A 54,207-nucleotide genomic window follows, 5' to 3' on the forward strand; every position below is an offset into this window, starting at 1 on the left:
GATGCTCGATCAGGGCGTCCATCCGCCGACGACGAAGTGGCCCGAAATCGTCGACGAGGCGCTGATGACGGAGCCGACGGAGACGGAGTCGAAGGCGCGACTGGACGACCTGGCGGCGGCGTTCGACGCCGTCGCGGCGACGGATCCCGAGGACCTGGCGGCGACGCCGACGGAGACGACCGCCCGCCGGATCGACCAGGCGGACGCGGCCCGGAACCCGCGGCTGTCGTGGCACGCGCTGGAATAGGGCGGGACCCGCGGGAAAGTTTGTGACGGACCACGCTACTTATTTCCCTGTTTTCCGTGGTTTACGCCGTGACAGCGAACCACTCGCACCTGCGGGAGACCGACCCGGCGGTCGCGGAGGCCATCGCCGGCGAGGAACGCAGACAGGAGAGCAACCTCGAGATGATCGCGTCGGAGAACCACGTCTCCGAGGCGGTGATGGAGGCCCAGGGGAGCGTCATGACGAACAAGTACGCGGAGGGCTACCCCGGGGAACGGTACTACGGCGGCTGCGAGCACATGGACACCGTCGAGAACCTCGCCATCGAGCGGGCGACGGAGCTCTACGGCGCCGAACACGTCAACGTCCAGCCCCACAGCGGGACGCAGGCGAACATGGGCGTCTACTTCGCGGCCCTGGAGCCGGGCGACCGCATCCTCTCGCTCGATTTGAACCACGGCGGCCACCTCAGCCACGGCCACCACGTCAACTTCTCCGGACAGCTCTACGAGGTCGAACAGTACGGCGTCGACCCGGATACGGGCTACATCGACTACGACGAGGTGGCGGCACAGGCCGCCGATTTCGACCCGGACATGATCGTCAGCGGGTCCTCGGCGTACCCCCGCGAGTTCGACTTCGAGCGGCTCGGCGCCATCGCCGACGACGTCGGGGCCGACCACCTCGCCGACATCGCCCACGTCACCGGGTTGGTGGCGGCAGGCGTCCACGTCAACCCCGTCGGGGACGCCGACTTCGTCACCGGCAGCACGCACAAGACCATCCGCGCCGGCCGCGGCGGGATGATCATGACGACCGAGGAACACGCCGAGGCGGTGGACAAGGCCATCTTCCCCGGCGGACAGGGCGGGCCGCTGATGCACAACATCGCGGGCAAGGCGGTGGGCTTCGGCGAGGCGCTCGACCCCGCGTTCACCGAGTACGCCGAGCGGGTCGTCGCGAACGCGAAGACGCTCGCCGACGTGTTCCGGTCGGCGGGGATCACGCCCGTCTCGGGCGGCACGGACAAGCACCTGCTCCTCCTGGACCTGCGGGACTCCCACCCCGACCTGACCGGCGAGGACGCCGAGGACGCCCTCGACGACGTGGGAATCACGGTCAACAAGAACACGGTGCCGGGCGAGACGCGGTCGCCCTTCGTCACCAGCGGCATCCGGGTGGGAACGCCGGCGCTCACCACCCGCGGCTTCGACGAGGCGGCGATGGAGACGGTGGGCGAACTCATCGTCGAGCGGTTGAACCACCCGGACGACCCGGACGTGGCGAGCGAGGTGCGAGACGAGGTCGACCGGCTCTGTGCCGAGTTCCCGGTCTACGAGTAGGCCGCCGTCGCCCGCCTTTATGGTCGGGCGCGTCCCGAGTGTGACCAACGATGGTCGTCGGAGACGTGACTACCGGAACGGAAGTACTGGTCATCGGCGCGGGGCCGGGCGGCTACGTCGCCGCCATCCGCGCCGCCCAGCGCGACCTCGACGTCACGCTGGTGGAACGCGACGCGCACGGCGGCGTCTGTCTCAACCGCGGCTGTATCCCCTCGAAGGCGTACATCACGGCGACGGACGTCGCCCACGACGCCGCGACGGCCGAGGAGATGGGGATCCACGCCGACCCCGCGGTCGACCTCGGAGGCATGCACGAGTGGAAGGAGGGCGTCGTCGACCGGCTCACCGGCGGCGTCGAGAAGCTGTGTAAGGCCAACGGCGTGACCCTGCTCGACGGGACCGCGACGTTCGTCGACGAGGGGACCGTCCGCGTCGAGCACGAGGGGGAGGGACAGGGCTCGGAGACCGTCGCCTTCGAACACTGCATCGTCTCGACGGGGAGCCGACCCGTCGCACTCCCCGGGTTCGACTTCGCTGACGAGCCGGTTCTGGATTCGGCCGACCTGCTCTCGCTCACGACGGTCCCGGATCGGCTGGTCGTCGTCGGCGCCGGCTACATCGGGATGGAGCTGTCGACGGTGTTCGCCAAACTGGGGAGCGACGTGACCGTCGTGGAGATGCTCGACGACGTCCTCCCGGGGTACGAGGACGACATCTCGCGGATCGTCCGGAAGCGCGCCGAGTCGCTGGGCGTCGACTTCCACTTCGGCGAGGGGGCGAGCGGGTGGCGCGACGCCGCCGACGGCGGGGTCGTCGTCACCACGGAGACCGAAGACGGCACCGAGTCGACCTACGGCGCCGACCGGGTGCTGGTCGCGGTGGGACGGGACCCGGTGACTGGCCCGCTCGACCCGGGGGCGGCGGGGCTGGAGCCGACCGAGGAGGGCTTCCTGGCGACCGACGAGCGGTGCGAGACGGACGTCGAGGGGATCTACGCCGTCGGCGACGTGGCGGGGGAGCCGATGCTCGCACACGCCGCCTCGGCGGAGGGGATCGTCGCGGCGGAGGCCATCGCGGGCGAACCGGCGGCGTTCGACGCGCGGGCGATCCCGGCGGCGGTGTTCACCGATCCCGAAATCGCGACCGTCGGCCTGACCGCGGACGAGGCGGCGAGGGAGGGCTACGACCCGGTGGTCGGCGAGATGCCCTTCAACGCCAGCGGGCGGGCGCTGACGACCGGCGAGACCGAGGGGTTCGTCCGCGTGGTCGCGAGCGCGGACGGCTTCCTGCTCGGCGCACAGATCGTCGGCCCCGAGGCCTCGGAGTTGATCGCCGAACCGACGCTTGCCATCGAGATGGGCGCCCGGCTGGAGGACGTGGCGGCGACGGTCCACACGCATCCGACGCTCTCGGAGGCGACGATGGAGGCCGTCGAGAACGCCCTCGGGCAGGCGATCCACACCCTGAACCGGTAGTCGTTACGTGGCGGAACGACCGGGGGCGTGTACTCCCCGGATCGTCGGCCGCTCGTTCAACCGGTAGTCGTTACGGACGACCGGGCCGTCGGCGCCGTGTTCTCGGCGATCCGTCACATATCCCACCTGTCAATACTCGGGTCGAAGGTAGCGACGTCCGCGAAATCGAACACGTTCGTCGACGACGACGCGGCGACGCTTTGCCGAACAGCAAAGTCTAATGGGGTGGCCACTCAACTATCGCCTGATGCCCACGGTAGAATACCTCAATTACGAAGTACTGGACGATCACGGCTGGGAAATGGACGACGACGACCTCTTCGAGAAGGCCGCCGACGCCGACCTCGAGGACGTCGACTACGGCTCCCTCGAAGTCAACGAGGGCGAGTACGTCCTCGAAGCCGCCGAGGCGCAGGGCTACGACTGGCCCTTCTCGTGCCGTGCCGGCGCCTGTGCGAACTGTGCGGCCATCGTCCAGGAGGGCGACCTCGACATGGACATGCAGCAGATCCTCTCCGACGAGGAAGTCGAAGAGAAGGACGTCCGGCTGACCTGCATCGGTAGCCCGGCGGCCGACGAGGTGAAGCTGGTCTACAACGCCAAGCACCTCGACTACCTGCAGAACCGCGTCATCTGAGACGGCCTGTCGGACGTCAGTCCGTACGAGGTCGCACGGTTCCGATTCCTCCATTCTTTCACGCCCGGTAGCGGCGGCGCCGTCGAAAACACTAATTCCCCCGCGCCTCGGGGTTCGGTAATGCTCGCGGCGACGACGGACCTGCTGCGGTTGATCGCGGTGCCGGCGCTCGGGTGGGCGGCCTGGCGCGACGTGCGTACCCGTCGCCTCCCGAACTGGCTCTGGTATCCGTTGCTCGTGGTCGGCCTCCTGACGCTCGCGTGGGACGCGCTCGGCCACCTCCCGGTCGCGGGCGTCGACGACCGCCTCTTTCTGGTCCGGGTGGGGATCAGCCTCCTCGTCGTCGTCCCCCTCGCCTACGGTCTCTGGTGGATCGGGGGGTTCGGCGGCGCCGACGCCAAGGCGATGATGACCCTCGCCGTCCTCTTTCCGACATACCCGGTCTTCTACCTCGCCAGCGGCGCTTACCCCGCGGTGGTCACGGACGTCGGCGTCTTCTCGATGACGATCCTGACGAACGCGGTGCTGGTCGGCCTGGCCTACCCCGTCTACCTCGGCGTCCGCAACGGCCTGCGGGGCGACCGGGGGACCGTCATGTTCCTCGGCCGCCGGACCGAGGTGTCCGCGCTCCCGGCGGAGCACGGCCGCCTGTTCGAGACGACCGAGGGGTTCACGCGGGGAGGGCTCGACCTCGACGCGCTGCGGATGTACCTTCGGTGGCGGGGCACCACGCTGGACGCGCTCCGGGCGGCGCCGGCAGCCCACCGCGACCCCGAACGCGTCGGGGAGACGTTCGAGCCGACGGACGGGGCGGTCGACGCCGATGTGACAGCCGCCGAGCGACCGACGTCGGCGGGGAGCACGGGCGAGGGCGACACCGCTCCGGACGCCGACCATGACGACCCGTGGGCGGCCGAGCGCTTCCTCGACGAGATAGAGGGGAGCGCCTACGGGACGACCCCCGAGACGCTCCGGGAGGGGTTGCGGGTGGTGACGACCCGCGACTCGGTGTGGATCTCGCCCGGCGTCCCCTTCATCGTCCCGCTCTTTCTGGGGCTCTGTCTCGCCCTGACCTACGGTGACGTCCTCTTCGGCCTGCTCGGCGCCCTCGGCGTCGTGTGACGACACAAGACCTATCGGGGGGAGGCACCCAGGGACGGGCATGACCGCCGACGCCGACGCCGACGTCGACGTGGACGTTGATTTCGGAGCCGACGGCCTCGTCCCGGCCGTCGCACAGGACGCCGACTCGGGCGAGGTGTTGATGCTCGCGTACGTCTCGCCGACGGCGCTCGAACGCACCCGCGAGACGGGACGGGCACACTACTACTCCCGGAGCCGGGACGAACTCTGGGAGAAGGGAGTGACCAGCGGGCACGTCCAGCGCGTCGAGGAGGTGCGGGTCGACTGTGACGCCGACGCCCTGCTCTATCTGGTCGACCAGGAGGGTGGCGCCTGTCACACCGGCCACCGCTCCTGTTTCCACCGGACCGTCGAGGGCGAGACGGTCGGCGAGCGGGTCTTCGACCCCGACGACGTCTACGACGACGGATGAGCGGGGAGGGCGCGGACGAGGGCGAGGACGCGGCCGCCACCCTGCGGGCGGCCCGAGCGAAACTCGACGACGCCCGGGCGGCCGTCGCGGACCACGGCGAGGAGCGACTCCGGACGGTCCGGGAGGCCCACCGCGAGGCGACGGGGCTGCTCGACCGGTACGAGGGTCGGGCGACCGGCACCGGCGACTTCGCGGCGTTCGTCGAGTTCCAGGAGGCGTTCGTCCAGTTGACCGAAGGGCTCGACGACGACCTGCCGGCGCGGTCGGCCTTCGAGGCGGCGAACGACCTGCTCGACCAGCGGCGCCTGGGCGAGGACGACTTCGAGCGGGCACGGGCGGAGCTGGCGCCCGCAGCAGAGCTCGCCGGCCTGCTCGAAGCGCGGGAGGAGGCCCGGGCGGACTTCGAGGCGGCCCGCCGGGACGCTCGGCGACGCCTCCGTGATCTGGGGGAGCGGATCGACTCGCTGGAGCGCCTGCGGCGGTTGGGCGAGGCTGACCTCGACGCGCCGGTCGAGCGCCTGCGCGACCCGGTCGAGGAGTACAACGACGCGGTACGCGGGGCCTGGGCCGAGTTCCGGCGCGAGGCGAGCGCCCGCGAGGTGTTCAGCGTCGTCGAGGCGAGCCGGGCCTACCCGCTCGCGGCTCTCCCCGAAACGCCGCCGGACCTTCGATCGTACGTGATGGAGGCGCCCGCGGGCGAGGAGTCCATCCCGACGCTCCTGGAGTACGCGGACTACTCGAACTCGAAGCTCTCACACTACGTCGAGGACCCCGCGGCCCTGCGGACGCGGGTCGGCACCCACCGGACCTACCTCGAACGCCTCGACGCCGACCCGCTGACGGTGTCGTGGCCGCCGCCGGACGCCGAGTCACTGCGGTACCGGGCGTCGGAACTCGTCTCGGTCGTCGCCCGCTTCGCCCCCGAGTCGGTCGTCGCCGCGGCGCGACGCCTCCGTGACCTGCCCGGCCGGATCGACTACGACCGCCTCCGTGAGTCGGCGCTCGCCCGCGACGAACTGGACGAACGGGAGCGCGAGCGGCTGGAACAGGGGGCCGTCGAGGAGGAGTTGACGGCCGCCCGCGAGGAACGCGACCGGATCGAGGCGGCGCTCGCGGAGACCGAGACGGACGGCTAGCGCGCCGCGTCGAGGTGGCGACGCAGGTCGGTCGCGAGCGCCGCCGCCCGGTCGGCGTCGCCGGCCTCGGCGTAGATGCGGACCTTCGGTTCGGTGCCGCTGGGGCGGACGAGCACCCACGCGTCGCCGTAGTCGAGGCGGTAGCCGTCGGTCGTCTCGAGGGCGGCGTCGGCCTCGCGGGCGTACGCCTCGGCGGCGTCGAGCAGGGTGGCCCGCTCGGCGGCGTCGTCGTAGGTGAGGTCCTCGCGGACGAAGTGATAGTCGGTGAAGGGGGCGACGACGTCGCTCGCCGGCGCGTCGGCGTCGGCCAGCAGTTCGAGGAACTTCGCGGCGACGTAGGCGCCGTCGCGGGTGAGGCGATACTCCGGGTAGAAGACGCCGCCGTTGCCCTCGCCGGCGATGGGGACGCGGTCGCCCGCGCGGCGGCGCTCGCGAACCCGCGTGACGATGTGCGTCGAGCCGATGGGCGTCACGTCGAGTTCGGCGTCGGCGTCGGCCACGGCGTCGACGAGTCGCTGGGAGACGTTGACCGCGGAGACGACCACGTCGCCGGCGGTGAGTTCCGCGGCCGCGAGCGCCGCGAGCGAGGTGTCGCCGTCGACGAAGGTACCCGTCTCGTCGACGAAGACGGCACGGTCGGCGTCGCCGTCGTGAGCGATCCCCACGTCCGCGTCGGTCGTGCGGACGAGTCGCCGGAGAGCGGCCAGGTTCTCGGCGACGGGTTCGGAGTCGCGTCCGGGGAAGTGGCCGTCCGGGTCGGCGTTGACGGTGCGAACGGCACAGCCGAGTTCGCGGAGGAGGGCCGGCGAGACCAGCGATCCGGCGCCGTGACCGGGGTCGAGGGCGACGGTGAGGTCCGCGGCCGCGATGGCCTCGCGGTCGGCGTGTGCAAGCAGGTCCGCGCGGTAGTCGTCGTTCACGCCGTCGATCCGTCGGGCCTCCCCCACGCCGTCCCACGACGCGAGGACGGCGTCGTCGGCGTCGACGCGGGTCTCGACGGCGTCGTAGCCGTCGACGGAGAGTTCCGTGCCGTCGGCGCCGAGGAGTTTGATGCCGTTGTACGCCGGCGGGTTGTGTGAGGCGGTGAGGTGGACGGCGGGGACGCCCTCGCGGGCGCAGTAGTAGGCGACCCCCGGCGTGGGAACGACCCCCAGTCGGTCGACGTCGGCGCCGGCGGCCGCGAGGGTGCCGGCAGCCACGTCCGCGAGCGGTCCCCCGGAGAGGCGGGTATCGCGAGCGACGGCGACGCGGTCGGCGTCCCAGACGGTGGCCACGGCGCTCGCGACACGCCTGACGAGGTCGGGTGTGAACTCCTCGCCGACCACACCGCGCGTGCCGCTGGAGCCGAACAGTTGCATTCGGGATGAGGTGGACGCCCGGTCCACAAATCCGTTGCGACCGCTGGGCGACGGCCGGCGCCGTCCGCCCCGCCGACCGGTCGGCATTTACGCCGCCGCCACGTCCGGTGGCGACATGACGCTGTTCCCGGAGTTCGAGGTGATCCCGGCGGTGGACATGCAGGACGGCGAGGTGGTGCAGCTGGTCCAGGGGGAGCGCGGCACCGAAAAGCGGTACGGCGACCCCGTCGAGGCGGCACGGCGGTGGGTCGACGCCGGCGCACGCACGCTCCACCTCGTCGACCTCGACGGCGCGTTCGAGGGCGAGCGGGCGAACGCGGCGGCGGTCGAAGCGGTCGTCGACGCGGTGGACGTGCCGATCCAGCTGGGGGGCGGCATCCGCACCGTCGGGGACGCGACCGACCTGCTCGACCGGGGCGTGGATCGCGTGATCCTCGGGACGGCGGCCGTCGAGCGCCCGGGGATCGTCGCCGAAATCGACGAGGAGCGGCCGGGGAGCGTGGTGGTGAGCCTCGACGCGAAGGGCGACGAGGTGGTCGTCTCGGGGTGGACCGAAGGGACGGGACTCGATCCGGTCGAGGCCGCGGGACGGTACGAGGAGCTGGGCGCGGGCGCCATCCTCTACACCGACGTGGACGTCGAGGGGAAGCTGTCGGGGGTGCGCACGGAGCGGATCGAGCGGCTGGCCGACGCGGTGGGGATCCCGGTGATCGCCAGCGGCGGCGTCGCCACCCTCGACGACGTGCGGGCGTGTCGCGAGGCGGGCGCCGCGGCGGTCGTCGTCGGCACCGCGCTCTACGAGGGCGCGTTCACGCTCGCCGAGGCGATGGACGCGTAGGCCCAAAACCGACTTAGGCACGCCCCGAGAGGGGCGTGTATGGACCGCACCGCCGCTCGGACCCGTGAAACCACCGAGACGACGATCGAGGTGACACTCGACGTGGACGGCGACGGGGACGCCCGCGTCGACACCGGCATCGGCTTCTTCGATCACATGCTCGAATCGTTCGCCAAACACGGGCTGTTCGACCTCACCGTCGACTGCGACGGCGACCTGGAGATCGACGACCACCACACCGTCGAGGACGTCGCCCTCGTCCTCGGCGCGGCGTTCGAGGAGGCACTCGACGACAAACGGGGGATCCGCCGCTTCGCCGACCGGCGCGTCCCGCTGGACGAGGCGGTGGCGAGCGTCGTCGTCGACGTGAGCGGCCGCCCCCTCTTTCGCTTCGACGGCGAGTTCTCCGAGGAGCGGGTCGGCGAGTTCACGAGCGTCATGGCGCGTCACTTCGCGCGCTCGCTCTCGACCGCGGCCGGCCTCACCTGTCACGTCGAGGTGACGGGCGAGAACGCCCACCACGAAGTCGAGGCGCTGTTCAAGGCGCTCGCGCGCACGCTCGACGACGCGACCCGGATCGACGAGCGCCGGTCGGACACGCCGAGCACGAAAGGCGAGCTGTAAGTCGATACGACCGCTGTCGTACTCTCTTTCGACGTCCGTCGTTAGTTATTTGTCGGCGGGCGGAGAGGCCTCGCGTATGCAGGCGCTGGAGACCCTCGACAGCGACACATCGAAACTCGTCGTGTTGTACCTGCAACGCGTCGGCGACGCCACACCCGATCGGATCGCGGATCGACTGCGGCTCCCGCTGATGACCGTGTTGGCGACGGTCAGGTATCTGGACGAGGAGGGACTGGTCCGCCGGTTGGCGGGGTCGGATCGGATCGTCCTGACCGACGGACGGCGGGGGTTGTCGAGGCCGGGGCCGACGGGTAGCGATCGCGAGAGGGGGATCCGTCCGGGGCGCGAATCAGTCGAATAACGCCGTCGGACGGGGAGCGTCGTTCTGCTTGTTCAGGATGTGTTCCGGTTTGTCCACCTCGGCGTACTCGCGCTCGATCTCCTCCTCCTCGTCGACGTACAGGTTGTGTGTCTCCAGGAACTCCCGGCCGGTGTCGGAGAGGGTGTAAAAGACGAACGGGAAATCACGGGTTCGCTCGTCCTCGGGGGCCTCCACCTTCCGGACGAGACCGTATTCGATCAGCTTGTTCAGGTGTTCCCTGAGCGTGGCGCTACTCAACCCGGGGTTCATGAAGTCGATCTCGTCGAACGAGGGGCTCTTGTAGGGGTGACCGAGGATATCCTGGATGATTCGCCCTCGCGTCCGCTGTGTGACCTCGTGAACCAACTCCTCGTTGCCGGCGTCGTCCGGCGTCCGCCCTTCCGTGATCATGGCTATACCTCCCCGTTGAGAGCTACGGACATAAAGTTAACTAGGCCGTAACCTACTTGGTCGACTCCGGGGAGGTTCTTTTCGGGTCGGTTCCTGCCAACAGAAATGTTGAATATGAATCACTAACGAGACAGTCGTATCCGTGAAACCGGCACGCCGTGGGAGGACCCGAGAGTGAGTCCAGGGGACTGGGAACGAAGGAAGGACCGGCGGACGGACCGGAACCACCCGGACGGATCGGATGGGGACTGATTCGCCGGCCGTCCGCCGATGAATTCGGACGATCCGCCCGAGTCGAACGACGAGATAGTCGAGTCACTCGACCAGTTGAGTGGCTCGATCGACGCCAACGAGGATCGGATTTCGGAGTTGGCCCAGCGAGTGGACGAACTGGACGAACGTCAGCGGGATCTGCTCAAGAAGACCTCCGATCTGATGCAGCAGTACTCGGAGATACAGTCACAGTTCAGCGCGCTCGAAACGGTGAAGGCACAGGACGAACGGACCCGTCAGGAACGCGAACAGGCGGAGAAAGTGCGGATCGATATGGGCGGACTCCCAAGCGTAACCGTCCCGACCGAGGGTGTCGTCTCCCTTCTCCTCATCGTACTGATGCTTATGATCGTGCTGGTCATCGTGGGGATGTTGATGATACCCGACACGGTCGGTGAGTTGCTCCGGGCGTACCTCCTTTGATCAGCGGGGGACCAGCCGGCCACGACCGTCGGTTCGGACGTAGCTACTCGATCACGTCGCCGTTCACGAGGTAGTCGGGTACCTCGCCGGCGAGCGTCTGCCGGACGTTCCGGGCGGCCTTCTCCCGCAGTTCGCGGACGCTCTCGGCGGAGTTGTAGGCGGCGTGGGGCGTGAGGATCACGTCCTCCGGATCCAGCAGCGGCGAGTCCGACGGCGGCGGTTCCTCCGCGAGCGTGTCGAGGCCGGCGCCCGCGATGGCCCCCCGCTCGACGGCGTCGGCGAGGGCGTCCTCGTCGACGATGCCGCCGCGAGCGGCGTTGACGAGGAACGCGGATTCCTTCATCGCGTCGAGTTCGGCGGCGCCGATCATCCCCTCCGTCTCCGGGGTGAGCGGCGCGTGGATGGAGACGGCGTCCGACGCCGCGAGCAGGGTCGACAGGTCCTCGACCAGGGTCACGCCGTCGCCGACGTCCGCCGGATCGACGTAGGGGTCGTGGGCGATCACCTCCATGCCGAACGCGCGGGCCTTCTCGGCGACCGCCCGGGCGATGTCGCCGTAGGCGACGAGGCCGAGCGTCCGGCCGTCGAGGCGGTGCATCGGTCGGCCGGCGTGTTCGTCCCACTCCCCGCGGGCCGCCCGGGCGTCGAAGGCGACGACCTTCCGTGCCAGGGCGAGCAGGAGGGCGAAGGTGTGCGTCGACACCTCGGGGATGCAGTAGTCGGGGACGTTCGTCACGTAGACGCCGCGCTCGGTCGCGGCGTCGATGTCGACGTTGTCGACGCCGATGCCGGTCCGGGAGACGACCCGGCAGTCGGGCATCGCATCGAGCAGGGCGGCGTCGACGTCGGCGTACATGGCGATGACGGCGTCGGCGTCCGCGACGAGGTCGGGAAGGGGCTCGTCGCTCGCCTCGCCGTCGATCAACTCGGCGTCGATTTCGTCCAGGATCCGGCGTTCGACGTCGAGGTCGTCGAAGGTGTGGTCGGTGAAGACGACGGTGTGGGACATGGGGAGGGGTGGCGGGGGGAGTGTAGTAAGCGTTTGGACGGAAGTCGATGGGGGTGACCGACACGCGGCTGGCGGCGACGGACCGGGTCGATGGCCGCAGGTATATCAACCGTCCCGGACAAGTCGTCGGACGAATGTTCGACGAGATCATGGAGAAGTTCGAGGGGAGTCCGAGCCAGCAGGAGGTGATCCGACTCCTGCTCGAACGGGGCTTCTCCGTCAACGACGAGGGACGGGTCGTCTCCGGCGGCATCGAGATCCCCAACACGGGGATCGCTCGCGAGATCGGCGTCGATCGGCGGGTGGTCGACTCGACGACCGACGCCATCCTCGACGATCCGGAGCTCCGCCGCATCTTCCAGAACATCACGGCCATCCCCAGCCTGATGGATCTGGCGCCGGTGCTCGACCTCTCGGTGCTGACGGTCTGGGTCGACGACGAGACCGAATCGGGCATCGTCGCCGACGTGACGACGGCCATCGCCGACCGGGATATCTCCATCCGGCAGGTCATCAGCGAGGATCCCGAGTTCGTCGACGACGCGAAACTGTACGTCATCACCGACGCCACCCTTCCGGGCGATCTCCTGGTCGAGATCCGCGAACTGCCGTACGTCCGCCGGGTCGAGTTCTGATGGCCGAGACCTACCGCACGGTGGCCGAGCGGGCGGAGTCCGAGTTCGAGGTGAAGGGATCGGAGTTCCTCGGCCACGTCGCACCCGCCGAGTCGGTCGACGAGGCCGAGGCGTTCGTCGACGAGGTGCGGGCGGCGTACGACGACGCCACCCACAACGTGCCGGCCTACCGCGTGCCCGCCCCGGGCGGGGAGATGCTCCGGGAGTGGGCGAGCGACGACGGCGAGCCGACGGGGTCGGCGGGCAAACCCGCTCTGAACGTCCTCGTCCAGCGCGACCTGCGAAACGTCGTCGCGGTGGTGACCCGCTACTACGGCGGCGTCAACCTCGGCGTCGGGGGGCTGGCCCGGGCGTACGCCCGCGGCGTGAGCGACGCCGTCGACGCCGCCGGCGTGGTCGAGGAGCGACCCCACGAGCGCGTGTCGGCCGTCGTCGACTACGACGACTCGGGAACCGTCCGCGGAATCCTCGAGAGCGAGGGCGTCGACTTCGAGGCGAGTTACGAGGAGCGGGTGGCCTTCGAGGTGCGCGTGCCCGTCGCCGAGGCCGACGGCCTCCGGGACCGCCTCCGGTCCGCGACGGGCGGCCGTGTCGAACTAGAGTGATCCGGAGCCCTCCGGAGGAATACGGAGCGCTCGGGGGGTCCGCTTCGGTGGAGAATTCTCCGCGCTCGTCGGTTCGTCGTCGGGCGATTTTCGACGTGAAGCGAGGGGGTTGGACGCGCCGCCCGTCTCAGGTCGTCCGGAAGGCGCGGTCGCCGGCGTCGCCGAGGCCGGGGACGATGAAGCCGTTCTCGTCGAGGTGGTCGTCGATGGCGACGGTCAGCAGGTCCGCCTCGGGGACGGCCTCGGAGACGCGGAGCAGGCCGTCCGGGGCGCTGACCGCCGAGAGGACGAAGAGGTTCTCGGGGGCCGCCTGTCCCTCGAGGACGTAGTCGAGGACGGCCGACATCGTCGATCCGGTGGCGAGCATCGGGTCGGCGACGATGACGGTGTCGTCCTCGCTGATCTCGGGGAGTTTGACGTAGTCGACCGTGATGGGGAACTCGCCGTCCTCGTTCATCCCGGCCTCCTCGTCGCGGCCGGCGCTGATGACGCCCTGCTTGGCGCGCGGGAAGGCCTTCAACAGCCCCTCGACGAACGGCGTGGCCGCCCGCAGGACGTTGATGATGACCACGTCGTCGAGTCCCTTCACGCGCTCGCCGGTCGTCTCGGCGAGCGGCGTCTCGATGGAGACGTACTCCGTCTCCATCGCGCCGTCGATGATCTCGTAGCCACAGATGCGCCCGAGTTTCACGAGTCCCTTCCGGAAGGCGACCTGCTCGGTGTCGGCGTCGCGGATCTTCGAGAGCGTGTCCTTCGCGAGTGCGTGCGTGATGAGGTACGCGTCGTCGCGGTCTTCGATGGTCATCGTCGGGGAACCGGCCGCAGCGGACTTAAAACGCCTGACTCACCGCTGCGTGATCAGGTAGGTCACGCCGACGAGGACGGCCGCCAGGGTGGCGACGTTGACGGCGCCGTAGGCGACGATGTCGATGGCCGAGAGCCCCCAGACGACGACCCACGCGAACAGCGAGGACAGCACCAGGTTCAGCGCGAGGATCACCCGGGGGTCGCCCTCGGCGTCGGCCACCGCGTCGTCGAACCCCTCGGCGTCGTCGGCCATGCGTGTGAGGCGGTCCGACCGCCACTTACCTCTTGTCCCTGGCGCCCCACCGACACCCATGGACCGTCGCCTCCGGAACCGGGACGGCCGGCCGGTCGACCCCATCCCGTTCGTCGTCGTCGCCGGGCTGGGCGCGATGCTCGCGCTCTCGGTCGGCCCGCTCTACGGGCTGGCGTACGGCCTCTCGCTCCGGACGTCGCTCGCGGCGTCGGCGGTCGTCACCGTCGCGATCGGCGGCGGCGCGTACCACGAGTTCGTCCGCCGGGGGACGCCCGCGGCCGTCGACGTCCGTCGGGCCGACGCCGAGCGCCTGCGCTACCTCGCGCTGGCGCTCGGGGCGGTGCTCGTCACCCTGTCGCTCCCCCTGCTCTGATCGGTCGTCGCCGGGGGCGCCCCACGTGACGCTTATGTCTTCCCGTGCCCCGATCGGTACCGTGCACGACGTCGAACGCGACCGGTTCGTCGCCGCCAGTCCCCGCGAAATCGAGCGACGGCTCTCCCCGCGGGCGCTGCTGGCGTGGGAGGGGAGCTTCGAGGCGACGACCGTGACCGAGGACGGGGACGCGACGCTCGTCACCGCCACGGGACCGGGGATATCCTTCCGGCTCCGGTTCGAAGAACTGGCGGACGGCTACCGGTACGAACAGGTCGGCGACGGCCCCTTCGAGCGGATGGAGACGCGGGTGACGGTGACGGCCGAGGACGAGGGGTCGCGGGTCCGGGCCCGGTCGCGGGTGTCGCTCGCCCTGCCCGTGCCCCTGGCCGACCGCCTCGGGGCCTGGAAGCGGGGCGGCGAACTCGACCGACTGCTCGACGGGCTGGAGGGGGCGGTCTGATACTGTTTATCGTAAGTCATTACCGGTGGTTCGCCGGAACGTCTCGGCGAACCACCGGTAACCAGTTACAATAATCCGTATGAGGCCGGCCGTGTGGTCGTGTGCCGGCCCCGCACGAACGACGTGGATTTAGCCCGGAGGACGGGGTGACGTCGAGTATGGGACTCATCGACACGGTCTCGGCGGTGCTCTCGGCCTCGACGAACCGCGCGCCCGACGACGCCGGCGACGACGGCTCGGCCGGCGCGTTCTGGTGTGACGACTGCGGCGTCCGCGTCCGCGACGTCGACGTCGACGACGAGGGGCTCGACCGGGCGGCGGAGGGGACACCGCAGTGTCCCGACTGCGGCGACCCGATGCGGTTCGAGCGGGCGGCCGGCTCCGGGTGTGCCTGCTGATCAGGGCTCGCGGAGGACCGCCGTCTCGCCGTCCGTCGTCGGGAAGGGCTCGGTGGCGTCGACGGCGGCCTCGCCCGCCGGGCCGTCGCCCCACTCCTCGTCGGTGACGAGCGCGTCGTCGAGCCGGTCGCGGAGGGCCGACTCGTCGACGTCGGTGCCGATGACGACGAACTCGGTCCGGCGGTCGCCGTACGTCTCGTGCCAGTCGAGGTCCGGCCGGTTCGCGCGGTAGGTCTTGCGGTCGATTTCGGGGAGCGACGCGATCCACGGCCCCCGGGCGGTGACCCGGACCGACGCCCCCGCCTGCCCCACGGACTGTCTGTACTCGTTGCCGGCGACCCATATCGTTCCCTTCGAGCGGACGACAGTGGGCGGGAGATCGCGGAGGACGGACGCGATCCGCTCGGGGTGGAACGGGCGGCGGCGGCGGTACGTAACGGAGGAGACGCCGTACACCTCGTCCGGGTGGGCGTGGTGGTGGTCGCCGCCGTGGTCCGCCTCGATGGCCCGCTTCCAGCCGGGGAGGTCGGCGAGGGCGTCGACGTCGACGCCGCCGGCGTCGAGGAGGCGAGCGGGGTCGACCGCGGAGAACTCCGTGCGGAGCGTCTCGACGCCGGGACGGAGGCCGGCGACCAGCGACTCGGCCCGGTCGAGTTCCGCGTCGGTACACAGGTCGGCCTTGTTGAGCACGACGAGCGTCGACACCTCGACCTGTTCGACGAGGAGGTCCGAAAGCGGGCGGTCGTCGGCGGTCCCGCGGCGTTCGGGCACGCCGTCGCCGTCGAAGGTGTCGAGGAAGAGCCGCGTGTCGAGGACGGTCACGAGCGCGTTCACGCGGTAGCGGGCGGCGGCGGCGGAGTCGGTGGTGAACAGGCGCGCCACCGGCGCGGGTTCGGAGATGCCCGAGGACTCCACCACCAGCGCGTCGAAGTCGCGTTCGCGGGCGAGGCGGACGACCGCCGTCTCGAGGTCACCGCGGAGCTCACAGCAGATACAGCCGTTCGAGAGTTCGGCGACCGCCCCGCTCGGGGCCGACCCCTCCGCGAGGAGTTCGGCGTCGACGTTCACCTCGCCCATGTCGTTGACGAGGACGGCGACGTCGCGGTCGGCGTTCGCGAGCAGGTGGTTCAGCAGCGTCGTCTTGCCCGCGCCGAGGCTCCCGGACAGGACGGTCACCGGGATGCGGTCCGAGTCGGTCATGGGGGAACGTGGGGGCCGCGACGGCTTGAAGCCCGGCGTCTCGGCGGCGGCGCACACCCGGCACGGGGTTTATATCTCGGCGACGGTTGGATGAGAGACGATGACAGTCGCCGACCGCATCGCGGCCTACCGCGAGACCCTGCGGGAGTGGCTCCGGGGGCTGTACCACGGCATGATCTCCCATCCGGCGTACGAGAAAATCGAGAAGGAAGCCGAGGACAGCGAGGACGCGTTCCTGCTGGCCTGCTTCCCCGACGCGTTCGGCATCCCCTCGCCGGTCTCCTACTACACGGCCGAACTGCTCCCCTACCTCGAAGACGAGTTCGAGGCGTGGGAGCGTCGCCTGTGGGACCGGGACTCGTATCTCGAACGCAAGGGCCAGCAGTACCACTTCTGAGATGGAGCCGTTCGTCTTCTTCGGCGGCAAAGGCGGCGTCGGCAAGACGACCGTCTCCTGTGGGTACGCCCGGCGGTGTGCGACGGCGGGCGTGGAGACGTTGATCGTCTCGACCGATCCCGCCCACTCGGTGTCGGACGTGTTCGACCAGTCGTTCGACGACAGCCCGCAGTCGGTCGACGGAATCGAGGGACTGTCGGCGATGGAGATCGATCCGGAGACGGAGGTGGCGAACCACCTCGACGGCATCCGCCAACAGCTCTCCGAACAGGTGTCGGCGTCGATGGTCAACGAGATCAACCGACAGCTGGAGATGGCCCACCAGACGCCCGGCGCGTACGAAGCGGCGCTGTTCGACCGGTTCGTCGAGGTGATGCGCGGGAGCGAGGACTACGATCGGGTGGTGTTCGACACGGCACCCACGGGATCGACGCTCCGACTGCTCGGCCTGCCGGAGTTCCTGCGCGACTGGATCGATCGCCTGACCCACAAGCGCCGACAGAGCATCGACCTCTTCGAGAAGGCGGCGATCGGCAACAACGAGCCCCGGCGGGTGATGGCGGGCGATCCGGTCCTCGAACGGCTGGAGGAGCGCCGCGACTTCTTCGAGTTCGCGGGCGGCGCCCTCCGGAACGACGCCGCCTTCTTCCTCGTGCTCAACCCGGATCAGCTGTCGGTCAACGAGACCGGGCGATCGATCGAGGGGATGGCCGAGCGGGACCTGTCGGTCCGGGGACTGGTCGCGAACCGACTGACGCCGGCCCCGGACGACGACGAGGACGGGCGCGGCGCCCGCTACCTCCGGGACCGGATCGAGACGGAGCGCGAGCGCCTCGAACAGGTCCGCGAGCGGTTCGACCCGCCGCTGGTCGCGGAAATCGAATCCCGACCGCGGGAGATCCGGGGCGACCTGCTGGCCGCGGTGGCCGACGAACTCGACATCGACCCGAGCGCCGAGGCGCCGACGTTCGTCGGTCGTGGCGGCTGACCGGCACGTTCACACGGGACACCAACGCTTAAGTCGGACTTTCATTATCTTTGTTATCGGGCGACACATGACACAAGTAATCTGGATCGTACTCGCGGTGCTGGTGACGTTCACGCTCGGCTACGTCGGGTACTCGCGCTACCTCGCGCAGTTCGTGGGGCTCGAGGAGGACGCCGAGACGCCAGCACACAAGTACGAAGACGGACAGGAGTACGTACCGTCGAAGAAACCGGTGTTGTTGGGGCATCACTACTCGAGCATCGCCGGCGGTGCGCCGATCGTCGGTCCGATCACCGCGGGGGCCGTGTGGGGATGGCTGCCGGCGCTTTTGTGGATCGCCATCGGCAACCCCCTGATGGGTGCGGTCCACGACTTCGTCTCGCTGTCCGGCTCGCTCCGGCACGAGGGGAAGTCGATCGGCTACATCATCGGCCAGTACGTCGGCCGGAAGGGCAAGAACATGCTGCTGTGGTTCGCGTTCCTCACCATCATCCTGGTGGTGGCGGTGTTCGCCCTCGTGGTGGCCATCGTCTTCAACGCGTTCCCACAGGTGGCGACGGCGAGTTTCGTCTACGTGGTGCTCGCGCTCGTGTTCGGCGTCTACCTCTACCAGCTCGACGGCCCGTTCATCCCGGGGACGGTCCTGTTCGTCGCCGGCGTCTTCGGCGGCGTCTGGGTCGGGCTCCAGTACCCGTTCGCGCTGTTCCCGCTGGCGGAGGGCTCGCACCCCGCGGGCACGTTCGTGCTGCTCTCGGGGGCGGGGAGCTGGGTGCCCGCCGCGGGATCGCTCGGCGCCAACACCGCGGCGTGGATTCCGGTCGTACTGGTGTACGCCGGCATCGCCAGCGCGCTCCCGGTGTGGGTGTTGCTCCAGCCGCGTGACTACCTCTCGTCGTTCCTGCTGTACACGGGCGTCGGGGGCGCGCTGCTCGCCGTGATCGTCGGGACCATCTTCGGCACGAGCAGCCAGCCACTCACCATCGACTCCTCGATCGGCATGTACAACGGGTTCTGGGGGGTCGAGGGCGTCTTCCTCCCGCTGTTCCCGCTCCTCTTTATCACCATCGCCTGCGGGACGATCAGCGGCTTCCACTCGCTGGTCTCCTCGGGGACGACCGCGAAGCAACTCGACAAGGAGACCGACGCCCGCCTCATCGGCTACGGCGGGATGCTCGGCGAGGGCTTGCTCGCGGCCGTCGCGCTGTCGACGCTCGCGGTCGCGGGCTTCGCGGGCGACGCCGCCGCCGGCGGCATCGGGGGCGCGCTCCCCAACTTCGCCTCCGGCGGGGGGATCATCCTCACCAGCTTCGGCCTGCCCGAGACGCCCGCCAGCGTCTTCATGGCGCTCGTGCTGGTGAGCTTCCTCCTGACCTCGACGGACACCGCCGTCCGCCTCGGTCGGTACATGATGGAGGAGATCGTCGGAATGCCCGCGGGCCAGACCGCCACCGGGCTGGAGAGCGTCAGCCTCGGTAACCTCGCCCGCGGTCGCTACACCAACCCCGTCATCCAGACGCTGGCCGCCTACGCGCTCGTCGCGTCCGGCGAGTGGGTCGTGCTGTGGGGGCTGTTCGGCGGCGCCAACCAGCTGCTCGCCGCGCTCGCGCTCCTGACCGCGACCGTGTGGCTCGCCAACTGGGACGACTCCAAGCAGCTCATCTCCACCGGCGTCCCGATGGCCATCATGACGGTCATCACGGTCCTGGGGCTGCTGTGGCTGGCTATCTACGAGAACATCTACACGAACATCCTCCAGGGTGGGGCCGAGAGCACGTCGGCGCTGATCTCCAGTGCCGTCCAGGCCGCGCTGGCGTTCGTGCTCATCTACCTCGCGCTGTCGCTCGTCCGCATCGGCTACGCGAACATCCGGAGCGTCCGGGGCGAGGGCGGGGCGGCCGGCGCCCCGAGCGACGACTGACGCCGACGACGCGCTTTTTTTATCCGTCGTACGCGACGTCGGCGAGCGGCGCGACCGTCGCGTCGGCCGTCGGGGCGAGCGCCATCGCGGTGACGGCGTCGTCGCCGGCGCGAGCGCGCGCCCGAACCAGCGCGAGTTCGTCGTCGTCGGCCGTCGCCGTCTCCCGTGACGTCTCGGTCCCGAGGAGCGTGCCCCTCCCCGACTCGGTCCAGTCGGCGACGGTCGCGACCGACCGATCGGTCGCCAACTCGACGACGCGGGACGGATCGAGCGCCGGAACCGGATCGTACCGCGTCTCGCTGTTCTCGACGATGCGGACCGTCGGCGCGGTCACCAGGCCGAACCGTCGCCCCGCGTCGGCGCGGTAGACCCGGCGGAACAGCGTCGCGACGACGTCCCGGCTGGCGCTCAGCTCCACGTCGCCGGCGAGGTCCGTATCGACCGTCGTCTCGACGGTGACCGTCTCGGCGACGGCCCGCGCGTACCCCGCCGCGGCCGCGGCGTCGTCGGGGAGGGTCGCCGGCGCCGACGCGCTCGCCTCGATCGGCTCGCTCTCCTCGGGGACGAGGCCACAGCCCGCGAGCCCCGCGAGACCGGCGAGGAGGGATCGGCGGCGCATATCACTTCCAGAACCGGCGAGCGAGCCGGTCGAGCAGCCCGGGATCGGGGTCGGCGAGGTCCCGCCAGAGCGCGAAGGCTTGGACGGCGTCGGCGACGTCGCTGGCGACGGCGGTGCGTCGTGCCGGCGCGACGACGATCAGGTTCACCTCGTAGTGGCCGTAGTAGCCGAACTTCAGCAGGGTGCGGTCCCGGAACCCGGAGACGAACTCGCGGACGTCGTCGGGAATCTCGTCGGCGACGAGGACGAAGGTGACGTCGGTCCGGTAATGTTCCTCGTGGCCGGTCACGCGCTCGTCGGCCACGTCGTGCCCGAGGTCGACCAGCCGTTCGAGTTCGGCGACGGTGGGGCGGCCGACCCGGCGGGCGAACAGGTACTCCTCGGACTCGTGGTCGGCGTAGGAGAGCGCGGGGTGGACGAACTGCTTCTGGTTCACCACCCGCAGTTCGCCGTAGAGGTCCCAGCGTTCGCCCGCGACGTGGGCGTCCCTGTCCAGGTCGTAGCTGTGCATCAGACGGTCACTCACCCGGTCGAGATACGGGTCGTCGGGCCAGTCGGGGATCGCCTCGACCACCTCGTCGGGGAGGTCGGCCGCCCGGGCCTCCTCGGGAGCCCCCCAGTCGTCGGCGGGGGCGTCCGGCGAGTCCGGCGATTCGGACGCGGGGTCGGCCCCCGACGGGGCGGCCGCCGGGTCGTCGCTCATCGGCGGCGACGGCGGCGGGTCGGTGTCGGCGTCGCGAGTCGGTGCATGGGGGGGCGTACTCCGGCGACGGTGAAAAGCGCATCGCGGCCGGGATTTAAGCCGCTGGCGGCCCAAACACGGACGATGGCGAAGGATACCGAAGCGTGCGGCCGCTGCTCGATGAGCGTCGTCGTCGACGCGGTCGACGAGGACGACCACGACCCGTTCGGCGACGAACGGATCGAGGTCGACCGCGAGTCGATGGAGCGGGCGTCCCCGGAGGCGTGGCTCGCGCGGGTCTCGACGCGGATCGACGACGCGGTGACGCGGTTCGTCTGGAACCGTTAGGGCTCGTAGGCGTGGACGTCGCCGTCGACCGCCGGCGCGCCGATAGCGACGACGTCGACGGTCTCGGTCGCGTCCTCGGGGTTGTACGCGAACTGCGGGCTGCCGGGGTCGACCGTGAGCAGCGTATCCGGCCCCGCCTCCAGGGTTCCTTCGGGCGTGTCGACGTGGAGCGTCCCCGAGAGGACGTAGAAGGCCTCCTCCTGGTCGTCGTGGTAGTGGTAGGCGAGCGGCAGTTCCTCGCCCGGTTCGGCCGTGTAGCGGTTGATCGCCATCTCCGAGAGGCCGGCGGGGTCGGACAGCGACCGGCGCGTACAGGGGCGGTCGGGGTCCGGTTCGACCTCGTCCGTGTCGACGACGTGGTAACCCATACGCCAACCCGGTCGTGGCGATACAAAAAGGTCGTCGTCGCAGGCGTCACGGCTCGGCGTGGCACGGAACGGTTTTGTGCACCGACGCCCTGAGGGCCTGACAAGCGATGGAAGAGAGCGTATCCGGATTCAAGCGCCGGGGGACGTGGCCGGAGATCGTCGAACACGGCGAACGCATCACGCACGCCCTCCGCGAGGCCGGCGGCGGCGGCGAGGCGTTCGAGGAGTGGGACGAGTGGCGACCCAAGTCCCACGAGCGCCTCGGCGAGGACGTCAACGAGAAGACGGCCGAGCAGGCGAGCGTCGGCGAGGGGGAAGGCGAGAAGGCGGGCAAGAACCCCGACGAGGACCTCCGCACGGCCGGCGAGAAGCTCTCCGAGTCCTACGAGCGCGTCGAGGAGGGCGACAACGAGGGCGCGGTCGAACAGTGGCAGGACTCGATCAACTACGTCGCCCGGGCCGCCGACTCGGCGGGGCGGAAGGCACTCCGGGCGGTCGAGGACACCGTCTACCGGAAGGTGATGACACAGCTCGCCCCCTACTACTTCGACAACGAACTCGTGAGCGCCAACATCCAGAAGACGGCGCGTGGCGGCGACGAGGATCAGTTCGTCTTCGAGGTGAACATCAACGACGACGACCTCAAGGCGGCGGTGAGCGACCGGCTGGCGAGCTACGAGGACAGCGTCGACCGCTGGCACATCGACACCGAGAAGCAGACGGAGATCGCGGAGGTCGTCGAGGGCGTCGAACCGCCGGAGAACGGCGGCGAGTCGAAGTCGACGACGAACTGAGTCGCGTGCGCGGCCGGGCGGCCCGCCGGAGCGGCGGGCCGGAGTCGGGCACCACGCCTATGCCCGAGAACCTGCTAGGGGAGCGTATGCACGTCGAGTTCGACCGCGACACCTGCATCGGGATGTACCAGTGCGTCGAGGAGTGGGCGGCGTTCGAGGAGAACCGCAACGACGGGAAGGCGGACCTCGCGGGGAGCGAGGAGACGGACCCGGACCTGTTCGTTCGCGAGGTGCCCGAGGACGCCGAACTCGACGCCGAGTTCGCGGCACGGACTTGTCCGGTCGACGCCATCGAACTGTACGACGACGACGGCGAGCGGATGGTCTAGACGGGCGGCGCCCTCGGAGACGGCGGCCGCCGGGACGGACCACTTTCACCGCGGTTCGCCAACCCTTAACCCCGCCGGCGACCACGTTCGGACGATGGCGGCCACCGACGACGGCGATCAGGCGTACGTCGACCACCCCCTGTTGGTCCCCGAGGTCATCGAGCGGCGGGAGTACCAGCGGCGACTCGCTGACACCGCGAGCGAGGACCACACCCTCGTCTGCCTGCCGACGGGCCTCGGCAAGACGACGGTGAGCCTGCTCGTGACCGCCGACCGCCTCCACGAGGTCGGCGGGACGGCGCTCTTTCTCGCGCCGACCAAGCCGCTGGTCCAGCAACACGCCGCGTTCTACCGCGAGGCGCTCACGGTTCCGGACGACGCGATAACCGTCTTCACCGGGGAGGTGCGACCGGACGACCGGGCCGACCTCTGGACCGAGAGCCGGGTGGTCATCGCGACGCCGCAGGTCGTCGAGAACGACCTGATCGGCGGCCGCATCTCGCTTGCCGACGTGACACACCTGACCTTCGACGAGTGTCACCGCGCGACCGGCGACTACGCCTACGTCTACATCGCGGAGCGCTACCACGCGGACGCCGAGGCGCCGCTGGTGACGGGGATGAGCGCCTCGCCCGGCGGCGACGAGGAGGCGATCATGACCGTCTGTGAGAACCTCGGCCTGCGCGAGGTGGCGGTGATGACCGAGGACGACGCCGACGTGGCCGAGTACACCCACGACACGGACGTCGAGTGGGAGCGGGTAACCCTCCCTGACACGATACTGGAGATCAGGGACGCGATCAACGAGGTGATCGTCGACCGCCTGGAGACGCTGAAGGAACTCGGCGTCACGAACACGACGAGTCCGGACCTCTCACAGCGGGACCTCAACCGGATGCGCGGACAGCTGCAGGACCTCATCGACGCCGACCAGTCCGAGGGCTACGAGGGGATGTCCGTCCACGCCGAGGTGATGAAGCTTCGTCGGGCCGTGGAACTCGCGGAGACACAGTCGGTGGAGTCCCTCCGCAGATACTTCGAGCGCCAGCGCAACGCCGCCCGCGCCTCGGGTGCGTCGAAGGCGAGTCAGCGGCTAGTCGCGGAGCCGAAGGTGCGGGACGCGATGCGGACGGCCGAGGAGTTCGACGACCTCCACCCGAAGTTCCGGCAGACCCGCGTCCTGCTGGCCCAGACCCTCGGCATCGGCGGCGGCGAGCGCGTCATCGTCTTCACGGAGTCGCGGGACACCGCCGAGGCACTCACCGACTTCCTGAGCGAGAGCTTCGACGTGCAGCGGTTCGTCGGCCAGGGCGACAAGGACGGCTCCGACGGCATGACCCAGAAGGAGCAAGGCGAGACGCTCGACGCCTTCCGGGCCGGCGAGTTCGAGGTGCTGGTCTCCACCTCCGTCGCCGAGGAGGGACTGGACGTCCCCGAGGTCGACCTGGTCCTGTTTTACGAACCCGTTCCCACGGCGATCCGATCGATCCAGCGGAAGGGCCGGACCGGGCGCCAGGAGGAAGGCCGTGTCGTCGTCCTCATGGCCGAGGACACCCGCGACGAGGCGTTCTTCTGGATCTCCCGCCGCCGGGAGCAGGAGATGGAAGACGAGTTGGCGAAGCTGAAAGGCGTCGCCGACGAGATGGCGGCTGAACTCGACGACGGCCAGACCGCCCTCGACTCGTTCGACGACGAGTCGTCGGCCGGAGACGAGGGAGGGAGCGCCGCGGAGGCCGACGGCGGGGCGAGCGCACGGCCGGGGCTGGCCCAGTTCGGGAGCGCGGACGACGGCTCCGGATCGACGGACGACGACGGCGTCGTCGCGACCGCCGAGGGTGACGACGAGGGGGTCGAAATCGTCGTCGACCAGCGGGAACTCGACTCGGCCATCGCACGGGACCTCTCGACCCGCGAGGGCGTCGAGACGCGACTGGAGACGCTAGCGGTCGGCGACTACGTCGTCTCGGACCGCGTGGCCGTCGAGCGCAAGACCGTGTCCGATTTCCTCGATACGCTCACCGGCGGCGACCGCTCGCTGTTCGAGCAGGTGGGCGACCTCTCCCGTCACTACGCGCGGCCGGTCGTCCTGCTGGAGGGTGAGGGACTTTACGAGGAGCGAAACGTCCACCCCGACGCCATCCGCGGCGCGCTGGCGTCGCTCTCGGTCGACTTCGGCGTGAGCGTCCTGCGGACCGAAGGGGAGGCGGACACGGCTGACCTGCTGGCAGTACTCGCGAAACGCGAACAGACGACCAGCGACCGCGCCGTCAGCGTCCACGGCGAGAAGAGCGCGAAGACCCTCGACGAGCAACAGGAGTACGTCGTGGGTGCCATCGCGGACATCGGCCCCGTGACCGCCCGCTCGCTCCTGGAACACTTCGGGAGCGTCGAGGCGGTGATGACCGCCCGGGAGGAAGACCTGCTGGCGGTCGACGGGGTCGGCGAGGTGACCGCCGACCGCATCCGGACCGTGGTCGGCAGCGACTACGACTAGAACCGACTGCGCCCGTCGAGCGCCGCGAGCGTCTCGGCGGCCTCGCGGGCGGCGGCCAGCAGCTCCCTGGCGCGACGGGGGTCGTCCGTCTCTTCCGCTGCGCGCGCGAACCGATCGAGCGTCCGCGAGAGCGACGCCCGGGTGTCGTCGAGGTCCGGCGCGGCTCCGGTCCCCGCGCCGCGGCCCCCGGCGGCACCACGAGACCGGTCGGCAGCCGGCGGGTCGGCGTCCCCGCCGGTCGGAGCGGGGCGACGGTCCCGGGCGACGGCCGGTGCCGAGGGACCGGCCTCCGTGTCCGTCTCGTCCCGGACCGCTTGGGCGTCGGCGCCCGTCTCGGCGGGGTCGGCGTCCGCTCCGGTCGCGTCGGCGCCCGTCTCGGCGGGGTCGGCGTCCGCCTCGGCTGCCGCGGACGAGGCGTCCTCGGCGTCGGCGTTCGGGGCCTGACACGTCGGGCAGAACTCCTCGCCGTCGTAGCGGAAGATGGGGTCGCCACACGCGTCGCAGTGGTTGTTGGTCATCGTCGCCCCCTTCAGGAGGAGTTCGCTCATGCGCTGTGTCGACGCGCGCTTCTCCCGGTCCTGCTCGTACTTCTCCCGGAGTCGCTCGCGCTCCGCCTCCTTGTCGAACTCGCTCATGGACGGAGAGAGGCGGCCGAGGTCGAAAAACCCCACGGGACGGCGATCAGGGGACATCGCCGCCGTCCGACGGTCGGGTGTTCCGAAGCGTTTAATCGGGACCCCCGGCCAAAGGTAGGTGAAATGACGAAAGTGAGCGTCATCGGCGCGGCGGGCACCGTCGGGGCCGCGACGGCGTACAACATCGCGCTCCGCGACATCGCGGACGAACTCGTCCTGGTCGACATCCCGGACATGGAGGCCGAGACGGTCGGGCAGGCGGCCGACGTGAACCACGGCGTCGCCTACGACTCGAACACGGTCGTCCGGCAGGGCGACTACGCGGCGACCGAGGGGTCGGACGTGGTCGTCATCACGGCGGGCATCCCCCGCAAGCCCGGACAGACCCGGATCGACCTCGCGGGCGACAACGCCCCCATCATGGAGGACATCGGCTCCTCCATCGCCGAGTACAACGACGACTTCGTCTCGATCACCACCTCGAACCCGGTGGACCTCCTCAACCGTCACCTCTACGAGACGGGCGACCGCGACCGGCACACGGTGATCGGGTTCGGCGGCCGCCTGGACTCGGCGCGCTTTCGCTACGTCCTCTCCCGGCGGTTCGACACGCCCGTCCGGAACGTCGAGGCGACGATCCTCGGCGAACACGGCGACGCGCAGGTGCCCGTCTTCTCGAAGGTCCGGGTCGACGGCCGCGACCCCGAGTTCTCGGCCGACGAACGTGAGGAGATCCTCGGCAACCTCCAGGAGTCGGCGATGGACGTCATCGAACGCAAGGGTGCGACCGAGTGGGGGCCCGCGACGGGCGTCGCCCACACGGTCGAGGCCGTCCTCCGGGACACCGGCGAAGTGCTCCCTGGGAGCATCGCCCTCGACGGCGAGTACGGCTACGAGGACACCGCGTTCGGCGTCCCCCTCAGACTCGGCGCGAACGGCGTCGAGGAGGTCGTCGAGTGGGACCTGGCCGACTACGAGACCGACCTGATGGACGAGGCCGCCGAGAAACTCGCCGACCAGTACGGGAAGATCGCCTGAGGTTTATCATCGATCCCGCGGCCACCGGCCCCGTGACCTGACGAGGGCCGCGGGACGCTCGCGGGAGCGCGGCGCCACGTCCCGCGTCGCCGCCGGGGCGCCGCCTGCTCGCTACAGTCGTCTCGTCAGCGCCTCGACCGTCTTCTCACCGACACCCTCGACGTCCCGTAGATCCGCGACCGAGGCCGCCCGCACGTTCTCGACGCTCCCGAACCGTCGGAGGAGTCGCCGTCGCGTCTCGGGGCCGACGCCCGGCACCTCGTCCAGGGCCGTCGACACCTCGTCGCGGACGGTGCCGTGGTACTGGACGGCAAAGCGATGGGCCTCGTCGCGGACGCGCTGGCAGAGGTGGAGGTGTGGCGCGTCGGCGTCCCAGTCGTGGACGCCGTCGGGCGCGATCACCCGCTCGTCGGCCTTCGCCAGCGCGACGGCGGGGACGTCCCACCCTGCCTCGGCGAGGGCGTCCCGGGCGGCCGCCAGTTGCCCCTCGCCGCCGTCGATCAGGAGAAGGTCCGGATCGGGGCGGTCGTCCGTCCCGTCGACGGCCCGGTCGGCCCGCCAGCGGACGAGTTCGCGCATGTTCGCGTAGTCGTCGTTGCGGTCGGTGAGCTTCTTCCGGCGGTAGGCCGCCTTCTCGGCGCTCCCGTCGACGAAACAGACGTCGCTGCCGACGGCCGACCGACCGCCCGTGTGGCTCACGTCGAACCCCTCGATGCGCTCGACCCGTCCGTCGAGGCCGAGCGCGTCGGCGAGGCGGGCGCCGCCGTCGTCGCGGCCGGTCCGACTGCGCGCGTTCTTGAGCGCGAGGTCGACCAGTTTGGCCTCGCGACCGGCGCCGGGGACGCGCAGGGCGACGCCCGCCGCGTCCAGCCACGCACGCACCTCGTCGTCGTCGAGGCGCTCGGGGAGGAGGACGGCGTCGGGGAGGTCGCGGTCGGCGTAGTACTGAGGGATGAACGCCGCGAGGAGGGCCGCGGTGCGGTCCTCGCCCTCGGGGGCGTCGAGGCGGTGTCGCGACCGGTCGACGAGTTGGCCACGCTCGCTGTGGAGACGGGCGACCGTCGCCCGGTCGCCTTCCACCGCCGCACCCAGCACGTCGACCGTGCGCTCGTCGGCCGGCGCGGTCACCGCCTCGCCACCCGACCCGTGGAACGACTCGACGACGTCGAGGCGGTCCCGGAGGTTGGCGGCGCGCTCGAAGGACTGTGCCTCCGCGGCAGCCGCCATCTCCCGGCGGAGCGGATCGGCCAGTGCGCCCGTCTCGCCCTCGAAAAAGCGGACCGCCGCGCGGACGTCCTCGGCGTACGAGGCGGGATCGATCTCGTCGGTGCAGGGCGCGCTACACAGGCCCATCTCGTAGTCGAGACAGGGACGGTCCCGGCCGCGATACTTGTGGTCGGAACAGCCACGGAGGCCGTACACCTCGCGGATCGCCTTCACGACCGTCTCGACGCTTCCCTTCTCGGTGAATGGCCCGAACACGGTCGCCCCCTCGTCGGGGTCCCGAGTCACCTCGATCCGGGGGATCCGGTGGTCGGTGAGTTGGACCAGCGGGTAGGATTTGTCGTCCTTCAGGCGGACGTTGTACCGCGGCTGGTGGCGCTTGATGAGATTTGCCTCCAGCAGGAGCGCCTGGGTCTCGGTGTCGGTGACCGCCACGTCGATCCGGTCGGCGCGGTCGACCATCCGCCGGATGCGGTCGCTTCGCGGGTCGGCGTAGGCGCGGACGCGGTCCCGGAGGTCGACCGCCTTGCCGACGTACTGGACGTCCGCATCCGCGTAGAAGAGGTAGACGCCCGGGTCGGTCGGGAGGTCGGCGGCGCGCTCGCGAACCCCACTCGCGTCCATCACCGCGTCCGTAGCGATTCCGCACGGATGAGCCTGACGCGTCGACCGCGAGTTTCATCGTTGAGAATCGTAGGAAAACGTTAAGGAGAGACGTGGCTACGGCAGTCACATGAATCACGCTCCCGACTCACACGGATCGGAACCGTCGGCGGGCGACACCCGTTCCGAACGGGGTCGGACCGACGGCGGTCGAGACGACGCCGTCACGATCGAATCGATGGACGCCGACGTCGAGACGGACGAAACGGGAGCGACGAACGGGGCCCACGAGACGGTCGAAGTGGACCTCAACGTCGACGACGACGTCCTCATCGACGGTGTGGGGATGCCGGTGTTCATCCTCGATCGGGACGGCGCCATCGCGGCGTGGAACCACAGCATCGAGGAGCTGACCGGGAACGGCGACGACGTGGCCATCGGGTCGACGGCTCCGAGCACGGTGTTCTACCCGGACGGACGGGAGCGGGAGATGCTGGCCCAGACGGTACTCGACGCCCCGGAATCGGCCGACGAGCGGTCGGACGTGGAACTCGAAGACGAGGCGCTGTCGCTGTACGCGACCGACGAGACGCTGACCGACCGCTGGGGGAATACGCGTCACTTCCGACACACGTCGATGCCGCTGTACGAGGACGGGGAGTTCGTGGCGGTCATCCAGGCCATCCGCGACCGGACCGACGAGGTCAGACGACAGGAGGCGGTCGCGGACCTGGTCGAGGAGGTCAGGGGCACGCTCCACGACCTGGCCGACGGTCGCCTCGACTCGCGGGCGGCGTTCGACGCCGACGGACGGGCGGTCGACGACCGCCTCGCGGGGGTCGTCACGGAGTTGAACCGGACGGCCGAGGAGTTCGAGAGCCTCGCCAGCCAGGTCGACGACGAGACGCAGTCGCTGGCCGACGCCATCGACCGGACGGCGACGGCCGCGGCCGACATCGCGGAGAACGTCGACGACCAGAACGGCCTGCTCCAGGAGGGTGCCGAGGAGATGCAGTCGTTCAGCGCGAGCATCGAGGAAGTGGCGGCGACGACCGACGAGGTGGAGTCGGCCGCCGACGAGGCACGGGGCGCGGCGACGGAGGGGTTGGACGCGAGCGAGGACGCCCGCGAGGCGACCGAGAGCGTCGTCGACGTGGGCGAGGAACTCGTCGAGGACGTGACCGCCCTCGGCGACCGGATGGACGACATCGAGGAGGTGGTCGAGGTCATCTCGGAGGTGGCCGACCGGACGAACCTGCTGGCGCTCAACGCCAACATCGAGGCGGCGCGGGCGGGCGAGGACGGCGACGGGTTCGCCGTCGTCGCCGAGGAGGTGAAGAGTCTCGCCGAGCAGACCCACGAACACACCGAGGAGATCACGGACGACATCCAGACGCTCCAGGCCCAGACCGACGAGACCGTCGACGCCGCCACCCGGTCGGTCGAGCGGATCGGGACGGCGAGCGAACAGATCGACGAGGTACTGGAGACGTTCGAGGAGATCGCGGAGACCATCGACCGGGTGGCGGACGGCGTCGCGGAGGTGTCCCGGACGGCCGACGACCAGGCGGCGACCGGTGAGGAGCTGACCGCGACCATCGAGACGCTCCGGGATCGGGCGACCGAGACGGCCGAGGCCGCCGATCGGATCGTCGCGGCGGCCGACGAGGCCGACGCGGCGGTCGACGAACTCGTGCGGAGCGTGGACGAACTGCGGGCGAACGAAGCGCGCACCGACGGCCGGTAGGTCGAGGCGGACGATCCGGGCGAATATAACCCGCGGGCGACGATAGTCCGACCATGAGCGACGGATCGACGCGGCTGTGGCTGGTCGAGCGGACCTACGACGACAAGGGGCTGATCTCGCTGGTGTACGCGACGACCGACGGCGAGGCCGTCCGGCGGATCGAGCGCGCACCGATCGCCGTCGAGCGGTCGGGGGGCGTCACCGCGGCCGTCGAGGCGGAGCGGGACGCACTCGCCCCCGTGGAGGAGGCGTCGCTGCGGGAACGGTACGCGGCGGAGGCCGAGCGGATGGCCGAAAACCACGACCCCGAGGAGACGGTCTGAGGCCCACACCTAAACTCTTTAACCAGGACTGGACCAAGGGGTTCCCATGGCCGCAATCGAACTCGACGGCGTGACCAAACGCTTCGGCGACGTCACCGCCGTCTCGGACCTCGACCTCACGGTCCCCGAGGGCGAGGTGTTCGGCTTTCTCGGACCGAACGGTGCGGGGAAGTCGACGACGATCAACATGTTGCTCGATTTCGTCCGCCCGACGGCAGGCGAGGTGCGCGTCCTCGGCATGGACGCCGGCCGCGACAGCGTCGCGGTGCGCCGTCGGACGGGCGTCCTCCCCGAGGGATACGACGTGTACGAGCGTCTCACCGGGCGCAAACACGTCGAGTTCGCCATGCGCTCGAAGGAGGTGGACGGCGACCCCGACGCGGTGCTCGAACGGGTGGGCATCGCCGACGCGGCCGACCGCAAGGCCGGCGGCTACTCCAAGGGGATGCGCCAGCGACTCGTCCTCGGCATGGCGCTGGTCGGCGAACCCGACCTGTTGATCCTCGACGAGCCCTCCTCCGGCCTGGATCCGGGAGGCGCCCGCGAGATGCGCGATATCGTTCGGGCCGAGGCCGACCGCGGGACGACCGTCTTCTTCTCCAGTCACGTGCTGGGGCAGGTCGAGGCGGTGTGTGACCGCGTGGGCATCATGCGCGCGGGCGAACTCGTCGCGGAGGACAGCATCGAGGGCCTGCGCGGCGCCGTCGACGAGGGCGAGACGCTGACGGTCACCGTCGACGCCGCCAGCGAGGAGGACCTCGGGGCGGTACGGGCACTCGACGGCGTCACCTCGGCGACGACCGACGGCGGCACCGTCACCGTCTCCTGTGAGGCCGACGCGAAGACGTCGGTCATCGGCGCGCTGGAGGACGTCGGGGTGACGGTCGAGGACTTCCAGACCGAGGAGACGTCGCTGGAGGACCTGTTTCTCGCGTACACCGAGGGCGAGGAAGGGGAGGTGTCGGCATGACGTGGACCGCCGTGGCGCGCAAGGACTTCCAGGACGCCATCCGGTCGCGGTGGGTCGCGGGGCTGTCCACGCTGTTCGTCCTGCTGGTGTCGGCGGCGGCGTATCTCGTCCGGCCGGCGCCGGGCGAGACGATCAGTTCGAACGCGGTGCTCAACTCCCTGGTCGTCCGTGACGCTCTGGTGACGACGCTGGTGCCGTTGCTCGCGCTCGTCGTCGCGTACAAGGCCGTGGTCGGCGAGCGGGAGTCCGGGTCGCTGAAGCTCCTGCTCTCCCTGCCACACTCGCGGGCGGACGTGGTGTTCGGGAAGGTGGCCGGACGGGCGGCGGCCATCGCCGCGCCCATCTCGGTGGGCTTTCTCCTGCCCGCGGTGGTCCTACTGGTCGCGCCACCCGTGAACTTCGACGTCGTGTCCTACGTCGGCTACACGCTGTTGACGGCGATCCTCGGGGTGGCCTTCGTCGCCATCGCGGTCGGGTTCTCCGCGGCCGCGTCGTCGAGCAGGCGGGCGGTCGCCGGCGCCATCGGGATCTACTTCCTGTTCGTGCCGCTGTGGGGGGCCGTCAGGTTCCCGCTCCAGCTCTACCTCGGCATGGGCGGCGGGCCGTCGTGGCTCCCCCTCACGGGCCAGCAGGTGTTGCGGATGCTCCGCCTGATCAACCCCACCGGATCGTTCAAGATCGTCTCGAACGCGTTCCTCGAGGGGTCGCTGTACACGGGGGGCCAGGTGAACATGCAGGTGTCCGCGACGTTGATGCTGGTGCTGTGGATCCTCGTCCCGCCCCTGCTGGGCCTGCTGTGGTTCCGCGAGGCCGACCTATAGGTCGGCGACGTCCTCGATGGCGTCGGTCAGGGCCTCGACGCTTTCGACCGTGTGTTCGCCCATGTGACCGATCCGGAACGTCTCCTCGCCGAGGTCGCCGTAGCCGTTCGAGAAGACCATGTCGTACCGCTCGGAGACGGCGTCGATGGTCGCGGCGACGTCGATGTCCCGCGTGTTCCGGATACAGCTCACCGTCCGTGACTCGTAACCCGCCTCCGGGAAGAGATCGAAGTGCTCGCGGGCCCACTCGCGGGTGTACTCGGCCATCTCGCGGTGGCGCCGATCCCGCGCCGCGTGGCCCTCGTCGAGCATGTGTTTCATCTGCTCGCGGTAGGCGAGCATGACCGGGATGGCGGGCGTGGAGTGGGTCTGGCCCTTCCGGTCGTAGTAGTCGAGACAGCGCTGGAAGCCGCCGTACCACGACGCGGAGTCCGACTCGAGCTCGCGCTGGTAGGCGTCGTCGCTGACGACACAGACCGCGAGACCGGGAGGCATGGCGAAGGCCTTCTGGGTCGAGGCGAAGATGACGTCGATCCCGTGGGCGTCGATGTCGACGTGGTCGCCGCCGAGCGCCGACACCGCGTCGACGACGAAGTAGGTGTCCGGATAGTCGGCGACCACGTCGCCGATCTCCTCGATCGGGTTCCGGACGCCGGTCGAACTCTCGTTCATCACGCAGGTGACGACGTCGTAGTCGGCGTCGCTGCGTTCGAGGCGTCGGCGCACGTCTTCGGGTTTGACGGCCTGCCCCCACTCGTATTCGAGTCGATCGACGTCCTTGCCCAACCGCTCGGCCACGTTGGCGTGACGCTCGCCGAAGGCGCCACAGGTCGTACAGAGGATGTGTTCGTCGACGAGGTTGAGCGTCGACGCCTCCCAGAACTCCGTGCCGGAGGCCGTCAGGACGATGACCTCCTTGTCGGTGCCGAGGAAGTCCTTGGTGTCCTCGACGATGGTCGTATAGAGGTCGGTCATCCGGTCCATCCGGTGGCCGAACATCGGCTGGGACATCGCATCGAGGACGTCCTCTCGCACCTCGGTGGGGCCGGGGATGTACAGCGTCTTGTCGGGGTAGTCGTCCGTGTATTCGCGTTTCTCGGTCATGCCACCACTGCCGGAAACGGGGGCACGCGGCGACATGGTCCTTTTGATACCGCCCCCGGCGACGACGACGCTCCGTTCGGTCCGTACCTCACGGTTATAAGTTGCTCCGGAAATATGCACCATACACATGACCGACGGCTTTCACACCCGAAGCCTCCACGCCGGGCAGGAGCCGGACCCGGCGACGGGTGCCCGTGCGCCGCCCATCTACCAGACCACGTCGTACGTCTTCGACGACGCCGACGACGCGGCGGAGCGGTTCAGCCTGGACGTCGAGGACAACATCTACTCGCGGTTCTCGAACCCGACGACCCGGACCCTCGAACGGCGACTGGCCGCGTTGTCGGGGGGAACCGACGCCGTCGCCACCACCGCGGGTATGGCCGCGCTGGACGCCGCCACGAGCATCCTCGCCGAGGCCGGCGACAACGTCGTCGCCGCCTCCGACATGTACGGCGGGACCAGTACGTACTTCTCGAAGATGGCCACGCGTCGGGGGATCGAGTTCCGGACCGTCGACACCCTCGATTACGACGCCTACGCCGAGGCCGTCGACGACGACACCGCCTTCGTCCACGTCGAGACGCTGTCGAACCCGTCCCTGTTGACGCCGGACTTCGAGCGACTGGCCGAGGTGGCCCACGAGCGCCGGGCGCCGCTTTTCGTCGACAACACCTTCGCCACGCCGTACCTGTGTCGGCCGCTCGAACACGGCGCAGACATCGTCTGGGAGTCGACGACGAAGTGGATCCACGGCTCGGGAACCACGCTCGGTGGCGTCCTCGTCGACGGCGGTACCTTCCCCTGGGACCATCCCGAGGTCGACTACCCCGAACTCGCCGGGGAGAACCCGGCCTACGGCTTCGACTTCAGCGAGCGGTTCGGGGAACGGGCCTTCGCGGCCGCCGCGCGGTACCGCTCGCTCCGGAGCCTCGGCAACGGACAGTCGCCGTTCGACGCCTGGGTCACCCTCCAGGGGCTGGAGACGCTCCCCCTGCGGATGGATCGTCACTGCGAGAACGCCGCGGCCGTCGCCGAGTTCCTGGTCGACCACCCGGCGGTCGGGTGGGTGACCTATCCCGGCCTCGCGGACCACGAGACCCACGACGCGGCGAGCGAGTACCTCGACGGCGGCGGCGGCATGATCACCTTCGGCCTCGCGGACGGGTTCGAGGCCGCGAAGGACCTGTGTGAGACCGTCGAGATGGCGAGTTTCCTCGCCAACATCGGCGACGCGAAGACGCTGGTGATCCACCCCGCCTCCACCACCCACTCGCAGTTGAGCGAGGCGGAACAGCGCGCCGCGGGGGTCACGCCCGACATGATCCGCCTCTCGGTGGGCCTGGAGGACGTCGACGACATCGTCGCCGACCTGGAGCGTGGATTGCGATGACCTCCGTCGAGAGCGGGACGCGGAGCCTGGGCGAGTTCACCTTCGAGTGTGGCGAGTCCATCGACGACCTGCAGGTGGCATACGAGGCCTACGGCGACTTCGAGGCGACGGAGGAGGGGAGCAACGCCGTCCTGATCTGTCACGCGCTCACCGGGAGCCAGAACGTCGCCAGCGCCGGCTTGGCCGAGACGGCCGGGCAGGCGCGGGCGTGGTGGAACGACATCGTCGGGCCGGGGAAGGCCATCGACACCACCGAGTACTACGTCGTCTGTGCGAACGTCCCCGGCTCCTGTTACGGAAGTTCCGGCCCGCCGGCCGAGAACCCCGAGACGGGCGAGCCCTGGGGGACGGACTTCCCACCCGTGACGGTCGGCGACTGGACGCAGGCTCAGCGCCGTCTGCTCGACGACCTGGGCGTCGGCCGTCTGCACGCCGTCGTCGGCGGGAGCGCGGGGGGCATGAACGTCCTCGACTGGGCGGTGCAGTATCCCGACGACGTGGCACGGATCGTCCCCGTCGCGGCCGCCGCACGCCTCGACTCGCAGTGTCTCGCTCTCGATGCCATCGCCCGCCGGGCCATCACCACCGACGACGCCTGGCGGGGTGGGGACTACTACGGCGGCGAGCGGCCGACCGACGGCCTCGCGCTCGCCCGACAGATCGGCCACGTGATGTACCTCTCGAAGACGTCGATGCGCGAGAAGTTCGGCCGCCGGGCGGCCGGGCGGGACGCCGTCCGGTCGTTCCCCGCCGACCGCGCCGCCGCCTACTTCCCCTACCGCGAGGTGGAGTCCTACCTCGACTACCAGGCCGAGAAGTTCGTCGACCGCTTCGACCCCAACTCCTACCTCTATCTCACCCGGGCGATGGACGACTACGACCTCAGCGAGGGGTACGAGGGCGACGCCGACGCCCTGGGCGCCTTCGAGGGGGAGGCCCTGCTCATGTCCTTCACCGGCGACTGGCATTTCACCGTCGCGCAGTCGGAGTCGCTCGCCGAGGCCTGCCGGACGGCGGGCGTCCCCGTCGCCCACCACGTCGTCGAGTCGGACCACGGCCACGACGCCTTCCTCGTCGAACCCGAGAAGGTGGGGCCGCCGCTCCGGGACTTCCTCGCGGAGGGCCTCGACGGCCGCGCCATCCACGACACCGCGAGCGAGGACGACGGGGGCGAGGCCGAGGCGGACTTCGCGCCGGTCCACAACTCGCTGTTCAGCGGGTGAGGGCGCGGCCACCCGTCGACCCGGCCCGCTCCGAGGACACTCGACCGACGATCACGGGTGATCCGACGCCGTCTTCGGCACCCGACTAGCGGTGGGTCGAATCGGACGTCCGTCGTCTGTTCGTGTGGATTGTTATCATTCGCTTATTCCACAAACGTTAATGCAGGTAAGCAACTGGCATGTGACTGAAGATGACCGACAGGACCGTTCGACGACGGCGATTCGTCAAGGCAGCAGGCGCGGCAAGTATCGTTGGACTCGCCGGTTGCTCCGGTGGGGGCGGTGGCGACGGCGGCGATGGCGGTGGTGGCGACGGTGGCGATGGCGGTGGTGGCGACGGTGGCGATGGTGGTGGCGGCGACGGCGGTGGCGACTCGATCCTCGTCGGCACCCTCGCCCCGTTCAGCCAGGGGCTCGGCTGGGTCGGTCCGAACGCCGCCCGCGGCCGCGACGTCGCCCTCGCCGACATCAACGACGCCGGTGTCCTCGGGAGCGAGATCGAGATCAACGAACAGGACACGGAGACGACGCCGCAAGCGGCCGTCTCAGGGTTCAACACCCTCGACGAAGCCGGCGTCGTGGCCACGCTCGGCCCGTCGAGTACGGTGATCCCGAACCTGTTCCAGCCGGTCGCGGACGCCCAGTTGCCGATGCTCTCCGTCTCCGCGGGGACGACCCAACTGGACGACGTGGGTGGCCCCGACGACTACCTCTGGCGGACGGTCCCGAGCGACGCCATCGCCGGGCGCGCGCAGGGCCAGTACGCCCTCGACAACGACTACACCCAGATGGCGGTCGTGTACAAGGACGACAAGGGGTCCCAGAGCTTCTCGGCGGCGGTGGCGGACTACTTCACCGGCCAGGGCGGCGAGCAGGTCGCGGACGTGGCCCTCGCCATCAACTCCGACTCCTACCGCAGCGAGATGCAAGAGATCGCCGACTCCGGGGCGGACGTCATCTCCATGACCGCCGGCACCGAGGTGTCGGCGCTGTTCATGCGCAACTACATCGAGGCCGACCTCGACATCCCCATCTTCATCGGGAACGACGTCATCACGGCCGACTTCATCGAGCGCATCGGCCCCGACGTGATGGCGGAGGCACCGATCTTCGGGCAGGCTCCCGCGCCCGGCCCGGCGTACGACCAGTTCCAGCAGGCCCACCAGGACATGCACGGTCAGGCACCGGGCACCTTCGGTGCCGCCGGCTACGACGCGATGAACCTCATCGCGCTGGCGGCCCAGCGCGCCGGCGAGGCCACCCGGCAGGCCATCACGGACAACATCAACCCGGTGGCCCGCCCCGAGGGCACCGAGGTCACCACCTTCTCCGAAGGGAAGGAGGAACTCGAAGCCGGCAACGAGATCAACTACCAGGGCGCGTCGAACCCGCAGAACTTCGACGAGGACGGCGACCCCGTCGGACCGTTCTCCGTCCTCGAAGTCGAGGGCGGCGAGTGGACCGAGCTGACGACGTTCTCGACCGAGGAACTGACCGCTTGAGGCTCGTCTGTAACGTCCGCAGACGCACACCAACTCCCAATATTCAACACATGAACCACATCGAACCATGGCGCTTGTAGACCTACTGCTGGTCGTCGGCATCATCGCCGGCATCTACTCGCTGCTGGCGATCGGCATGAACATGCACTGGGGCGACACCGGGCTGTTGAACTTCGCACACGCGGCCTTCTTCGCGGTCGGCGCGTACACGTCCGCGATACTCACGACGCCGCCGGCGACCGGCAGCCTCGCGACGCGAGTCGTCGGGTTCGACTTCCCGATCATCGTCGGCCTCGTCGCGGGGACCGCCCTCGCCGGCGTCGTCGGCGTGTTGATCGCCCTCCCGAGCGTCCGGCTCGAGGGCGACTACCTGGCGATAGTGACGCTGAGTGCCGCGGAGCTCATCCGGCTGCTGATCCACAACGAGGCGTGGCTGACGACGGGGGCCCAGACGCTGAAGAACATCCCCCGCCCGCTCGACGGCGCGATCCCGGTCAGTTACGACCTCTTCTACTTCGTCCTCGTGTGGGCCATCGTCGCCGTCTGCTACCTGCTGTTCGAACGGCTCTCGTCCAGCCCGTTCGGCCGGGTGCTCCACGCGATCCGCGAGAACGACGACGTGCCCCTCGCACTCGGCAAGAACACCTACGTCTTCAAGCTGAAGTCGTTCGGCATCGGCGCGGCCATCGCCGGCCTCGCCGGCGGCCTCTGGGCGCACTACGTCTACGCCATCTCGTCGATCATGTTCCTGCCCAGCATCACATTCCTGATCTGGGCGGCCGTCATCATCGGCGGTGCCGGGAGCTACGGCGGCGCGATCCTCGGGGCCAGCGTCATCGTGGGACTCCGACAGATCACGCGGTTCATCCCCGGCGACGTGCCCTTCGGCGACCAACTCTCCTACATCCGACTGATGGTCGTCGGAGTGGTGTTGATTCTCGTCCTCTACTACCGGCCGGAGGGCCTGCTCGGCGACGCCGAGCGGTTGCAGGCCGGTACGTCGGAGTGATCATCGATGGTACTTGATCCACAACTCATCTGGAACGGACTGGTCGTCGGAAGCATCATCTCCGTCGCCGCGTTGGGGCTGACGCTCATCTTCGGCATCCTCAACTTCATCAACATCGCGTACGGCGACTACATGGCCGCCGGTGCGTACGTCGCCTGGGCGGTCAACGCACAGGTCGGACTGCCGATCGGCGTCGCCATCGTCGCCGGCATCCTCTTCATGTCCATCGGTTCGGTGGTCCTCGACAAACTCGTCTTCCAGCACTTCCGGACCCGGAGCCCGATCACGCTGCTCATCGTCTCGATCGGCGTGGCCTTCTTCATCCGGAACCTGCTGCGCGCCATCTGGGGGCCCAGCGGGCACTTCTACGAGCTCCCGATGGAGGCCAACCCCTCGTTCTTGGGGATCCGGTTCAGCGTCGAGCAGGTTGCGATCATCGTCGTGAGCCTGCTCCTGCTGCTCGGTGTCTACGTCATGCTCCGTCGGACCCGGATCGGCATCGCGATGCGCGCGGCGTCCGACGATCGGATGCTCTCGCGCATCCGCGGCGTCGACACGGAGAAACTCGTCCTGTACGTCTGGCTGATCGGCGGTGCCATTGCCGGCCTCAGCGGCATCATGCTCGGACTCGACGCACAGATCCGCCCGAACATGGGTTTCACCGCCCTGATCGCCATCTTCGCGGCGGTCATCCTGGGCGGTATCGGTGACCCCAAGGGTGCCGTCGCCGGTGGCTACTTCATCGGCCTCGCACAGGAAGTGAGCGTCGCCGTCATCCCCTCGGAGTACAAGTTCGGCGTCGGTCTCGTCGCACTGATCATCGGGCTGTTGACTCGTCCGGACGGCCTGTTCGGGGAGGCGACCCGATGACGCTCCTCGAAGCCGACGGCCTCCGGAAGACGTTCGGCGGCATCGTCGCCGTCGACGACGTCTCCTTCGAGGTGGAGCGCCAGGAAATCGTCGGCGTCATCGGTCCGAACGGTGCCGGCAAGTCCACCATGTTCAAACTGCTCGCGGGCTTCCACAAGCCCGACGAGGGGACCGTGACGTTCGACGGCGAGGACATCACCGACCTCGCGCCCAACGAGCGGACCCAGCGCGGTCTGGTGCGGACCTTCCAGATCGCACAGGAGCTCACCGGGATGCGGGTGATGGACAACATGCTGCTCGCGTCGCAGAACAACCCCGGAGAAAAGGTGCTCGCGGCGGCCGCGAACACCAGTAGCGTCCGCGAGTTCGAGGGGAATGCGCGTGACCGCGCCGAGGAGCTACTGAAATTCCTCGAACTCTGGGACCTGCGCGACGAGTACGCCGGCAACCTCTCGGGCGGCCAGCGGAAGTTGCTGGAACTCGGACGGGCGCTGATGGCCGACCCGGAGCTCCTGTTGCTCGACGAGCCGATGGCCGGCGTCAACCCCGACCTGACCGATCGCCTCCTCCAGCGCATCATGGACCTGCGCGACGAGCGCGACATGACGTTCCTCGTCGTCGAACACGACATCGAGGCGATCATGCGCATCTCCAACACCGTCATCGGGATGCACGACGGCGGAGTGCTCTCGAAGGGAACCCCGGAGGAAGTGCAGTCCGACGAGCGGATGCTCGAAGCGTACCTGGGAGGCGAAGTCTGATGTTACTCGAACTCGAGAACGTCGTCAGCGGCTACGGCGACGCGATCATCGTCCACGGCGTGGACATGGAGATGGCCGACGGCGAGATGGTTACGATCATCGGCCCGAACGGCGCGGGGAAGTCGACCCTGCTGAAGACCATCGTCGGCGTGGTCGAGGCGCGGGAAGGGTCGGTCGTCTTCGACGGCACCGACCTGGCCGGCAAGCCGCCGGAGGAAATCGTCGAATACGGCGTCTGTTACGTCCGCCAGAACGACAACATCTTCCCGAACCTCTCGGTCATGGAGAACCTGAAGATGGGAGCGTGGCCGGCCGAAGGCAAGGACTGGTTCGACTTCGACGAGCGACTCGAGGAGGTGTACGAGCAGTTCCCCGTCCTCGAGGAGCGCGCGGAGCAGCGAGCCGGCTCCCTCAGCGGCGGGCAACAGCAGATGGTCGCCATGGGAACCGCGATGATCCTCGATCCCGACCTGCTCGTCCTCGACGAGCCGTCGGCGGGGCTGGCCCCCCAACTCGTCGAGGAGATGTTCGAGAAGATCGTCGAGATCAACGACGCCGGCACGCCCATCCTGATGGTCGAGCAGAACGCCCGGGCGGCGCTCAAGCGCTCCGATCGCGGCATCGTCCTCGACATGGGAGAGAACCGATTCCAGGGGACCGGCGAGGAGTTGCTCGACAGCGACGAGGTGGCCGAACTCTACCTCGGCACCGACTGAGCCGAACGGCATCGCCCGCGCGACACCGCGGCTCCCGCGGACCGAGCCACGTTTCGTGGCGGCGTCGCAGACGCCGGCAGAGTCCGCTTCTGTCTGCCGGTTTTAACCCGTAGGGGGCGAACGGTTAACTATGCCAGACGAGGAACCCGGATTCCACACGCGAAGCCTCCACGCCGGCCAGTCACCCGACCCCTCGACGGGAGCGCGGGCGCCGCCAATCTACCAGACCACCTCCTACGTCTTCGACGACGCCGACGACGCCGCGGGGCAGTTCGCCCTGGAGAAGGAGGGACACATCTACTCGCGGCTGATGAACCCCACCGTCGGCACCCTCCAGGAGCGCCTGGCCTCGCTGGAGGGCGGCGTCGGCGCCGCCGCCACCGCCTCGGGGATGGCCTCGCTCGACCTCGCGACCTTCCTCCTCGCGGAGTCGGGCGACAACATCGTCACCGCGTCGGCGCTGTACGGCGGGACCTACACCTACCTCACCCACACCGTCGAGCGCCGGGGGATCACCACCCGCTTCGTCGACACCCTCGATTACGACGCCTACGCCGAGGCCATCGACGAGGACACCGCCTACGTCCACCTCGAAACCATCGGCAATCCCGCGCTCGTCACCCCCGACATCGAGCGCGTCGCCGACATCGCCCACGACCACGGGGTGCCGCTGCTCGTCGACAACACGTTCGCCACGCCGTACCTGTGCCGGCCGGTCGAACACGGCGCGGACCTGGTCTGGAACTCGACGACCAAGTGGCTCCACGGGTCGGGGTCGACCGTCGGCGGGGTCCTCGTCGACGGCGGCACCTTCGACTGGGGCGCGTACGCCGAGGACTACCCCGAAATCGGGCAGGACAACCCCGCATACCACGGCGTCAACTTCCACGAGACGTTCGCGCCCGCGGGCTTCACCTACGCCGCCATCGCCCGCGGCCTGCGTGACCTCGGCAACACCCAGTCGCCGTTCGACGCCTGGGTCACGCTCCAGAAACTGGAGTCGTTCCCGATGCGGATGGCCCGCCACTGCGAGAACGCGATGGCCGTCGCCGAACACCTGGCGGACCACCCCGACGTCGCGTGGGTGAACTACCCCGGACTGGAGTCCCACGAGACCCACGACGCGGCGAGCGAGTACCTCGACGGGGGCTACGGCGGCATGATCACCTTCGGCCTCGCGGACGGCTACGAGGCCGCGAAGGGCACGGTGAACAACGTGGAACTCGCGTCCCTGCTCGCGAACGTCGGCGACGCGAAGACGCTGGTGATCCACCCCGCCTCCACCACCCACCAGCAGTTGACCGACGAGGAGCAGGCGGCCGCGGGGGTCACGCCCGACATGGTCCGCCTCTCGGTGGGCCTCGAGGACGTGGAGGACATCGTCGCCGACCTGGATCGGGCCATCGACGCGGCGACGTGACGCGGTTACCCGAGGAGTCCCTGCTCCTCGAACACCCGCCCTAGCCGATCCATCGATGCCACCACCGTGTCGCAGGCGGGGCGGACGGCGGGTTTGGGGAGGAAGCCGACCGAGAGGCCGGCGACTTCGAGCATCGGGAGGTCGTTGGCGCCGTCGCCGACGGCGACGGTCCGCGACAGGGGGAGGTCGCGGTCGGCGGCGAGCGACTCCAGTGCCTCGTCTTTCGTCCCCTCGATCAGCGGCCCCTCGACGTCGCCGGTCAGGCGGCCCCCGCTCGCGGGCAGGCGGTTGGCGATCACGGTGTCGACGGCGACGCCCTCGCGGTCGAGCGCGCGTTCGACGCCGCCCTCGAACCCGCCGGTGAGGACGGCCGTGTGGTGGCCGGCGTCGTTCAGGCGGGCGATCAGGTCGGCCGCACCCGAGCGGAGGCGCACCCGGTCGAAGGCGTCGTCGGCGTCGTCGAGGGCGAGCCCCTCAAGCAGCGACGCCCGCTCGCGTAGGCTCTCGGCGTAGCTGAGTTCGTCGTTCATCGCCCGTTCGGTGATCGAAGCCATGCGGTCGTCGACGCCGCGCTGGGCCCCGAGCAGGACCGTCATCTCGGAGTCCGACAGCGTGCCGTCGAAGTCGAAGGCGACGAGTCGCATACCGACCCCTCGCCGGCCGGGGGTTTGAATCCCTCGCCACCCGTCGGGGCGGTCTGGTTCCGACCGTCGCCAGGGACGGACGACGCGTTTGGAAACGCTTAACAGCCGCCCTCGGATCGGTTCGAGTATGAAGGTACTCGTCACGGATCCGATCGCCGACGCAGGGCTGACCCGCCTTCGCGACGCGGGCCACGAGGTGGAGACCGCGTACGACGTCGAGGGGGCGGCCCTGCTCGACGCCGTCGCGGACGCCAACGCGCTCGTGGTGCGGTCGGGGACGGACGTGACCGAAGCGGTGTTCGAGGCTGCCCCGGATCTGGTCATCGTCGGCCGGGCGGGGATCGGCGTCGACAACATCGACATCGACGCCGCGACCGACCACGGCGTCATCGTCGCCAACGCCCCCGAGGGGAACGTCCGCGCGGCCGCGGAACACACGGTCGCCATGACCTTCGCGACCGCCCGCTCCATCCCGCAGGCCCACGCCCGCCTGCGGACCGGCGAGTGGGCGAAAGGCGACTACCTCGGGACGGAGCTCAACGCCAAGACCCTCGGGGTCGTCGGCCTCGGTCGCGTCGGACAGGAGGTGGCAAAGCGCCTGGGCTCGCTCGGGATGGACCTGGTCGCGTACGACCCCTACATCGGACAGGAGCGGGCCGACCAGCTCGGCGCCGAACTCGTCGAGTTCGAGGCGTGTCTGGAGCGCGCGGACTTCCTGACGGTCCACACGCCGCTGACCCCGGAGACCGAGGGGATGATCGCCGGGGACGAACTCGCCCTAATGGAGGGCGGCTACCTCGTCAACTGCGCGCGCGGCGGCGTCGTCGACGAGGACGCCCTCGCGGCGGCCGTCGAGGACGGCACGCTCGCCGGCGCCGCGGTCGACGTGTTCGCGGACGAACCCGTCTCGCCGGACAACCCGCTGCTCGCCGTCGACGACGTCGTCGTCACGCCCCACCTCGGGGCGTCGACGGAGGCCGCACAGGAACACGTCGCGACGAGCATCGCCGACCAGATCGTCGCGGCGTTCGCGGACGAACCGGTCGCGAACGCCCTGAACGCCCCCTCGATCGACGAGAGCGCGTTCCCCAGGGTCCAGCCGTACATCGAACTCGCGGAGACGGCCGGCAAGGTCGCCGCCCAGATGTTCGACGGTCGCATCTCGGAGGTCCGCGTGCGCTACGAGGGCGACATCGCCGACGAGGACGTCGAGTTCGTCACCGCGAGCGGGCTCAAGGGCGTCTTCGAACCCCTGGAGTGGCAGGTGAACGCGGTCAACGCGCCGAAGATCGCCGAGGAACGCGGCATCGAGGTGACCGAGGAGAAGACCCGCCAGAGCGAGGACTTCCAGAGCCTCGTCACCGTCACCGTCGGCGACGGCGACGACGAGATCGGCGTCTGTGGCACGCTCTTCACCGGCGACGACCCCCGGATCGTCCGCATCGACGGCTACCGGGTCGACGCCGTCCCCCACGGCCAGATGCTCGTGGTGCGTAACTACGACCGTCCCGGGGTCCTCGGCCTGATCGGGACCGTCCTCGGCGACAACGACGTCAACATCGCGGGGATGTTCAACGGCCGCGAGACCCTCGGCGGCGAGGCGATGACCGTCTACAACCTCGACTCGCCGGTGCCGAACGGCGCCGTCGGCGAGATTCAGGCCGACGAGCGCATCATCGAGGTGAAACAGATCACGCTCGGCGAGGACGAGGGCGGCGAAACCGGCACCGCGGACGACTAGCGGCCGAGGAAGCTGGTGAGCCGCTCGATGGCGCCGGCGTCGGCGGGGTCCGGATCGGGCGCGGGATCGGGATCGTCGGATTCCGCCGACGCGTCCCGGTGCCGATCGAGCAACCGCTCGTACTGCGCGACGATCCGCTCGTTCTCGCGGCGCTGTTTCTCGACCGCGGCGCGCAACGCCTCGTTTTCCCGCTCCAGTTCGGCGATGCGTGCCCGGGCGTCGGGGGCGGCGTCGTCGCGGTCGCGCGGGGACTCGGGCCCGTCGCGACCGCTACTGACCGTCCCGGTCGGGAGGCCGCTCGGTACCATGTGTGACATTTCCTCACACGCGATCAAAAACCCCCGTCAGACGGCCGTCCGACGGCGTCGAACGCGCAACGTATAGGTGTCCGGCGCCCCTGAATCCGTCCATGAGTGAGGACGACGACGCGTTTCGATCGACGGTCGCGGAGGGCTTCGAATCGCGATTCGACGCCGACGGCGAGACGGCCGAGGCGGCGGCGACGAAGGCGGCGGCCTTCCGGTCGGAGGTGGCCGAGGACCTGACCGCCGAGGCGTTGCTCGACGCCGTCGCCGACGCGGACGACTACGCGGACTTCGCCCACCGCTACGACCTGGCGATCGGCACCCTGGCGGCCGACCACGAGGACTGCACCGACTCGCGAGCCTACCGGCTCGCCGGGTTCGACGACCTGGCGGCCGACCCCGAAATCGGCGCCTGAGCGGGACTCCCGGGCCGCCGCGAGGCCGGACTGATCCGGTGTCGGCGACGGACCGAGTCAGTAGCCGCCACCGCCCTCGAAACACCGACCACACTTCGTCGCGCCGTGGTCCGAAACCGCCCGTTCGACGGTGATCCGCCGCAAGTGGTCGGACGCGAGGTGGTGGGTGACGCCACAGACCGTGTGGAGGTCCGTGCTGCCCAGTTCGTGCTTGTGGACCGTCTTGGTGTGTTCGTTCAATACCCCATTCGGCCGTGTGTAACGGCCCCACACACAAGAACCGGGCGTTAACTCCGGAAAATCACAACGGAACCGCGTCGGCCGGTCGCGTGGGCCCGCGGGTCGACGGGCCGACCGCCGCCTCACTCCGCGATGTGCTCCAGGACGGCCTCGGTGTCGTTCGGGACGGGTTCGGGGTCGTTGCCGGCCGTGAAGGCGGCGTCGGGATCCTTCAGCAGGTGGCCGGTGGTGAGACAGACCACCTGCTCGTCGTCGTCGACGACGCCCCGGTCGCGGAGTTTCCGCAGGCCGGCGATGGAGGCCGCGGAGGCGGGTTCGACGCCGACGCCCTCGCCGGCGAGCGCCCGCTGGGCGTCGGTGATCGCCTCGTCGGAGACGGCGACGGCGGTGCCGCCCGTCTCCCGGATCCCCGGCAGCGCCTTCGGCGCGTTCACCGGGTTGCCGATACGGATGGCGGTGGCGATGGTCTCGACCTCGGGCCAGCGGCGGATCCCGTCGTTGCCCTCCTCCACCGCCTCGACCATCGGCGCCGCGCCCTCGGCCTGGACGCCGGTGAGTTTCGGCACGTCCCCGGGGTCGATCGCCCCGCTCTGGACGAGTTCCCGGAAGCACTTGTAGAGCGCCGAGGTGTTGCCCGCGTTGCCGACCGGGAGGACGATCCGGTCCGGATACGTGCCGTGGTCCGCGTGGAATTCCTCTAAGATCTCCAGGCCGATGGTCTTCTGACCCTCCAGTCGGAAGGGGTTGAGCGAGTTGAGCAGGTACACCTCGCCGCGGGCCGCGAGGTCCTGGACGATGTCGAGACAGTCGTCGAAGTTGCCGTCGACCTCGAGGATGCGGGCGTCGTGGAGGGCGGCCTGGGCGATCTTGCCGGCGGCCACCTTGCCGGCGGGCAGGAGCACGAGCGTCGCCATCCCGCCGCGGGCGCCGTAAGCCGCGAGCGCGGCGCTCGTGTTGCCCGTCGAGGCACAGGCCAAGCGGCCGACGCCGAGTTCCTTCGCCACGCGGACGCCGACGGTCATGCCCCGATCCTTGAAGCTCCCCGTCGGGTTCATCCCCTCGTGTTTGATCCTGAGGCGCTCGACGCCCACCTCCTCCTCCAGCCGGGGGACGTGGTGGAGCGGCGTCGACCCCTCGGGGAGCGAGACGCCCTCCTCGAAGGGGAGCGCGGCCGCGTAGCGCCAGACGCCGTCGCCCGAGAAGTCCTCGAAGGTCGGCGGGTCGGCGTAGCGCACCTCTAGCAGGCCGTCGCAGTGATCGCAGGTGTACCGGATCGACGAGAAGGGGGCGAACGTCTCGCCACACTCGATGCAGGCGAGCCAGACGCCGTCGTCGGCGGTGGCCGGTGCCGCCGGGGCGGCCGCGGTCAGGTTCATGCTCATTGGCGGAAGGATGGACCCGCGGGGCAAAAACGGGACGGGTTCATTCCGCCTCCGTGCCGAAGCCGTCGATGGCGACGTGGACCTGTTCGACCCACTCGTCGAGGGTGCGGTGCATCAGCTCCTTCGCCTCCGGGAGCGGCGTCGCGGTGTACTGGTAGACGTACCCTCCCGGATCGAGCAGGCGGCGCTCCCGCTCGACGAGGCCCTTCTCCAGTAGGGTCGTCAGCGATCGGTTGACGTTGCTCCGGTCGCGGTCGAGCTCCTCCGCGAGCTCCGCCACGGTGCTCCCGGGGTTGTCGAGGAGCGTCAGGTACGTCCGGCTCTCGTGGGTCTGGATGCCGAAGACACAGGAGAGAACGTGCTGGAAGGTCGGTTCCTCGACGCCGACGAGTTCGTCGATGTCGGGCGCGTCGGCCATACCTCACGTTCAGCACGCGTGACGTTAAAACTGCGGCAGCGGGATCGGGCGGCGCTCCGGCCGCGGTCCGTCAGTCCCGGCCGTACCCCATCCGCTCGATGCAGGTCCGCATCTCGTCGGCCGAGTCGTGTTTGTGAAGCGTGGTCGGGGTGTCGCAGTAGTAGGTGGTACCGTCGTGCCGGAGCGTCACCTCGTGGACGCCGCCGAGCATTTCGAGGCGAACGACGACACGCTGGCCGTCCTCCAGCGCGTCGATGATCTCGGCGGCCGTCAGCTCGCCGGCGTCGATCGTGAGCGTGGACATGGGTACACGTGACGGGGCCACGCCTAAAACTCCCGCCGAGGCGCCGGTCAGTACCCCGAGAGGTGGAACTCGCCGAGCGCGGTGAACGTCGAGATGCCGGAGGGATGGGGAACCTCGTGGATCGGCGCCTCCAGAACGAGCCACGCGACGACCGGTCGTCCCTGGATGCGCTCGCCGTCGACGTACTGTGCCGGGTGGTAGAAGTCGAGCTCCGTCTCGGCGTCGAGCACCCGCGTCGCCTCCCCGATCTCGTCCTCGTCCGGTCTGACGATCACCATCTCTTTGTAGTCGTCGAGCGGGATGTCGATGGACTGGGAGAACGTCCGGTGGGAGAACCGGACGATGGTGCGGTCGTCGCCCTCGACGTACACCTCCTCCTCGGGCTGTTGCCACTCGTCGCCGTCGAAGACGTGGGTCTCGACGCCGTCGGCGCCGCCGGGCGCGGGGCGGAACGCCCAGAAGGAGAGGTAATACTGGACGGGGCCCTCGTGGTCGCGGCGGTCCGGATCGAACAGGTACTCCGTGATGTAACCCGGCCCCTGGCGTTGCCAGGAGGGCATGAACACTCCGTCCTCGTAGAAGTCGAAGTTGATGTAGTAGTTGTACGGACCGAACCGGTGGCCGGAGTGGAAGTCCCTGGCGTTGGGAAGGGCGCCAGTGTGGAAGTGGGTCCGGAGCCGGAAGCCCTCGGGGTGGTCCCCGGTTTCGGGGTGGTCGGTGGTCCCCAGGACGCCCGGCCCGCCGAAGGTCGGGCTGTGGATGTCCCAGTAGAGGAGGTTGCCGCTGAAGACGGGCGAATCGTCCGGGAAGAACCACTCCCGGGTGTTGCGGCCGTCGCGCTCGGGGAGGTCGTAGCCGGTGGGCGTCGCGACCGCCGCGAGATCCTCGAAGACCGGCGTCCCGTCGTAGCTGGCGTCGACGACGGCCCCCTCCGTCTGCGGGGGTTGCCAGGTGATCTCCCAACTCGACTGCTCGATGGTGCTCGGTGGCGTCTCGATGTTGTGAAAGCCCTCTGGCCCGGTGATCTGCGGACGCTGGGCCATCGGCGGCACGGGCAGGGAGCCGAGCGCCGTCTCGCCCGTCGGTTCGGTGGCCCGCGCCATCTCCATCGGCGACGTCCTGACGAACCGGTCGACCCGCGTCACGTCGAGGAGTTCGAACTCCTCGCCGGAGACGTCGACGAACGTGCTCAGAAGCGAGAGACCGCCGTCCTCGTTTTTGAAGTAGTAGGCGATGGGCGTCACCTCGCCGTGGGGGTAGTCGTCGTAGGCAGTGATGACCTCCGCGACTTTCACGAAGGGATACCACACCCGGCCGTCGAGATGTTGCCAGACCTCGTCGTGCCCGAGGACGAACTCGTGGCGCCGTCGCCGCGAGGGCTGGTCGTACCCTCGCTCCCACTCGACGTCCATCGGGTCCGTGATTTCGAGACCGACCAGTTCGTCGGTCGTCCGGTCGACCAGGCCGTACGCGACCTGTCGACCCACCGCGGTCACGTCGAACGTGCCGCTCTCCCGGCTCCCGTCGACCTGCAGATCCGTCGTCCCCTGGATGCTGACGGCGTCGAGCCCGTTCGTGAGCGGGTCGTACGCCTCGAAGGAGGCGATCCAGTCGCTCGCGAGGTCGTTGACCGCCGGGTCGCCGAGCAACGTCTCGACCGACTGGCGCTTGCGGTAGGCCCACAGGGTGTGGTAGTTCTCCGCGCCCACGTCCCGTGGCCCGACCCGGCGGGCGCTCGTGATCCGCTCGCCGGGCTCCGGTGTGCCCTCCTGTGCCGCCACGCCGGTGACCGCCTCGCCGGCGCCGAGGGCCGCGCTCCCCGTGCCGAGCATGACACCGCCGAGGGACGCCAGGAACCGCCGGCGTCCCCCGTCGAACCACCGTTCCGTTTCCTCGTTCGACATATGTCTGCAGAAACACACGTTCATGCGCAGTATATATCTTTGTATTAATATCTTCATATTCGGTAGATAAATAACCATTCATTCGCTTTTGCTAGATATATTACTATGAACGAAAGTTTTTGACCGAACGACTTAACACGACGTCGTCGAAACGTCGGCACGATGAGACGCGAACGACGGCGATTCGTCCGAGCGCTCGGTACCGCCGTCGGCCTCGTCGCCCTAGCGGGCTGTTCGGGGGACGGCACCGGAGCGGATGGAACGTCGACGCCGACGGAGACGGCGACCGACACCTCGACGCCGACCGGAACACCCACGCCGGCGGCGACGACGGCCGCGGCCGACAGCCCGACGCCGACCGGAACGGCGCCGAACGCGGGAGGGGGAAGCCGGATCGACGACTACCTCGCGGGGACGAGCAACTACGACGGGACGGTCGTCGACCGGACCGGTCGGGACGAGGTGACCGTCGCCGTGGGCGCCGAGGGGAACGGCGGCGGATTCGCCTTCGGCCCGGCCGCCGTCCGCGTCGACGTGGGAGCGACGGTCGTCTGGGAGTGGACGGGGAGCGGCGGCCTCCACAACGTCGTGGCGGAGAACGGCGACTTCGACAGCGGGGACCCGGTGTCGGGTGACTCGCCGACGTTCGAGTACACCGTCCCGGAGGCGGGAACGTGGCGCTACCACTGTACGCCCCACCGAGCCCTGGGGATGAAAGGCGTCATCGTGGCGCGCTGAGACGGCGGAAGCGGGGGCGACGCGACGCACCCGCCGCCGACCCGAAAGCGTAAACGCGGGGCCGCGCCAAGGACCACCGACCGATGAATCCAACGGACGTGCCCGGCCTCCCGTCGGGCATTCCCGAGTTTCTCGTCGACTCGGGGATCGAGGAGCTCTACCCGCCACAGGCCGCGGCCGTCGAGGCCGGCGTCACCCGGGGCGACAGCCTCGTCGCGAGCGTCCCGACGGCGAGCGGGAAGACCCTGATCGCCGAACTCGCCATGCTGTCGAGCGTCGAGCGGGGCGGGAAAGCCCTCTACGTCGTCCCGCTGCGCGCGCTCGCCAGCGAGAAGAAGGCCGAGTTCGAGCGCTGGGCCGACTTCGACGTCGACGTGGGCATCTCGACGGGGAACTACGAGTCGAGCGAGGAGTGGCTGGCCTCCCGCGACATCGTCGTCGCGACGAGCGAGAAGGTGGACTCGCTGGTGCGCAACGGCGCGCCGTGGATCGAGGACCTCACCTGCGTCGTCGCCGACGAGGTTCACCTCGTCGACGACCCGAACCGGGGGCCGACCCTGGAGGTGACGCTGGCGAAGCTTCGACGGATCAACCCGGAGCTGCAGGTCGTCGCGCTCTCGGCGACCGTCGATAACGCCGACGAGGTGGCCGACTGGCTGGACGCCGAACTCGTCGCGTCGGAGTGGCGGCCGGTCGACCTCCGGACCGGCGTCCACTACGGCGACGCCATCACCTTCGACGACGACAGTCGACGGGAGGTGCCCGTGGGTCGGGGCGAGCGGCCGACCGCCGCGCTCGTCGACGACGCGCTCGCGGAGGGCGGGTCGTCGCTCGTCTTCGTCAACTCCCGGCGGAACGCCGAGGCGGCGGCCCGCCGGCAGGCCGACGTGACCGAGCGCCACCTCGACGACGACGAACGCGACGATCTGGCCGCCCTGGCCGAGGAGGTGGCCGGCGTCTCGGACACCGAGACCAGCGACGACCTGGCGGCGGTCGTCCGGAAGGGCGCGGCCTTCCACCACGCCGGGCTCTCGGCCGAACACCGGTCGCTCGTGGAGGACGCCTTCCGCGACCGGCTGCTGAAGGCCATCTGTGCGACGCCGACGCTGGCGGCGGGCGTCAACACCCCGAGCCGGCGGGTGATCGTGCGCGACTGGCGCCGGTACGACGGCGAGTTCGGCGGGATGAAACCACTCGACGTCCTCGAGGTCCACCAGATGTTCGGCCGCGCCGGGCGGCCGGGGCTCGACCCCTACGGCGAGGCGGTCCTGCTCGCGAAGGACCACGACACCATGGACGAACTGTTCGACCGGTACGTCCACGCCGACCCGGAGCCGGTGCAGTCGAAACTCGCCCGGGAGCCGGCGATGCGGACGCACCTGCTGGCGACGGTCGCCTCCGGGTTCGCCCGCAGCCGCGACGGCCTCCTCGACTTCCTCGACCGGACGCTGCACGCGGCCCAGAGCGACACGACCGAGCGCCTGGAGTCGGTCGTCGACAGCGTGATCGAGTATCTGGTCGCCAACGACTTCGTCGAGCGGTCGGGCGACGAACTCGCGGCGACGAGCCTGGGCCACACCGTCTCGCGGCTCTACCTGGACCCCATGAGCGCGGCCGAAATCGTCGACGGCCTGCGGGCGGCCGAGGACCCCACCGCGCTCGGCCTCTATCACCTCGTCTGTCGGACCCCCGATATGTACCAGCTCTACCTGAAGTCGGGGGACCGAGAGACTTACACCGAACTGTGTTACGAGCGGGAGACGGAACTGCTCGGCCGTGTCCCCTCGGAGTTCGAGGACGTGCGCTTCGAGGAGTGGCTGGCGGCGCTGAAGACGGCCAAACTGCTGGAGGACTGGGCGAGCGAGGTCGACGAGGACCGCATCACGGAGCGGTACGGCGTCGGCCCCGGCGACGTCCGCGGGAAGGTCGACACCGCGGAGTGGCTGCTCGGCGCCGCCGAGCGCCTAGCGGTCGAACTCGAACTCGACTCGGTCGTCGCGGTGCGCGAGGCGAAAAAGCGGGTCGCCGACGGCGTCCGCGAGGAGTTGCTCGACCTGACGGGCGTTCGCGGCGTGGGCCGCAAGCGCGCCCGTCGCCTCTACGAGGCCGGGGTCGAGTCCCGCGCCGACCTCCGGGAGGCCGAGAAGTCCGTCGTCCTCGGGGCCTTGCGGGGACGCGAACGCACCGCCGAGCGGGTCCTCGAGAACGCCGGCCGGCAGGACCCCTCGATGGACGGCGTGAGCGCCGCCGAGGGGGCGGCCGTCGACGACGGGGGCGACGCGGACGGCCCCGCGACGGAGGGGGCGGACGAGGCCGACGGCCAGGCCAGCCTGGGTGATTTCGGATGATCGTCGTCGAGGGAATCGTCGAGGTCGACGACCTCGACGGGACGCTCTCGACCCTCGACGCCGTCGCCGAGGAGTACGGCCTCACGGTCCAAGCCTTCGACGCGCGCTATCTGGTCGACCGTGGCCACCTGGAGCGGGCGGTCGAGTTGGCCGACCGCGCGTTCGACCGCGGGGAGAACGTCGCCCGGGAGCGGAGCGTCGAGATCCTGCTGTACGCCGCGGGCCGCCGACAGATCGACGACGCCCTCGAGATGGGCGTCGCCGAGGGACAGCGGCGGGTCGCAGTGGTCGTCGACGACGCGGACGGGGACGGCGGGGCCGAATCGGCCGCGGCGGCCGCCCTGCGCGACCGCCTCGCGCTCGACCCGGCGTCGACGCTCGATTCGGTCGACGCCGAGCGCGTGCGGGCCTTCTTCGACGTGCCGGCGGCGGAACTCGACGCCGTCGACGGCGACCTGACCGACCTGGTTCACGAGCGCGTCGCCCTGCTCGACGTGGAGAAATGATGGCTGGATAACGTTTTCCGCCGATAAAAAACGATGTGAAAATCGCCCGGGTCGCGGCTTACATATGTGGTGGTCGTCTACCTCGAACGGATGACTTCGGACGACACAGGCGGCGACGACGCACCGACGGACATGGAGATCGCACGGGCGACGGAGACGCGCCCGATCGCCGACGTTGCCGGCGACCTCGGCCTCTCGCAGTCGGATCTCGACCCGCAGGGCAAGGGCATCGCGAAGATCGAACAGGACGCGATCCAGCGGACGCTGTCGGACGCCGACGAGGGGAAGCTGATCCTCGTGACGGGGACGACGGCGACGCCCAAGGGGGCGGGCAAGACCGTCACGACGGTCGGCCTCGGACAGGGGCTGAACCACATCGGCGAGCGGGGCGTCGTCGCGGTGCGCGAGCCGTCGCTCGGGCCGGTCTTCGGCATCAAGGGCGGCGCCGCGGGCGGCGGTCACTCCCAGGTGCTCCCCATGGAGGACATCAACCTCCATTTCACGGGCGACCTCCACGCGCTGACGACCGCCCACAACCTCGTCTCGGCGACCCTCGACACCA

General features: G+C 69.6%; 61 protein-coding genes (2 of these 61 running past the window's edge). 42 read left to right on the top strand and 19 right to left on the bottom strand.

Translation table 11 applies throughout. The annotated features are described in order from the left end of the window. From gcvPB to EI982_RS11970, 7 genes are all read left to right on the top strand, one after another. Positions 1-247, top strand: partial view of an aminomethyl-transferring glycine dehydrogenase subunit GcvPB gene (gene gcvPB / locus EI982_RS11940; RefSeq protein WP_157689910.1) — the 3' portion only. Its footprint begins 1,223 nt before the window's first position; 247 of the gene's 1,470 nt are visible here — the last part of the coding sequence; its start codon lies off the left edge, out of view; it ends in the stop codon at positions 245-247. A gap of 68 nt (positions 248-315) precedes the next feature. Beyond that, complete coding sequence (locus EI982_RS11945; RefSeq protein WP_157689911.1) at positions 316-1,569, top strand: serine hydroxymethyltransferase; 1,254 nt, start codon at positions 316-318, stop codon at positions 1,567-1,569. A gap of 50 nt (positions 1,570-1,619) precedes the next feature. Next, a complete protein-coding gene (lpdA, locus tag EI982_RS11950; RefSeq protein WP_157689912.1) occupies positions 1,620-3,044 on the top strand; it encodes a dihydrolipoyl dehydrogenase in 1,425 nt (474 codons plus the stop codon). Between the two features lie 247 nt (positions 3,045-3,291). After that, positions 3,292-3,681 (top strand): ferredoxin Fer, encoded by a 390-nt coding sequence (fer, locus tag EI982_RS11955; protein WP_157689913.1) that lies wholly within the window; start codon positions 3,292-3,294, stop codon positions 3,679-3,681. A 120-nt stretch (positions 3,682-3,801) separates the two neighbouring features. Continuing rightward, entirely contained in the window at positions 3,802-4,803 is a 1,002-nt protein-coding gene (locus EI982_RS11960) for an A24 family peptidase (RefSeq protein WP_157689914.1), read from the top strand. Between the two features lie 40 nt (positions 4,804-4,843). Then, positions 4,844-5,236: a phosphoribosyl-AMP cyclohydrolase gene (hisI, locus tag EI982_RS11965; protein WP_157689915.1), complete on the top strand. Its 393-nt coding sequence runs from the start codon at positions 4,844-4,846 to the stop codon at positions 5,234-5,236. Further along, the gene (locus EI982_RS11970) at positions 5,233-6,372 is read left to right on the top strand and encodes a DUF7118 family protein (protein WP_157689916.1); all 1,140 of its coding nucleotides are present in this window, start codon (positions 5,233-5,235) and stop codon (positions 6,370-6,372) included. Before hisI ends, EI982_RS11970 begins: the two co-directional genes overlap by 4 nt. Here EI982_RS11970 and glmM read toward each other — a convergent pair. Further along, entirely contained in the window at positions 6,369-7,730 is a 1,362-nt protein-coding gene (gene glmM / locus EI982_RS11975; protein ID WP_157689917.1) for a phosphoglucosamine mutase, read from the bottom strand. The genes EI982_RS11970 and glmM overlap by 4 nt on opposite strands. Before the next feature lie 121 nt (positions 7,731-7,851). Here glmM and hisA point away from each other — a divergent pair, with 121 nt between their 5' ends. The 3 genes from hisA (at position 7,852) to EI982_RS11990 (ending at position 9,553) form a co-directional block, all read left to right on the top strand. After that, positions 7,852-8,568 (top strand): 1-(5-phosphoribosyl)-5-[(5-phosphoribosylamino)methylideneamino]imidazole-4-carboxamide isomerase, encoded by a 717-nt coding sequence (gene hisA, locus EI982_RS11980; RefSeq protein ID WP_157691176.1) that lies wholly within the window; start codon positions 7,852-7,854, stop codon positions 8,566-8,568. 39 nt (positions 8,569-8,607) lie between these two features. Continuing rightward, positions 8,608-9,192, top strand: a complete 585-nt coding sequence (gene hisB / locus EI982_RS11985; protein ID WP_157689918.1) for an imidazoleglycerol-phosphate dehydratase HisB — start codon at positions 8,608-8,610, stop codon at positions 9,190-9,192. A 76-nt stretch (positions 9,193-9,268) separates the two neighbouring features. Then, positions 9,269-9,553 (top strand): hypothetical protein, encoded by a 285-nt coding sequence (locus EI982_RS11990; protein WP_157689919.1) that lies wholly within the window; start codon positions 9,269-9,271, stop codon positions 9,551-9,553. Here EI982_RS11990 and EI982_RS11995 read toward each other — a convergent pair. Then, positions 9,542-9,964: a PadR family transcriptional regulator gene (locus tag EI982_RS11995; protein ID WP_157689920.1), complete on the bottom strand. Its 423-nt coding sequence runs from the start codon at positions 9,962-9,964 to the stop codon at positions 9,542-9,544. The genes EI982_RS11990 and EI982_RS11995 overlap by 12 nt on opposite strands. A 270-nt stretch (positions 9,965-10,234) precedes the next feature. Here EI982_RS11995 and EI982_RS12000 point away from each other — a divergent pair, with 270 nt between their 5' ends. After that, positions 10,235-10,660 (top strand): hypothetical protein, encoded by a 426-nt coding sequence (locus EI982_RS12000; protein ID WP_157689921.1) that lies wholly within the window; start codon positions 10,235-10,237, stop codon positions 10,658-10,660. Between the two features lie 43 nt (positions 10,661-10,703). Here the strand turns inward: EI982_RS12000 and EI982_RS12005 are convergent, their stop codons facing one another. Then, complete coding sequence (locus EI982_RS12005) at positions 10,704-11,669, bottom strand: C-terminal binding protein (RefSeq protein ID WP_157689922.1); 966 nt, start codon at positions 11,667-11,669, stop codon at positions 10,704-10,706. A gap of 134 nt (positions 11,670-11,803) precedes the next feature. Here EI982_RS12005 and EI982_RS12010 point away from each other — a divergent pair, with 134 nt between their 5' ends. Together EI982_RS12010 and EI982_RS12015 are read left to right on the top strand one after the other, a co-directional pair. After that, a complete protein-coding gene (locus tag EI982_RS12010; protein WP_157689923.1) occupies positions 11,804-12,304 on the top strand; it encodes a TrpY family transcription regulator in 501 nt (166 codons plus the stop codon). Further along, positions 12,304-12,909 carry an IMPACT family protein gene (locus EI982_RS12015; protein ID WP_157689924.1) on the top strand — a complete coding sequence of 202 codons (606 nt, stop codon included), beginning with the start codon at positions 12,304-12,306 and terminating at the stop codon, positions 12,907-12,909. The genes EI982_RS12010 and EI982_RS12015 overlap by 1 nt, the downstream gene beginning before the upstream one ends. Positions 12,910-13,036: 127 nt before the next feature. Here EI982_RS12015 and upp read toward each other — a convergent pair whose 3' ends face one another. Continuing rightward, positions 13,037-13,714, bottom strand: coding sequence for a uracil phosphoribosyltransferase (gene upp, locus EI982_RS12020; RefSeq protein WP_157689925.1), 678 nt, complete (start codon positions 13,712-13,714; stop codon positions 13,037-13,039). A gap of 39 nt (positions 13,715-13,753) precedes the next feature. Continuing rightward, positions 13,754-13,969: a DUF8107 family protein gene (locus EI982_RS12025; protein ID WP_157689926.1), complete on the bottom strand. Its 216-nt coding sequence runs from the start codon at positions 13,967-13,969 to the stop codon at positions 13,754-13,756. Positions 13,970-14,027: 58 nt separating this feature from the next. Between EI982_RS12025 and EI982_RS12030 the strand changes: the two genes are divergently transcribed. The 3 genes from EI982_RS12030 (at position 14,028) to EI982_RS12040 (ending at position 15,203) form a co-directional block, all read left to right on the top strand. Next, positions 14,028-14,342, top strand: a complete 315-nt coding sequence (locus EI982_RS12030; RefSeq protein ID WP_157689927.1) for a hypothetical protein — start codon at positions 14,028-14,030, stop codon at positions 14,340-14,342. Between the two features lie 61 nt (positions 14,343-14,403). After that, positions 14,404-14,805 carry an SRPBCC family protein gene (locus EI982_RS12035; protein WP_157689928.1) on the top strand — a complete coding sequence of 134 codons (402 nt, stop codon included), beginning with the start codon at positions 14,404-14,406 and terminating at the stop codon, positions 14,803-14,805. Between the two features lie 158 nt (positions 14,806-14,963). Next, on the top strand, positions 14,964-15,203 hold the full coding sequence (locus EI982_RS12040) for a hypothetical protein (RefSeq protein ID WP_157689929.1): 240 nt from the start codon (positions 14,964-14,966) through the stop codon (positions 15,201-15,203). Here the strand turns inward: EI982_RS12040 and EI982_RS12045 are convergent, their stop codons facing one another. After that, positions 15,204-16,403 (bottom strand): CobW family GTP-binding protein, encoded by a 1,200-nt coding sequence (locus EI982_RS12045; protein ID WP_157689930.1) that lies wholly within the window; start codon positions 16,401-16,403, stop codon positions 15,204-15,206. It lies immediately after the preceding gene. Between the two features lie 100 nt (positions 16,404-16,503). On the opposite strand from EI982_RS12045, the gene EI982_RS12050 reads away from it, so the two are divergent. From EI982_RS12050 to EI982_RS12060, 3 genes are all read left to right on the top strand, one after another. After that, positions 16,504-16,800, top strand: a complete 297-nt coding sequence (locus EI982_RS12050; protein WP_157689931.1) for a DUF7990 family protein — start codon at positions 16,504-16,506, stop codon at positions 16,798-16,800. A 1-nt stretch (position 16,801) separates the two neighbouring features. Next, on the top strand, positions 16,802-17,788 hold the full coding sequence (locus EI982_RS12055; RefSeq protein ID WP_157689932.1) for an ArsA family ATPase: 987 nt from the start codon (positions 16,802-16,804) through the stop codon (positions 17,786-17,788). A 67-nt stretch (positions 17,789-17,855) separates the two neighbouring features. Then, entirely contained in the window at positions 17,856-19,706 is a 1,851-nt protein-coding gene (locus EI982_RS12060) for a carbon starvation CstA family protein (RefSeq protein ID WP_157689933.1), read from the top strand. Positions 19,707-19,725: 19 nt separating this feature from the next. Here the strand turns inward: EI982_RS12060 and EI982_RS12065 are convergent, their stop codons facing one another. Next, positions 19,726-20,325 (bottom strand): DUF6517 family protein, encoded by a 600-nt coding sequence (locus EI982_RS12065; RefSeq protein ID WP_157689934.1) that lies wholly within the window; start codon positions 20,323-20,325, stop codon positions 19,726-19,728. A gap of 1 nt (position 20,326) precedes the next feature. Continuing rightward, a complete protein-coding gene (locus tag EI982_RS12070; protein ID WP_157689935.1) occupies positions 20,327-21,028 on the bottom strand; it encodes a DUF8052 family protein in 702 nt (233 codons plus the stop codon). 123 nt (positions 21,029-21,151) lie between these two features. Here EI982_RS12070 and EI982_RS12075 point away from each other — a divergent pair, with 123 nt between their 5' ends. Then, on the top strand, positions 21,152-21,355 hold the full coding sequence (locus EI982_RS12075) for a DUF8007 family protein (RefSeq protein ID WP_157689936.1): 204 nt from the start codon (positions 21,152-21,154) through the stop codon (positions 21,353-21,355). Here EI982_RS12075 and EI982_RS12080 read toward each other — a convergent pair. Further along, positions 21,352-21,723: a cupin domain-containing protein gene (locus tag EI982_RS12080; protein WP_157689937.1), complete on the bottom strand. Its 372-nt coding sequence runs from the start codon at positions 21,721-21,723 to the stop codon at positions 21,352-21,354. The genes EI982_RS12075 and EI982_RS12080 overlap by 4 nt on opposite strands. Before the next feature lie 107 nt (positions 21,724-21,830). On the opposite strand from EI982_RS12080, the gene EI982_RS12085 reads away from it, so the two are divergent. From EI982_RS12085 to EI982_RS12095, 3 genes are all read left to right on the top strand, one after another. Continuing rightward, complete coding sequence (locus EI982_RS12085) at positions 21,831-22,517, top strand: DUF5828 family protein (RefSeq protein WP_157689938.1); 687 nt, start codon at positions 21,831-21,833, stop codon at positions 22,515-22,517. Between the two features lie 86 nt (positions 22,518-22,603). Then, a complete protein-coding gene (locus EI982_RS12090; RefSeq protein WP_157689939.1) occupies positions 22,604-22,846 on the top strand; it encodes a ferredoxin in 243 nt (80 codons plus the stop codon). Between the two features lie 94 nt (positions 22,847-22,940). Beyond that, the gene (locus tag EI982_RS12095; RefSeq protein WP_157689940.1) at positions 22,941-25,340 is read left to right on the top strand and encodes a DEAD/DEAH box helicase; all 2,400 of its coding nucleotides are present in this window, start codon (positions 22,941-22,943) and stop codon (positions 25,338-25,340) included. Here EI982_RS12095 and EI982_RS12100 read toward each other — a convergent pair. Next, positions 25,337-25,975, bottom strand: coding sequence for an Sjogren's syndrome/scleroderma autoantigen 1 family protein (locus EI982_RS12100; protein ID WP_157689941.1), 639 nt, complete (start codon positions 25,973-25,975; stop codon positions 25,337-25,339). The two genes, EI982_RS12095 and EI982_RS12100, sit on opposite strands and share 4 nt — an antisense overlap. A gap of 123 nt (positions 25,976-26,098) precedes the next feature. Here EI982_RS12100 and mdh point away from each other — a divergent pair, with 123 nt between their 5' ends. Continuing rightward, a complete protein-coding gene (gene mdh / locus EI982_RS12105; protein WP_157689942.1) occupies positions 26,099-27,013 on the top strand; it encodes a malate dehydrogenase in 915 nt (304 codons plus the stop codon). Between the two features lie 111 nt (positions 27,014-27,124). Here the strand turns inward: mdh and EI982_RS12110 are convergent, their stop codons facing one another. After that, positions 27,125-28,861, bottom strand: coding sequence for an excinuclease ABC subunit C (locus EI982_RS12110; RefSeq protein WP_157689943.1), 1,737 nt, complete (start codon positions 28,859-28,861; stop codon positions 27,125-27,127). Between the two features lie 109 nt (positions 28,862-28,970). Between EI982_RS12110 and EI982_RS12115 the strand changes: the two genes are divergently transcribed. The 4 genes from EI982_RS12115 to EI982_RS12130 are packed head-to-tail and all read left to right on the top strand — an operon-like array spanning position 28,971 to position 32,701. Further along, on the top strand, positions 28,971-30,587 hold the full coding sequence (locus EI982_RS12115; protein WP_199243609.1) for a methyl-accepting chemotaxis protein: 1,617 nt from the start codon (positions 28,971-28,973) through the stop codon (positions 30,585-30,587). Positions 30,588-30,640: 53 nt separating this feature from the next. Beyond that, complete coding sequence (locus EI982_RS12120) at positions 30,641-30,910, top strand: DUF7967 family protein (RefSeq protein WP_157689944.1); 270 nt, start codon at positions 30,641-30,643, stop codon at positions 30,908-30,910. Between the two features lie 46 nt (positions 30,911-30,956). Further along, positions 30,957-31,880, top strand: a complete 924-nt coding sequence (locus tag EI982_RS12125) for an ABC transporter ATP-binding protein (RefSeq protein WP_157689945.1) — start codon at positions 30,957-30,959, stop codon at positions 31,878-31,880. Then, on the top strand, positions 31,877-32,701 hold the full coding sequence (locus tag EI982_RS12130) for an ABC transporter permease subunit (protein ID WP_157689946.1): 825 nt from the start codon (positions 31,877-31,879) through the stop codon (positions 32,699-32,701). The genes EI982_RS12125 and EI982_RS12130 overlap by 4 nt, the downstream gene beginning before the upstream one ends. On the opposite strand, the gene EI982_RS12135 is transcribed toward EI982_RS12130, so the two are convergent. Then, on the bottom strand, positions 32,696-33,805 hold the full coding sequence (locus EI982_RS12135) for a pyridoxal-phosphate-dependent aminotransferase family protein (protein WP_157689947.1): 1,110 nt from the start codon (positions 33,803-33,805) through the stop codon (positions 32,696-32,698). The genes EI982_RS12130 and EI982_RS12135 overlap by 6 nt on opposite strands. Before the next feature lie 127 nt (positions 33,806-33,932). Between EI982_RS12135 and EI982_RS12140 the strand changes: the two genes are divergently transcribed. From EI982_RS12140 to EI982_RS12175, 8 genes are all read left to right on the top strand, one after another. Further along, the gene (locus tag EI982_RS12140; protein WP_157689948.1) at positions 33,933-35,198 is read left to right on the top strand and encodes an O-acetylhomoserine aminocarboxypropyltransferase/cysteine synthase family protein; all 1,266 of its coding nucleotides are present in this window, start codon (positions 33,933-33,935) and stop codon (positions 35,196-35,198) included. Further along, positions 35,195-36,421 carry a homoserine O-acetyltransferase MetX gene (gene metX, locus EI982_RS12145; RefSeq protein WP_157689949.1) on the top strand — a complete coding sequence of 409 codons (1,227 nt, stop codon included), beginning with the start codon at positions 35,195-35,197 and terminating at the stop codon, positions 36,419-36,421. The genes EI982_RS12140 and metX overlap by 4 nt, the downstream gene beginning before the upstream one ends. A 191-nt stretch (positions 36,422-36,612) precedes the next feature. Next, positions 36,613-37,923 (top strand): ABC transporter substrate-binding protein, encoded by a 1,311-nt coding sequence (locus tag EI982_RS12150; protein WP_157689950.1) that lies wholly within the window; start codon positions 36,613-36,615, stop codon positions 37,921-37,923. A 67-nt stretch (positions 37,924-37,990) separates the two neighbouring features. After that, positions 37,991-38,932, top strand: a complete 942-nt coding sequence (locus tag EI982_RS12155) for a branched-chain amino acid ABC transporter permease (protein ID WP_157689951.1) — start codon at positions 37,991-37,993, stop codon at positions 38,930-38,932. Between the two features lie 6 nt (positions 38,933-38,938). Continuing rightward, on the top strand, positions 38,939-39,802 hold the full coding sequence (locus EI982_RS12160) for a branched-chain amino acid ABC transporter permease (protein WP_157689952.1): 864 nt from the start codon (positions 38,939-38,941) through the stop codon (positions 39,800-39,802). Further along, a complete protein-coding gene (locus EI982_RS12165; RefSeq protein WP_157689953.1) occupies positions 39,799-40,563 on the top strand; it encodes an ABC transporter ATP-binding protein in 765 nt (254 codons plus the stop codon). Before EI982_RS12160 ends, EI982_RS12165 begins: the two co-directional genes overlap by 4 nt. Beyond that, complete coding sequence (locus EI982_RS12170; protein ID WP_157691180.1) at positions 40,560-41,279, top strand: ABC transporter ATP-binding protein; 720 nt, start codon at positions 40,560-40,562, stop codon at positions 41,277-41,279. Before EI982_RS12165 ends, EI982_RS12170 begins: the two co-directional genes overlap by 4 nt. A 130-nt stretch (positions 41,280-41,409) precedes the next feature. Next, complete coding sequence (locus EI982_RS12175; protein ID WP_157689954.1) at positions 41,410-42,699, top strand: O-acetylhomoserine aminocarboxypropyltransferase/cysteine synthase family protein; 1,290 nt, start codon at positions 41,410-41,412, stop codon at positions 42,697-42,699. Between the two features lie 5 nt (positions 42,700-42,704). Here the strand turns inward: EI982_RS12175 and serB are convergent, their stop codons facing one another. Beyond that, positions 42,705-43,343, bottom strand: a complete 639-nt coding sequence (serB, locus tag EI982_RS12180; RefSeq protein WP_157689955.1) for a phosphoserine phosphatase SerB — start codon at positions 43,341-43,343, stop codon at positions 42,705-42,707. A 127-nt stretch (positions 43,344-43,470) separates the two neighbouring features. Between serB and serA the strand changes: the two genes are divergently transcribed. Then, positions 43,471-45,084 carry a phosphoglycerate dehydrogenase gene (serA, locus tag EI982_RS12185; RefSeq protein WP_157689956.1) on the top strand — a complete coding sequence of 538 codons (1,614 nt, stop codon included), beginning with the start codon at positions 43,471-43,473 and terminating at the stop codon, positions 45,082-45,084. On the opposite strand, the gene EI982_RS12190 is transcribed toward serA, so the two are convergent. After that, a complete protein-coding gene (locus EI982_RS12190) occupies positions 45,081-45,392 on the bottom strand; it encodes a hypothetical protein (RefSeq protein WP_157689957.1) in 312 nt (103 codons plus the stop codon). The genes serA and EI982_RS12190 overlap by 4 nt on opposite strands. Positions 45,393-45,493: 101 nt before the next feature. On the opposite strand from EI982_RS12190, the gene EI982_RS12195 reads away from it, so the two are divergent. Next, positions 45,494-45,805 (top strand): hypothetical protein, encoded by a 312-nt coding sequence (locus tag EI982_RS12195; RefSeq protein ID WP_157689958.1) that lies wholly within the window; start codon positions 45,494-45,496, stop codon positions 45,803-45,805. 57 nt (positions 45,806-45,862) lie between these two features. Here the strand turns inward: EI982_RS12195 and EI982_RS12200 are convergent, their stop codons facing one another. The 5 genes from EI982_RS12200 to EI982_RS12220 all read right to left on the bottom strand — a co-directional run bounded on the left by EI982_RS12200 (position 45,863) and on the right by EI982_RS12220 (position 50,053). After that, positions 45,863-46,045, bottom strand: a complete 183-nt coding sequence (locus EI982_RS12200) for a hypothetical protein (RefSeq protein ID WP_199243611.1) — start codon at positions 46,043-46,045, stop codon at positions 45,863-45,865. Between the two features lie 122 nt (positions 46,046-46,167). Continuing rightward, a complete protein-coding gene (thrC, locus tag EI982_RS12205) occupies positions 46,168-47,427 on the bottom strand; it encodes a threonine synthase (protein ID WP_157689960.1) in 1,260 nt (419 codons plus the stop codon). A gap of 40 nt (positions 47,428-47,467) precedes the next feature. Beyond that, positions 47,468-47,845 (bottom strand): helix-turn-helix domain-containing protein, encoded by a 378-nt coding sequence (locus EI982_RS12210; RefSeq protein WP_157689961.1) that lies wholly within the window; start codon positions 47,843-47,845, stop codon positions 47,468-47,470. Between the two features lie 70 nt (positions 47,846-47,915). Further along, the gene (locus EI982_RS12215) at positions 47,916-48,149 is read right to left on the bottom strand and encodes a DUF8001 family protein (protein ID WP_157689962.1); all 234 of its coding nucleotides are present in this window, start codon (positions 48,147-48,149) and stop codon (positions 47,916-47,918) included. A 47-nt stretch (positions 48,150-48,196) separates the two neighbouring features. Beyond that, a complete protein-coding gene (locus EI982_RS12220; RefSeq protein ID WP_157689963.1) occupies positions 48,197-50,053 on the bottom strand; it encodes a hypothetical protein in 1,857 nt (618 codons plus the stop codon). Between the two features lie 162 nt (positions 50,054-50,215). On the opposite strand from EI982_RS12220, the gene EI982_RS12225 reads away from it, so the two are divergent. The 4 genes from EI982_RS12225 to EI982_RS12240 form a co-directional block, all read left to right on the top strand. Next, on the top strand, positions 50,216-50,791 hold the full coding sequence (locus EI982_RS12225) for a halocyanin domain-containing protein (protein ID WP_157689964.1): 576 nt from the start codon (positions 50,216-50,218) through the stop codon (positions 50,789-50,791). Between the two features lie 83 nt (positions 50,792-50,874). Further along, entirely contained in the window at positions 50,875-53,139 is a 2,265-nt protein-coding gene (locus EI982_RS12230) for an ATP-dependent DNA helicase (protein ID WP_157689965.1), read from the top strand. Then, a complete protein-coding gene (cgi121, locus tag EI982_RS12235; RefSeq protein WP_157689966.1) occupies positions 53,136-53,645 on the top strand; it encodes a KEOPS complex subunit Cgi121 in 510 nt (169 codons plus the stop codon). Before EI982_RS12230 ends, cgi121 begins: the two co-directional genes overlap by 4 nt. A gap of 90 nt (positions 53,646-53,735) precedes the next feature. Then, positions 53,736-54,207, top strand: partial view of a formate--tetrahydrofolate ligase gene (locus EI982_RS12240; RefSeq protein ID WP_157689967.1) — the start only. The gene runs 1,244 nt beyond the window's last position; the window shows 472 of its 1,716 coding nt (coding positions 1-472); its start codon is at positions 53,736-53,738; its stop codon lies beyond the right edge, outside the window.

The sequence above is a fragment of the Haloplanus salinarum genome (assembly GCF_009762275.1).
GTDB classification, from domain to species: Archaea; Halobacteriota; Halobacteria; order Halobacteriales; family Haloferacaceae; genus Haloplanus; species Haloplanus salinarum.

Bases quoted from the DNA above. Each gene is read 5' to 3' on its own strand.
- lpdA (WP_157689912.1), top strand. From the start codon at position 1,620: ATGGTCGTCGGAGACGTGACTACCGGAACGGAAGTACTGGTCATCGGC.
- fer (WP_157689913.1), top strand. From the start codon at position 3,292: ATGCCCACGGTAGAATACCTCAATTACGAAGTACTGGACGATCACGGC.
- EI982_RS11960 (WP_157689914.1), top strand. From the start codon at position 3,802: ATGCTCGCGGCGACGACGGACCTGCTGCGGTTGATCGCGGTGCCGGCG.
- hisI (WP_157689915.1), top strand. From the start codon at position 4,844: ATGACCGCCGACGCCGACGCCGACGTCGACGTGGACGTTGATTTCGGA.
- EI982_RS11970 (WP_157689916.1), top strand. From the start codon at position 5,233: ATGAGCGGGGAGGGCGCGGACGAGGGCGAGGACGCGGCCGCCACCCTG.
- glmM (WP_157689917.1), bottom strand. From the start codon at position 7,730: ATGCAACTGTTCGGCTCCAGCGGCACGCGCGGTGTGGTCGGCGAGGAG.
- hisB (WP_157689918.1), top strand. From the start codon at position 8,608: ATGGACCGCACCGCCGCTCGGACCCGTGAAACCACCGAGACGACGATC.
- EI982_RS11990 (WP_157689919.1), top strand. From the start codon at position 9,269: ATGCAGGCGCTGGAGACCCTCGACAGCGACACATCGAAACTCGTCGTG.
- EI982_RS11995 (WP_157689920.1), bottom strand. From the start codon at position 9,964: ATGATCACGGAAGGGCGGACGCCGGACGACGCCGGCAACGAGGAGTTG.
- EI982_RS12000 (WP_157689921.1), top strand. From the start codon at position 10,235: ATGAATTCGGACGATCCGCCCGAGTCGAACGACGAGATAGTCGAGTCA.
- EI982_RS12005 (WP_157689922.1), bottom strand. From the start codon at position 11,669: ATGTCCCACACCGTCGTCTTCACCGACCACACCTTCGACGACCTCGAC.
- EI982_RS12010 (WP_157689923.1), top strand. From the start codon at position 11,804: ATGTTCGACGAGATCATGGAGAAGTTCGAGGGGAGTCCGAGCCAGCAG.
- EI982_RS12015 (WP_157689924.1), top strand. From the start codon at position 12,304: ATGGCCGAGACCTACCGCACGGTGGCCGAGCGGGCGGAGTCCGAGTTC.
- upp (WP_157689925.1), bottom strand. From the start codon at position 13,714: ATGACCATCGAAGACCGCGACGACGCGTACCTCATCACGCACGCACTC.
- EI982_RS12025 (WP_157689926.1), bottom strand. From the start codon at position 13,969: ATGGCCGACGACGCCGAGGGGTTCGACGACGCGGTGGCCGACGCCGAG.
- EI982_RS12030 (WP_157689927.1), top strand. From the start codon at position 14,028: ATGGACCGTCGCCTCCGGAACCGGGACGGCCGGCCGGTCGACCCCATC.
- EI982_RS12040 (WP_157689929.1), top strand. From the start codon at position 14,964: ATGGGACTCATCGACACGGTCTCGGCGGTGCTCTCGGCCTCGACGAAC.
- EI982_RS12045 (WP_157689930.1), bottom strand. From the start codon at position 16,403: ATGACCGACTCGGACCGCATCCCGGTGACCGTCCTGTCCGGGAGCCTC.
- EI982_RS12050 (WP_157689931.1), top strand. From the start codon at position 16,504: ATGACAGTCGCCGACCGCATCGCGGCCTACCGCGAGACCCTGCGGGAG.
- EI982_RS12055 (WP_157689932.1), top strand. From the start codon at position 16,802: ATGGAGCCGTTCGTCTTCTTCGGCGGCAAAGGCGGCGTCGGCAAGACG.
- EI982_RS12060 (WP_157689933.1), top strand. From the start codon at position 17,856: ATGACACAAGTAATCTGGATCGTACTCGCGGTGCTGGTGACGTTCACG.
- EI982_RS12065 (WP_157689934.1), bottom strand. From the start codon at position 20,325: ATGCGCCGCCGATCCCTCCTCGCCGGTCTCGCGGGGCTCGCGGGCTGT.
- EI982_RS12070 (WP_157689935.1), bottom strand. From the start codon at position 21,028: ATGAGCGACGACCCGGCGGCCGCCCCGTCGGGGGCCGACCCCGCGTCC.
- EI982_RS12075 (WP_157689936.1), top strand. From the start codon at position 21,152: ATGGCGAAGGATACCGAAGCGTGCGGCCGCTGCTCGATGAGCGTCGTC.
- EI982_RS12080 (WP_157689937.1), bottom strand. From the start codon at position 21,723: ATGGGTTACCACGTCGTCGACACGGACGAGGTCGAACCGGACCCCGAC.
- EI982_RS12085 (WP_157689938.1), top strand. From the start codon at position 21,831: ATGGAAGAGAGCGTATCCGGATTCAAGCGCCGGGGGACGTGGCCGGAG.
- EI982_RS12090 (WP_157689939.1), top strand. From the start codon at position 22,604: ATGCACGTCGAGTTCGACCGCGACACCTGCATCGGGATGTACCAGTGC.
- EI982_RS12095 (WP_157689940.1), top strand. From the start codon at position 22,941: ATGGCGGCCACCGACGACGGCGATCAGGCGTACGTCGACCACCCCCTG.
- EI982_RS12100 (WP_157689941.1), bottom strand. From the start codon at position 25,975: ATGAGCGAGTTCGACAAGGAGGCGGAGCGCGAGCGACTCCGGGAGAAG.
- mdh (WP_157689942.1), top strand. From the start codon at position 26,099: ATGACGAAAGTGAGCGTCATCGGCGCGGCGGGCACCGTCGGGGCCGCG.
- EI982_RS12110 (WP_157689943.1), bottom strand. From the start codon at position 28,861: ATGGACGCGAGTGGGGTTCGCGAGCGCGCCGCCGACCTCCCGACCGAC.
- EI982_RS12115 (WP_199243609.1), top strand. From the start codon at position 28,971: ATGAATCACGCTCCCGACTCACACGGATCGGAACCGTCGGCGGGCGAC.
- EI982_RS12120 (WP_157689944.1), top strand. From the start codon at position 30,641: ATGAGCGACGGATCGACGCGGCTGTGGCTGGTCGAGCGGACCTACGAC.
- EI982_RS12125 (WP_157689945.1), top strand. From the start codon at position 30,957: ATGGCCGCAATCGAACTCGACGGCGTGACCAAACGCTTCGGCGACGTC.
- EI982_RS12130 (WP_157689946.1), top strand. From the start codon at position 31,877: ATGACGTGGACCGCCGTGGCGCGCAAGGACTTCCAGGACGCCATCCGG.
- EI982_RS12135 (WP_157689947.1), bottom strand. From the start codon at position 33,805: ATGACCGAGAAACGCGAATACACGGACGACTACCCCGACAAGACGCTG.
- EI982_RS12140 (WP_157689948.1), top strand. From the start codon at position 33,933: ATGACCGACGGCTTTCACACCCGAAGCCTCCACGCCGGGCAGGAGCCG.
- metX (WP_157689949.1), top strand. From the start codon at position 35,195: ATGACCTCCGTCGAGAGCGGGACGCGGAGCCTGGGCGAGTTCACCTTC.
- EI982_RS12150 (WP_157689950.1), top strand. From the start codon at position 36,613: ATGACCGACAGGACCGTTCGACGACGGCGATTCGTCAAGGCAGCAGGC.
- EI982_RS12155 (WP_157689951.1), top strand. From the start codon at position 37,991: ATGGCGCTTGTAGACCTACTGCTGGTCGTCGGCATCATCGCCGGCATC.
- EI982_RS12160 (WP_157689952.1), top strand. From the start codon at position 38,939: ATGGTACTTGATCCACAACTCATCTGGAACGGACTGGTCGTCGGAAGC.
- EI982_RS12165 (WP_157689953.1), top strand. From the start codon at position 39,799: ATGACGCTCCTCGAAGCCGACGGCCTCCGGAAGACGTTCGGCGGCATC.
- EI982_RS12175 (WP_157689954.1), top strand. From the start codon at position 41,410: ATGCCAGACGAGGAACCCGGATTCCACACGCGAAGCCTCCACGCCGGC.
- serB (WP_157689955.1), bottom strand. From the start codon at position 43,343: ATGCGACTCGTCGCCTTCGACTTCGACGGCACGCTGTCGGACTCCGAG.
- serA (WP_157689956.1), top strand. From the start codon at position 43,471: ATGAAGGTACTCGTCACGGATCCGATCGCCGACGCAGGGCTGACCCGC.
- EI982_RS12190 (WP_157689957.1), bottom strand. From the start codon at position 45,392: ATGGTACCGAGCGGCCTCCCGACCGGGACGGTCAGTAGCGGTCGCGAC.
- EI982_RS12195 (WP_157689958.1), top strand. From the start codon at position 45,494: ATGAGTGAGGACGACGACGCGTTTCGATCGACGGTCGCGGAGGGCTTC.
- thrC (WP_157689960.1), bottom strand. From the start codon at position 47,427: ATGAGCATGAACCTGACCGCGGCCGCCCCGGCGGCACCGGCCACCGCC.
- EI982_RS12210 (WP_157689961.1), bottom strand. From the start codon at position 47,845: ATGGCCGACGCGCCCGACATCGACGAACTCGTCGGCGTCGAGGAACCG.
- EI982_RS12215 (WP_157689962.1), bottom strand. From the start codon at position 48,149: ATGTCCACGCTCACGATCGACGCCGGCGAGCTGACGGCCGCCGAGATC.
- EI982_RS12220 (WP_157689963.1), bottom strand. From the start codon at position 50,053: ATGTCGAACGAGGAAACGGAACGGTGGTTCGACGGGGGACGCCGGCGG.
- EI982_RS12225 (WP_157689964.1), top strand. From the start codon at position 50,216: ATGAGACGCGAACGACGGCGATTCGTCCGAGCGCTCGGTACCGCCGTC.
- EI982_RS12230 (WP_157689965.1), top strand. From the start codon at position 50,875: ATGAATCCAACGGACGTGCCCGGCCTCCCGTCGGGCATTCCCGAGTTT.
- cgi121 (WP_157689966.1), top strand. From the start codon at position 53,136: ATGATCGTCGTCGAGGGAATCGTCGAGGTCGACGACCTCGACGGGACG.